Source organism: Cytobacillus praedii (assembly GCF_001439605.1).
GTDB classification, from domain to species: Bacteria; Bacillota; Bacilli; order Bacillales; family Cytobacillaceae; genus Cytobacillus; species Cytobacillus praedii.
This window is the reverse complement of sequence record NZ_LMBX01000011.1, coordinates 375-57,380: the sequence shown is the minus strand read 5'-3', so window position 1 is coordinate 57,380 and position 57,006 is coordinate 375. Positions and strand designations below refer to the sequence as shown.

The following is a 57,006-nucleotide window of genomic DNA, read 5'->3' as shown; positions in this document are numbered from 1 at the left end:
ACTCCGGCAATATAAATGCCCGCGATATTTGTTTCCATCGTTTCACTATTAAATATAGGCCTTCCCGATTCAGTGTCTATCTGTATACCCATTGCTTCTAAAAAGTCATGATCAGGGTGATAGCCTGTCATTGCAAATACGAAATCATTTTTAACCTCGTAAACTTGATCATCTTTTGTATAGATGACTTTCTCATCAAGAATTTCTTTCACATGTGATTGGAATTCCATTCGAATCACCCCATTTCGAACGAGTGAATCAAATTCTGGCAATATCCAAGGCTTAATGCTAGGAGAGTATTCCTTCCCCCGATAAATCACTGTAACTCTTGCCCCTGCCTTCACCAATTCCAACGCAGCGTCTACACTGGAATTCTTACCACCAACAACGACAACGTCTTTATCAAAAAACGGATGAGCTTCTTTAAAATAATGGAACACCTTTGGCAATTCTTCACCTGGAATATTCATATAGTTTGGGTTGTCATAATAGCCTGTTGCAATAATCACATACTTTGCTGTATATTGATTTTTATTCGTCAGAATTAGAAAATCTTCGCCATCCCGCTTTGTCACCTTAGTAACTTTTTCGTATGCATTCACCTTTATATTCTTTCTATTAACCACTTCTCGATAGTACGTTAAAGCTTCATTTCTTCGAGGCTTATATTCAATTGTTATAAAAGGAATGCTCCCAATCTCTAGCTTTTCACTAGTACTAAAAAAAGTTTGATGTGTTGGATAATGGTAGATCGCGTTCACAATGTTTCCCTTTTCAATAATCAAAGGACTATAGCCAATCTCCTGCAGTGCAATAGCTGCAGCCAGCCCACATGGACCTCCCCCGACAATAATGACATCTTCTTTATTCATTTTTTTACTCCTTTAATTGTAATAATTCCGTGCAAAACCGTAGTTTGTAAATAGTTTTGCTGTTAATTATTAATTGGTAGCGGTTGACTTTCACTCCAGATAGCAGCGATCCGCGGAGTCGGCAATAAGCCTCCTCCCACTGGTGTCCCGCATTTTTGGCTCCAATCAACTATCATTTTGTCAACAGTCATCCTATCCTATGACAAACCAAGACTCTTTAGATAAGAGTCTTTAAAAAATCCCCTATCCTTAAGGATAGGGGATTTTTCATAAATATTCAAATATACATTATACCCAGCCACGGAATCTTGATGCTTCAGCCATTTTTCTAACTCCGACCATATAAGCAGCAAGTCGCATATCTACTTTCCGTGATTCAGCAGTTTCATAAATATTTTCAAATGATTTGACTAAAATCTTTTCTAATTTTTCTTCCACTTCTTCTTCTGACCAGTAGTATCCTTGATTATTTTGAACCCATTCAAAATAGGAAACTGTTACTCCACCTGCAGAAGCCAATACATCTGGAACTAACAAAATGCCTCGCTCAGTTAAAATTTGTGTTGCCTCTAAAGTAGTTGGACCATTTGCAGCCTCAACAACAATCTTTGCTTTTATGTTATGAGCGTTTTCATCTGTAATTTGATTTTCAATTGCTGCTGGAACCAAAATATCACAATCTAATTCCAAGAGCTCTTTATTAGTAATAGTATCATTGAATAAATTCGTTACTGTTCCGAAGCTATCGCGACGGTCTAGTAAATAATCGATATCCAGACCATTTGGATCATGTAGTGCACCATAAGCATCTGAAATACCAATTACTTTTGCTCCCGCATCATGTAAGAATTTGGACAAGAAACTTCCTGCATTCCCAAATCCTTGCACAACCACTCTTGCACCTTTTAATTCAATTCCTCTTCTTTTTGCTGCTTCATTAATGCAAATTGTTACCCCTTTAGCCGTTGCAGATTCACGGCCATGAGATCCACCTAGAACTAATGGTTTCCCAGTAATAAACCCTGGTGAGTTAAACTCATCCATTCTGCTATATTCATCCATCATCCATGCCATGATTTGTGAGTTAGTAAATACATCTGGTGCTGGGATATCTTTCGTCGGGCCAACGATTTGGCTGATTGCACGAACATACCCTCGGCTTAACGCTTCTAATTCACGGAAGGACATGTTTCTTGGATCACATACGATTCCGCCTTTTCCTCCGCCATAAGGAAGGTCCACAATTCCACATTTTAAACTCATCCAAATAGAAAGTGCTTTCACTTCTTTCTCTGTCACACCTGGATGGAAACGAATACCACCTTTAGTTGGGCCAACTGCATCATTATGCTGCGCCCGGTAGCCAGTAAAGACTTTCACAGTTCCATCATCCATCCGGATTGGAATTTTCACTGTCATCATTCGAAGTGGCTCTTTTAAAAGCTCAAACACTTCATCAGAATACCCTAGCTTCTCCAATGCCTTGTGAATGACAGTTTGAGTTGACTTTAATACGTCAAGTTTGTCTTCTTTATTCGTTTCAGTACCATTATTGGCTACCATTAGTAAACCTCCTAGAAATCTCTATCATTTGTTGTCCGCTTTCATGACATAGTATACACCTTTGTTTAATTTATGCAAGATGAAAAAAGGTTTTTTTCGCATTTTTCGATAATTTTATGTAAACGCTCTCAAGCAGAATAGCGCAAGCGCCTTGATCATCGCCTTACAAACAGGAGGGGCTTTTACTGAGATAAAGGAAACGCAGTAAGCGTGAGCGAACCGATGTTGATTTATCGCAGGATGGAGACCCGAAGTTTAATAGGCGATAAGCGCTGCAGCTTGACAGTAAACCAATTTAAATACGTTATAAAATTAATTATCTGGTTGTGCATAAAAGAGGGGAGTGAGATCCTCCCCCTTTCAATGAAAGTATTTCATGATTGTTTCAATGGCATGATCTTTGATAATTTCCTTTCCATATTCCTGTAATGTATGAATACTGACTAATGATGGATTTCCATATTCAGCAAGGATCGCAATAAGCTTGTTTAATTCATTCGGGTCATCAAGCCCGAGGTAAATATAATATTTATTATGATAAGCGTAGAGTGATTCAAAATTCATAGGAGTCATGCTTAACCGTTTCGCTAACTGAATGACATGTTCGAATTCTTCAACTTCAAAAAGAATATCCTTGCCCTCAATTATTACCTGCATTTCGATAAAGCTGTCCTCAAAGCTATCTTCCTGCTCTTCCATTGTGACAATCATAATCATACCTTGTGCCTGCATGGAAAAAATCTCAACTGCAACAGAGCCCTGAAATTCAACACCAAATTCGTCACTTGCTTCTTCGAGCATTTCATGGAATAGCTGATGCCATTTCATAGAATCTTTCCATATATCTTCCTTCGTCAAACCTCTTTCTGATAAATCATCTAACGTTAGAAATATCTTAATTTTATTATAATTCAACCGTTCTAAGCGCATGCAAATGCCCCCTGCCGTGAACCAACTCTTTTATTTAGTGTATGAGAACAATATTTGTTTGTGAGTCGTCCACGCATATTACTAAACGGCTAATACTTTATTTGCAAATGAAAGCCATAACAAGGAGCGAGATTAACCTCTCTTTAAGGTAATAAGATGCGTTTCAGCTTTAGCACCTAATCTTAGCGGGAGAGCGGTTGTTCCATACCCATTACTAATTAACAGAGTCGTCTGCTTCATTTTTTTTAGTTTTCCTTTTTCATATGGACTGTATCCAAAGATATGAATTTGCCCTCCGTGGGTATGGCCGCTTAAAACAAGTCTTATCTGATGTTCATTTTTTATTCTGCTGACTACTTGCGGATTATGGCTTACCATGATTCTAAACCCTTCATCCGTGCCTGCATCTGTTAATGCAAGATCTAAGCGATCTCTTTTTAAGCTAATATCATCAATACCCATAAAAATCAGCCGCTCACCTTCAGCTGATTCAAAAAATGCAGCAGTATTATCGAGAATTTTCACACCACAATCGAGCAATAGTGCATCTAAATACCGATAGTCCAACTCATAATCATTATTGCCCCACACAAAAAGAACATCACCGAGCGTCTTCAATTTGAGGAGGTTTTCTTTTATTCTTTCAAAAGAAACACCTTTTTCTGCTAAATCCCCGCCAATTATTACAATATCCGCTTTCGAATGCTGAACTTCCTGTATAATTTGATCAGAAATTACTCTTTTATGTATATCAGAAATAAAAAACAGCTTCACTTCACCAAACGTTTCGGGAAAATCAGAAAATGTAATCTCCTTATATATGACACGATTAGCAAAGGCCTCCTTTACCATATAAATAATTAGTCCAATTAATAAGATAAATATAACTAAGAACAAATATCCCATATTTCCTCCTGCTCAAAATTCCTAGCTTTTTTCACTCTTTAAAAAGAATAACACATGCACGAAACAAAAAAACCCCTCCCATAATAAATGTGTGAGAGGGGCAGCCCATTTACCGCTTAAATGCTAGCTTTCCTTTACATCAAGAACACGAAAACCTGAACCTTCGAGCTTTTCGATAAACTTGTCTATATTGTCTTTCTTCTCAATTTTCATGACGATTCTTCTGATCAGCCGATCTGTTTCATCAAAAGTAACGAGTGAGATAATTTGTTCGTGGAATTGCTGGGAAATATCTGCTAAACGAGCTAGTCTCCCTTCCGTTTCAGAAGAAGTAAAAGCAATTCGAATGCCTGGCTTATTCATTCCAAAAGCAGATTGAAATTGAGCAAGAACGTCATAACGTGTCACGACCCCCAAAAACTTTTGGTTGTCATCTAACACAGCAAGCAATGGGAAATCTTTCAAATCAATAAGCGTGTGTTCAAATATTTCATCCCCACGTAAATAATGTTCTTTATGGGTCGCAATTTCCTTCACTTGAGTATTCTGTAAATAATCTTCCTTTGTTTGTTCAGCTTTAAAGTAATTTTCATAAATTCCGTATCGTGTAACAATCCCAACATAGGAATCCCCATCTATAACTGGTAACCCATCAATTTGATGCTCTTCTAATTTTCCAAGGGCTTCCTTAACGGTCTTGTCGTGATCAATCGTATAACTCTTATATTTTGGAATCATAACGCTTTTCACAAACATTATTATCACCTCTAAGTATTATTTACAGCTACAAATTTAGTATTCTACACGAAACTGCAAAACCCTTTTTAAAATAAACATGAAAGCAAAATTTTATACATATGATTGAATGACCTACTTACAAAGGAGGGATTACATGTTTACACCTAATAAAACTTACTACCCCTATATCAGCCCTTTCGATCCATGCAAACCCATTAAAGTAAAGACCTACTCCACTCCCCCTAATCTTTACATGGGGTTTCAGCCTCCAAATCTCCCTCAATTCTCTCCGATGGAGGCTTTAAGAGCTGGAACACTATGGAAACCATTCTATGACCCATATTTCAGTCCTTATGAGAAAGTAAAGGGGGGACAGTCATGAAACAGCTGCCAGCAGAATATTATCAGCTTTTGGAACAGCTCCAGGCTGTAGACTTCGTTTTAGTTGAACTCAATTTATACCTTGACACACATAATGGGGATGAAGAAGCAATTAAGCAATTTAACTATTACGTCAGTGAGAGGAAAAAATTAAGGAAGGCATATGAAAGTCAATTTGGTCCACTTATGCACTTCGGTCACAGTTATTCAGGCACCCCGTGGGATTGGGACGATGCCCCATGGCCTTGGCAAGTTTAATAGCCTTTGTATCTTCGAATCAACCTTACAGCTACTTGTTCCTACGATGATTATTCTAGGGCGTTTTGCTTTATGCTCTGGGTCGATAAGCATAAGACGTACCGGGATGAAGTTTATTTTTTTTAACCTTCTTGACGGTTTGACTTATGATTCGAACCCTAGGTGCTACTGGTTATACCAATCGCCATTAGATAAGGAGGGGTTCTATGTGGGTCTATGAAAAGAAATTACAATATCCTGTTCGAGTCAGTACTTGTAACCCAATGCTTGCAAAATTTTTGATTGAACAATACGGGGGAGCGGACGGAGAACTTTCAGCTGCATTAAGATACTTAAATCAAAGGTATACGATTCCAGATAAAGTGATAGGACTTTTAACAGATATCGGAACAGAAGAGTTTGCTCATTTAGAGATGATTGCCACAATGGTATTTAAGCTAACTAAAGATGCCACACCAGAACAAATGAAGGCCGCAGGGTTAGGTGCACATTACGCAAATCACGATAATGCCCTTTACTACGAAAATGCGGGCGGTGTCCCTTGGACTGCTACGTATATTCAAGCAAAAGGAGATCCGATCGCGGATTTATACGAGGATATTGCTGCGGAAGAAAAGGCTCGAGCTACCTATCAATGGATTATCAATATGAGTGACGATACAGATTTAAATGATAGTTTACGCTTTTTAAGACAACGAGAGATTATACATTCCCAGCGCTTTAGAGAGGCCGTTGAAATTCTGAAAGATGAACAAGGTAAAAAGAGAATATTTTAATAGACTAGAAAAGAAGCAATTCACCATGCTTCTTTTCTAGTTTATTTATTTTCATGAAAAAGATTAATATCATAATTTGCTTTCATCATGTCAAAAACAAGATGCCTGTTTTTCCATTCCTCTTCCTTTTTCCAGAGATCCTTGCTTTTATCAATGATTTCACATCTTAATGCATGGTATTCCTTCTCTGCTTTTTCTCTTTTGGCTTTTAATAAATTCATTAACCCATACAATCCGACTGTGAAAACAATTAAATATAAATTAGCTGAATTATTCACATAAGCAGAAAACATGGCAGCAAAGGAGTAGGAATACGGTTCAATCACTGTTTGATTAATATAAAGTAAATAGAAGAAGGTTATAAAAACCGTTGCCCACATCACATAAAGATGTCGGCGCTTAAAATTATCAAACTTTCTTTTTCTTTCTACTACCTTTTGAAGCATTTTTCTTGTTGCTTGATCCGTTCTTTCATCAAGCATTTTAATCGATGATTCCATTTTCCCCCTCCTCGTAAAGCCCATACAGCTCACTATACTCCTACTATATGAGCTTGTACGCAGGGATATGATTAAGGAGGCTGGAAAATTACTTCTTGGGAATCGTTAATACTTGGCCGACATGAATGTCGGTACCGTTCAAATTATTCGCCTTTCTTATAATTTCAACACCATCTTGAGATTGGTAATACTTTAAAGCAATACGAAACAAATTTTCATTTGACTTAACTGTATGATAAGTGACTGCTGCTTCCTCTTTTTGTTCTTCTTGTTCTTTTGGCAGTTCTTGATTTGATTGATTTTCGGATTCTTTTGAGGTTTCCGGCAAACCTTTATCATTTTCGTCGCCATTAACTGGATCCCTTGGAGTTGGGATAGAAGAATCAGAATCTGCCTGATTATTATTTTTAGCTGCGTCATCTTTTGTATTCGGAGGATCCTCTTTTACTTCTATCACGGTCTCTTTGTCTTTTTTATTTTCATAGCCTACCGTTTCAAAACCTGAATTGGTTGTGCTCGCCTTTTCAGAACTTCTCGGGCTATCGCCATTCAAAGAATGATAAATACTTAAAACCGCTATTGGCAGCAAGATAAAAAATAAAGCAAGTAAACTAATGACAGGATACTTTATTTTCCATTTGTTTTTCTTTTTTTTCTGGTGGTGAAGCCTGCTCCTCGGCGGCAATTTTTCTTTAACCGGTTCATTTTCATTATCTGAATTTTTCTCAATTTTCTTCCTAAGCCGTTCAGCCTGATCTCTGTAAGGATCTTCTCTATTCATTGAACATCCCTTCCTGTTTGTTATTACGGTTCCTTATAAGTATGCCAAGTAAAAAATCTATAATAAAATGCATAAAAATGGTTACCCATAAATTCCCCGTTAGTAAAAAAAGATAACCAATAAAAAAGCTTAAAACAATAATATTTACAAATAAAAACCAGTTAAATAAATAGCGATAATGAACGATAGCAAAAATAATACTAGAGAACACTAATCCGACATGCGTCTGGATAATGCCCCGAAATAATACTTCTTCGCAGATGGCAACTACTGCTGCAATGAATGCGATGTGTATGATATTTCGGTTACAAAAGATTCTCTCATTTAAACCCCCATCATCATAATAAGATGCCGGAAGGATCCTCATTAAAATAAGGTCCAGCAAGACCACTGCTATACCAGCCACTCCACCAATTAACAATATGCGGGTATCATTCCACTGAAACAGGTTAAGAAACTCAGAAAAATTATCAAATAAAAAGATACCTAAAATAAATGAAATCGTTAATAGGATCAATTGGGTGAAATAGAGATGGAATAATAGCTGTTTAGCAGGAATTTCTTTAATCATATCAGCATAATTGTTCTTCATCAGTCTCGCTCACTTACTAAAAGAATTTTTGCCAAATGTTTTTTCCAATCAAAAAAATTATCGGCAGATTTGTGATTATCTGTTTTCGAATAAAAAACAGTTAAATCAATTCCACATTGATCGCAGCAATCATTTATCTCTATTGTCTTGTCTTCTTCAAAATACTTCAAGATATTTTTTCTTCTGCAGCCATTTAATTGTGTCTGAGTCCATATAAGCATTTCGTTAATTTTTTTCCTCTTCACCTGAAGACGCTCATTAATAAAGTCTTTTAATTGCTCAAATCTTTGTTGAACAGGCTTGTCCGTGTTCCTAAATAAATAATCCTCCACTAACCTCCATTGAATCTCTGTTAAGCCAGAAAGACTTCTCACCTCATTATCACGTTCAGCTAAATCTTTGATTAAATCCTTATTCTCTTCAAGCAAGCGATAGACAAAATCAAGCTGTTCCTTACTTGGCAGTTCTCCCTCAGCAAGCTGATATGGGAGCTGCTCATCTCCAGGAGAATATAAAAGAAGAGCAATACTTTTCAGCCCATCCCTGCCTGCTCTTCCAATTTCCTGCAAATAGGATTCAAGCTGAAGCGGCATATGAAAATGAATCACATAACGAATATTTTCTTTGTTAATCCCCATCCCGAATGCACTAGTAGCACAAATGACATCCAACTGGTCATGGAGAAATTGCTGTTGAATAAGAACCCTATTCTCCTGCTCCATCCCTCCATGATATGCCATCACCCGATTGGTCCCATATCGTTTTAATTGAATGGCCATCTTTTCAGCCATTTTTTTACTGGAAAAATAAACGATCCCCGGTCCTTCAAGAGTTTGTACCAGCTCCACTAATCGATCAGATTTATCCTGATAAGAATCAACGACTTCAACAGCTAACGCAATGTTCGGACGATCTACCGAATAAATATATTCATTCCATTTTATTAAACCTAGCGAAGATATGACTTCTTCCTTTACCTCTTGTGTTGCTGTTGCAGTTAAAGCAAGGGTTAAGGGGTTTCCTAATTCTCTTCTGAAATCCCCAAGCCTCAAATAATCAGGTCTAAAATCATACCCCCACTGAGATATACAGTGTGCTTCATCAATGACAAAAAGTGCTATTTGAAGCTCCTTCAGTCTATTCAAAATAAAGTCAGATTTCAGCATTTCCGGAGAAAGAAAAATAAATTTATACGTGTCCAATTGAGATAAGGCCTGGTTTTTCTCCATTGATGTTAAAAAAGAATTGAACGCAATCACTCTCTTTTCCCCGTTCATCATTAACTGTTCCGTCTGGTCCTGCATTAGAGATAACAATGGAGAAATAATGACAACTGGTCCATTTAACAAATAGCCTGACAACTGATAACATAATGATTTTCCAGTTCCAGTAGGCAGCATCGCTACTGTATGATTGCCGTCTAATATGGAGGAAATTACTTCCTTTTGTCCAGTTCTAAAAGCGGTGTAGTTAAAATACTGTTTCAAATGCTCTTCCAGCTTCACTTCTTTTCACCACCTTGTGCTAAAACTAAACGGATTTCAAAATAATCTGCATCTGGGACAAGTTCACGAATATGTTTAAGCTGTTTCGATGTTACTGAATTTATTGCCTTTTTAATTTTCTGCTGCTTATCTAAATTTACGAAGGCAGATACATCAAAATAAGGAATATTCAAAGCGATTTCGACGAGATGATCTTCTATCGTGTTCTTTTTCAGATTCCGCATATGTGCAATTTCATCAAGTGTGTATCCGGACTGTAACAGATTCAACGTTCGATGGCTTGATTCAGTTAGAGAAGCATCCCTTTTTTTATCCTCTATCATATAACTAAGAAGCGGAAAGTCCCTTTGTTTCGTTCCTACTCTTTCCAGCATATAATGAAGGAGACCAAGAAATTGTATGTGATAAGCGTCTACGTCCATGTCAAATTGATCAGCTGCCTGAGACTCAGTTAGTCCAATTATTTGATAGCCTGTTAATCTCTTCACAAGTATAGACGGATCCAAATCGTCTATTGTTTCTAAGCATCCCACAAGTTCATCGTATAACTGATCTGCTAATTCATCTTTGCTAAGCTTCCGTTTATATAAGTAATCTTTTAACCACTGATGAAGTTCCTTGCTCTTTTGAATGGGCAAATATTTAGAATTGTGATTTTTCAGCTGAGAGATCACTTGAACAGCAAGTGAAAGTCTCTCCCAAAAAACAACTGCTAAATTATGATACTTCCAGCCATTCAAATTTGCTGGAATAGGATTTGATTTAAAGTACTCACTAAGTCGCTTTACACCCACGGGTGTCACATAATAACTCTGCTCTTTATATTGTGAAATGAATCCCTGCTTCTTCAGAAGGTCAATGAGCATTTCTAATTCTACTCTTTTTAGTAACGGAAACGTACAGAAAAAGGACGTTAAATGAAAAAAATGAGCATCTTGAATGGTTTGCGACGATTTCTTTCCATTCAATAGATGAAGAATGGAATATACTGTCCGCTCCCCATTAATTTTATGTAAACAGTACAAAATAATCATAGATAGAAAAGAATTTTTCATCATATCACACAGCCTTGGATTTTTAACTTTTCAATAGTTAAAATAATTCTATTTTTCTTTAAAAATTTGGTTTCTTATATGATAGGAACTTTCTATTCCCTATTATTTTATCATGAATTAAAATTTTGAGTCTGATTAAATCTCACATTTATAGGAAATCGGCTCAAACTTGGTGTGATAAGCATTCTCAATACTTTTTCTATTGAAATGTTGACCATTCAGTTTTACAATAGGTATGAGGAATACGTTTTAATCTTCAAAAAATATCAGAATATTTGTTTTAAATTTTGGGAGGTTTTTTCATGGCAAAGTATACAATTGTTGACAAAGAAACATGTATCGCATGTGGGGCATGTGGAGCTGCTGCACCAGACATTTATGATTACGATGACGAAGGCATTGCATTCGTTACACTAGATGATAACCAAGGAATTGTTGAGATTCCAGATGTATTAATCGACGACATGATGGATGCTTTTGAAGGCTGTCCAACTGATTCCATTAAAGTTGCTGATGATTCATTCGATGGAGATCCACTTAAATTTGAATAGTTACTTTTATAGTGAACGCTACTGCTCCCTTTTTTATTAAAAGGGAGTTTTTTTATTTTATAGAAAAAGCAACGGTGCAGGCCGTTGCTTTCTTTTTTATATTAGATCGCATTCTTATATGAACCTTGTTTGTTAATCCAAGGACTCATGCGCGTAAACAATAGCATAAATACAATAGTAATTAATAACCCTTTTACTATATTAAACGGCAAAATAGCTGTGACAACGACTGTCCGTATTTCTGGAGCAGACATTGCCGGCATATTCAAAAAGAGGGTATATGCAGGATAAATGATAAAGTAATTTAATACACTCATGATCACAGCCATAATAAAAGTGCCAATTACTAATCCGAATGTCATCCCTTTTTTTGTTTTTAGTTTGTTAAACACGAAATATGTCGGTATTACAAACAGGATACCCGCTACAAAATTTGCAATATGGCCTACTGGTACGCCAGTTGCACTTCCAGTCATAAAGTAATCCAATATGTTCTTTATTAGTTCAACTAAAATCCCTGCTACTGGACCAAAGATTAACGCAGCAATCAATGCAGGTATATCGCTAAAGTCAATCATTAAAAAATTTGGAAATGGCGGTAACGGGAAATTTAATAGCATCAAAATGTATGAAATGCTGCTTAGCATTCCAATTCCAACTAAAGCTTTAACCGTAAGTTTTTTCATGTTCCTCTCTCCTTGTTAGGACTATCTCTCCTAAAGAAGAAAGGTTCAGCAGTATTAAAAAGCCCAAGCAAAAGAAAACCCCCAAGCTCATCACTTGAGGGAGATTACAAAGGCTCACTAAATAAACGTTCAAACAACCTGCATCTTTGAACGTCTGCAGAACCTCCATCTTCTCCCATCCAGACTGTACTGTCGGCTTTGGATTTGCACCAAATCCTGCCCCAAATTAAAGTATATCCAAAGATATCATCAGCATTTACTGCTAAGCTTTCATTGAATCATTACTTTAGCTTTTATAGGCTCGCGGGCTTAGAGTAATTAACACTCATCACCGCCGGTCGGGAATTTCACCCTGCCCCGAAGATAGACCGTATAATTTTATACAAATAATATTATACTCGAAAACAATTAAAAAGAAAAGGCTTTAACTTTGCCATTATCCGGACTAAAAATGGCAATCTTTCAAATCCCACAATAGAAAACGCTTACAAATAAAATGAGGATATTTATTGAATTGACAGATGTCTCTCTGTCTTGTAAAATTATCTGAAAATTATTTCCATATGGGGTGTGTACATGTTTACTATTTTAGTTGCTGATGCAATTAGCAAAGAAGGTCTGCAGCCGTTATTAGAAATGGAAAATGCTCTGATTATTCAAAAAAAAGCCTCGGATCCAGAAGTTAACTTAGAAAACATTGATGCCTTACTTGTAAGAAGTGCAACAAAGGTTAACAATGAATTATTAAACAAGATGCCAAATCTAAAAATTATCGCCCGCGCTGGTGTAGGTGTTGATAATATTGAAGTGGAAGCTGCAACACGCAAAGGCATCGTTGTCATTAATGCTCCTGATGGAAATACAATTTCTACTGCTGAACACACATTTGCCATGATGGCCTCCATGATGAGAAATATTCCCCAAGCACATCAAACAGTCAAAAATTTGGAATGGAAACGAAATAATTATCTTGGTACTGAACTCTACGGAAAAACATTAGGCATTATTGGAATGGGAAGAATTGGTACGGAGCTTGCTAAACGATCAAAAGCATTTGGCATGATGATTAAAGTATTTGATCCATTTTTAACTAAAGAACGCGCTGCAAAGCTTGGAGTTGAATCATGCAACATTGACACAGTGTTACAAGATGCAGACATTATCACTGTTCACACCCCGTTAACAGCTGAAACAAAAGGCATGATTAATGAGAAGGCTTTAAGCAAAACAAAAAAGGGTGTTTTTTTTCTTAATTGCGCACGCGGAGGCATTATTGATGAACAAGCACTTGCAAAATATATCGGGATTGGTCATGTTGCTGGGGCAGCTCTCGACGTCTTTGAAACGGAACCTCCAGGTGAAAATCCGCTGTTTAAATTTGAAAACGTCATTGCCACTCCTCATCTAGGTGCTTCAACAAAGGAAGCTCAGCTAAATGTAGCTACCCAAGTAGCAAGAGAAGTACGATTATTTCTAGAAAATAACCCAGTCTCAAACTCTATTAATCTACCTGCTATTTCAAAAGATATTTTTGAAAAAATTCGTCCATTTCACCAAATTTCCAAACAAATGGGTTCTATTATATCTCAATGCATAAAAGAAGGGATACATGAAATATCAATTACATATTCAGGAACTGTTGCTGAATTGGAAACTTCCTATTTGACGAAAGCAGCTTTAGCAGGCTTCTTTAAAAATAGAATCGCTGTTAATGTAAACGAAGTAAATGCCTTTCTGACAGCTAAAGAACGGGGAATCACGGTTGGAGAGAAAATATCGGCAGATGCTTACGGCTATGCTAACTGCATTACTGTAACTGCCAAGGGTGAAGAGCATTCATTTGTAATTAGAGGAACATATATTGAGCATTACGGTCCTCGTATCGTTTATTTAAACGGATTTAATATTGATTTTCTTCCAGAAGGAAACCTCCTTTACATTCACCATATGGATCGACCAGGAGTCATTGGCCGTGTTGGAAAAATACTGGGTGATCAATCCATCAATATCGCCACCATGCAGGTTGGAAGAAAAGAAGTGGGCGGCGAGGCCATTATGGTTCTTTCTTTTGATAGGCCATTAGAGGATGACACATTGGCATTACTAACCAAGCTTGATGATATTGTTTCTATCAATCGAATGACTGTAACAGGATAAATAGAAAAGGATGGCTTACTGGTTGAGTCATCCTTTTCTATTTATCCATTATAAAATTTTGATGATCTTGTCTACATTTAGCTCTCTAATACAAGGAATGCCTAGGCTGAAGTTACATTGCACGAGTATAAGCTATTGTCTATCAGAAGAGAGCCTATTACTCAAATCTTCATGCTACTAGTTACAACTCTAAGCAGCCGCCTGCACCCTTTGGTCATTCCACGCCTCTCAGAGCCGACTGGCTTGAACTATTCCTAATGCTGATCTATGGCCTTGCGCATTTCCGCTTGTATTATCCGAGTGGGTATGCTTGTCGTTCACCTTTTGAAAACACCATGATGGATGTATATCCAACATCTTTTGCCAATGCGATGGCTTGATCAAAGTCCGCACCCACATGCTCCGGGAAATGAGCATCTGATGATAATACAATCGGAATATTTTTTGCAAAGCATTTTTCTAACAGCCGTTTATCTGGATATAGTTCTCCCACTGGTTTTCTTAATCCTGCTGTGCTTATTTCAACGCATGTCTTAGATTCGGCTAAAGCATCTGTAGCACGCTCATACTGTTCTAAAAGAAACTCCTCATTCTCCGGCATATATTTAAATATTTTTACTAAATCAATATGTCCAATAATATCAAACAAATTGGACTGGGCAAGCGTAACAACCTGGTCAAAATACTGTTTGTAAATTTCATAAATGTCCCTTTTTTCCCATTCATGCTTGTAATCAGAAAGGTCAATGCCAAAATCTCCTATCCAGTGGATGGAACCGATCACATAATCAAAGGAATACGCTTGAATGAATCGCTTCATTTCCTCATGCTTACCTGGAGTATAATCCATTTCGATCGACATTTTTACATCTACCTCATTTGACCATGCTTGTTGAAACAGTCTTACATAATCCTTCATATCATAATAACGCCGCGCATTTACCCATGGGTTCTGCAAAATATCTGCAGTCTGATAAAAATGATAGGCATGCTCTGAAATACCAAAGCTATTGATTCCTCTTTGTTTTGCCATATCTGTAAACTGCCGTAAATAGTCTAAACTTAAAGTACCTGTTTCCAAATGATTATGATAATCTGTAAGCACTTTGTCGCCTCCCTAATTTTTACCTATTATACTTTGAAGGCTACAGACTAGCAAATCATATATTCTATGAAATAAAATGATCAATTTCCCATGGTGCATCTATTAATTCTGCTGTATGTGCCCTTGTATTTTTTCCGCCAATAAACAACAGGCTGACACATAATACCATGATGATTGCAATAATAAAACGTTTGATATAATCCACCTTGCTCCCCGCTCCTCTTCTTCCTTTAATTCCTGCCATATTCACCTTATGTTGATGACCTTATGTTTATTACAAAAAAAGAAGACAAGCCATTGGCTCATCTTCTTTTATCAGTCTTTATTTATACTGAAGTCTCCACTATCCTTATGGTAAGCTACGCTTATTAGCTGCAACTGGCACTTTAATTTCATTATCTAAATTAAATCGTCCCACCATCTCCACATTCGCATTCTCCATTTTTACAGCCTGGTAGTTAAAGTCTTTAGCTGTTAAGAGAATAGCCTCAATTGTATGCAATGTAGGCTGATCGTTTTTAATATCCGATCCTTCTCCAAAACGAATAATCAATTTCTTTTCTTCTTGGTTTACCTCTGTTTCAAAATTTATATCAGCAGGAATTGAAGCAGTTAATTTTGCTTTATCCTGGTTTTCTTTCATAGCCGCAAATGCTTCGCTAATTGAACTTAGCTGTTCTCCATACGGAACAATATAAGGCTTAGTTTCCGTCTTATTCGGATAATAAAAATAATACGCATGATTTCCATACTCAGGTATAAATTCTTCAATAAACCCGCTATTTCCAAGGTCCATTCCAGGCTTTCCATCAGTCGTAAACTTAATTTCACTAATATCTAAAGAAGACAGCGTGTAGCTTAGTGCGTCATTAAAAACTGATTCAGATGCTGAACCGTCTCTATATGGATGGTCGGCAGGAAAATCGACTGTTAGGACGTTACTTTGCTCATCAAGAGAAAATTCCGCTTTTAATGGGAAATAATCCTTTAGTCCCCATTCTTTTTCATTCAAAGTCATCATATTCTCTTCAAAAAGATCGAATTTGGTTTTATCTTCTCTCTTTGCTACAAGGACACTAACTGGCACAGCCAACATTGCATTTTCATCAGGTATCGCATAAGTCAATACTTCCATCCCGCCAATATCTTCTTCATATACAGCCGTTGCTGAATCATCCACATCCATTGATCTAATCCCAATCTCATCTTGCTCCTCAGGGTTCTCCTCTGCTGTAAAAGGAATCGCACTTTCCTCTTCTATGCTTACTTTTTCCTCTGCTTCTTGTATATCAGCATCTTCCTTCATGGAAATTTTTTGAGAGGACTTTGATTGATTTGCTAGATCTGCCACCTGTTCTTCTGAGTTCTGCCAATTAAAAAGGTTAGGGACAAGAATAAAAAATAGAACAGCAGCTAAAGCAGCTGCAGCTGTAGGCATGACCCATACGCGCTGTTTTCTCTTATTCATCCGCACGGTAATATTTTGGTATATTTCATGAGGATCGCGTTCATCTTTAATTTTTGGCATTTGGCTTAATAAATCTTCAAGCTGTTTATCGCTCCATTCTGACTTTTTCATTTTCCATCCCCTCCTTTCCCATCATTTCCTCCATCTGTTTTTTTAATATTTTTAATGCTCGGTGCTGAGTCGTCTTTACCTTACTTTCTGTCCACCCTAATGCCTCAGCAGTCTCCAAAATTGAAAACTCATGAATATATCTCATAACAATGACAAGTCGCTGATCAACCGTACACTGGTCCAAACACCTGTAAATTTGCTGAATCTCCTCATTTTGCACCGCGATATCCTCAGGTATGGGCTGGTCATCCTTAACCTGAGAAGTAGACCAATCAAACTTTTCTAATATTCTTTGCTTCCATCCTTTTTGTTTACGAAAGGAATCAATTGCCACATTACGGGCAATCGAAAAAAGCCATGTCTTTTCACTGCTTTTCCCTTCAAATCTTTCATACGATTTTAAAACTCTTATATATACCTCTTGTACAAGGTCTTCAGCCTGTTCTTTGTTTTTGACCATATAAAAAAGAAATTGAAAAACGTCATGATGATATTTTCTATATAATTCATCAAAAACGGAGTCCATCGATTCCCCTCCCCGTTCATTAATTTAGTCGAATAAAAAAATGAAAAAGTTACACCTTTAAATATAGTATTTTCCATACAAAAAAGGAAGGATTTTCTCAGGAATCCTTCCTTTTGTATTTGCGCATGATTCATTTGTTTTAAAAAGATGAGAATTACCTAGCTTCAGCGCCTATCGCCTATCAAACTTCAGGTCCCCTCCGCAACGATTGCGTCAACATCGGTTCGCTCTCGCTCACCGTGTTTCCTTTATCGAAAGAACAGGCCCTTCCCAGTTTGTACGGTGATGACCAAGGCGCTTCCGCTTTTCATTGGGTATTGTCTAGCTTCAGCGCCTATCGCCTTTCAAACTTCAGGTTCCCTCCCTACGATAAGTCAACATCGAATCGCTTTTGCTCTTCGTGTTTCCTTTATCTCAGTCGCGGCCCTTCCAGTTTGTACGGCGATGATCAAGGCGCTTCCGCTTTTCTATGTTTCCCGTGTATCAAGAACAATCGGCATAGAATGCGATATTATTCGTTTTTTCGAGGAATAAGGATAGAAAATGTCGTTCCTTGACCAAGTTTACTTTGCACTGTAATTTGACCTTTATGTGCATTGACAATGTTTTTGGCAATAGCGAGTCCTAATCCAGTACCTGATCTTCCTCTTGTTCTCGCTTTGTCCGCTTTATAAAACCGCTCAAACACAAAGGGCAAATCCTCCTCTGGAATACCTGAACCCGAGTCTTTCACCTCAATAATCAAGCCGCGTTCATCCATTCGTTCAGAGACTTTTACAAATCCCTTTTCTGGTGTATGGCGAATCGCGTTATCAATCAGGTTGGTTAATACTTGATCTAATCGATCAGGATCAAATTTAAACCAAGATTCGGTTCCCTCAAGCTCTTGTTCCAGCATAATCCCTTTCTCTTTTGCCAGCCCTTGAAACTTCCGAATAACTTTTTGAAAATAAGTTTGAACTTCAACCTCTTCAATTGTTAATTGAATATGACCAGCTTCCATTCTTGCAAGATCAAGCAGTTCATTGACTAGCCTGCCCATTCTTAAGGATTCATCATAAATAACCCGGGCCATTTCTTTCTTTTCATCATCTGTCCCAGCAATATCATCTACAATGGCTTCACTATACCCTTGCATCATAGAAATAGGAGTCCGGAGTTCATGCGAAACATTCGCGATAAAATCCTGCCTAAGTTTGTCAAGCTGTCTTTCTTCTGTCATATCACGAATAACTGCAACCGCACCACGTATATATTTATTATCATAAAGCGGACTTACAATCATCACCCAGAATCTTCCCTGAATAGAGATTTCACCAACTTGTTCTTTTTCTGTATTAACTGCCTGCTGGAAAAGCTCCATAACCTTTGAAGGAACAGCAGCTGTATCCGTATTGCTTTCCTCTTGTTCATAATACCAGTTATGCAAGAATCGATCTGCAGGAGGATTAGTGATTAGAATCGTACCATCCCTATTAAAAGTAATAACACCATCTGCCATCCCACTTAATATACTAGCAAACTGCTCTTTTTCCTGACTTAAAGCATTCATATTAAATTTCAGCTGTTTTCCCATTTGGTTGAAGGCAATTGCCAATTCACCAATCTCATCATGAGAGGTTAAAGGAATTTTTGTATCAAACTTTCCCCTCGCCACTTCAAATGCTGCCTCCCGCATTTTACGGAGTGGGGCAGTAATCCGAGTTGATAAGAAAAAGGCAAAAATTGTTGTTAAAATGATGGCTACGCCCGCTGCGAGAAAAATAAATTTTGTTGTCGTACGGGTCGTTTCCTGCATAACCTCTAAAGACTGGTATATAAAAACAGCCCCATTTTTATTCCCTGATTCTTGTAAAGGAACACCGATAATTAGTATTTTTGTCTTATCGTTGTCCAATTCCTCTTTAATAGAAAAGGGGGAAATCTTCTGAACTGTTTTCTTTTCTGTAAATACCTTTTGTAAATCTTTATCTTCTGTTAAATACGACAAAGGCAACTTAAACGTTTGGCTTTTATTAGGTGAATAATCATATTCATTTTCATTGTGAATGATAACAATTTTCGTATAGTCATCAACCAATTCCCAAGCAATTTCCAGCCCTATTTCTTTTTCATGCTCCTCCAGTATCCGAGCAATTTTTTGCGCAGTATCTGTAAGCCCTTTTTCAGTTTCATTGATATGATAATTTTCAAAGAACTCTAGGAGCATAATTGTCAATATAAATAACACAAAAGATACAAGCAAAAGTATGGTAATCCACAGTTTACCTACAACACTGCGCCACAGCATCATTCATTAATAACCTCAAACTTATAGCCTACTCCCCAAACAGTTACAATCATTTTTGCTGCTTGTTCTGATACCTTATTTAACTTTTCACGCAAGCGCTTCACATGTGTATCGACAGTTCTTAAGTCACCGAAAAACTCGTAATGCCAGACTTCTTTAAGTAATTGTTCCCGATCGAAAACCTTATCTGGGGATTTTGCTAAGAAGTAGAGCAATTCATACTCTTTCGGAGTAAGACTTACTTCTTTTCCGTCTGCTAATACTCGATGTGCATCATGATCAATCGTTAAATGTGGAAAGACAATAACATCCTTCGCTGTTGTTTCTGTTTGAATGAAAGATGTCTTGGATGAACGGCGAAGCAATGCCTTTACACGCAGAACAACCTCTCTTGGGCTAAACGGCTTCACAATATAATCATCCGTGCCCACCTCAAAACCTTGGACTCTGTTAACTTCCTCCCCTTTGGCTGTTAACATGATGATTGGTGTAGCTTTTTTCTCTCTTACCTCACGGCATACTTCAAGTCCATCTTTCCCAGGCATCATTAAATCAAGCAGAATGACATCATACTCATTTCCTAATGCCTTTGCAACCGCTTCATTCCCATCCTCAGCCTCGTCTATGAAATAGTTTTCCCTTTCCAAATACATTTTTAATAATCGCCGAATTCTTTCTTCATCGTCTACTACTAAAATTTTTACATCTTTATCCATAACTCAATTCCCCCTCTTATCATATATCCCCCAAAATATCTTAAAAGAAGCCCTCACTAACGTGAAGTGAAGGCTTTTGTCCAAATTAAGTCCATACTTTTTCTATCTTAGTCATTATTCCAATTGCACGCTTAACCTGCATAGGAATGCAAACCAGCAATAACAAGGTTTACCGCAACAAAGTTAAACATGATAATAACAAATCCTACAACAGCCAGCCATGCTGACTTCTCCCCATGCCATCCTTTAGATAATCGCAAATGCAGAAAAGCCGCATAGAAAAGGAATGTTATCAGTGCCCATACCTCTTTCGGGTCCCATCCCCAAAATCGTGTCCAAGCAATCTGCGCCCAGATCATAGCAAATATTAATGCTCCCAAAGTAAATACTGGGAAACCTATTAACACCGATCGATAGCCAATTTCATCCACTAAATCTAGTTTAATATTTTTCACTACTGGCTGCAATACAGCTCCTACACGTTTACGGATAATCAATCTAAATAATAAGTAAATTATAGTTCCTGACAATAATGACCAAACTACTGTATTCAGCTTTTTCGCATTAATTATGCCAGGCATTTCTACTAGCGGCTCAAATTTTCCTGCTGTTAATAATTCACCTTCATTCGGGCCAGTGATTGCAGGCATTGTATATTCTTGTTTTAATTGTTGTCCGTTCTTATCGATCCAATTAAACTCAGCTTTATAATCTAATAACGAAAATGTAGTTGTAACTAGTACAAATCCAAGGGTACAAATGAGACCAAACATGATTGTCTCAAGCCAAAAAGTACGTTTACTTGGTTTTGATTGGTCAATTGCCTTAACAAGATAGATAAGACCTGCTGCAAAGCTCATCCCTAAAATTGCTTGACCCAAAGCTGCCGTTGTAACATGAATATATAGCCAATGGCTTTGAAGTGCCGGGATAAGCGGCGATATATCACGTGAAAACATACTTGAAAATGCGATTAGCAGCAATGCTACAGGTAAGGTAAATACACCGAGCAATGGCGTTTTATACATATAGTATAAAACGATAAATGCACCGACTAATGATAGTGCAAAAAACGTACCAAATTCAAACATATTACTTACCGGAGCATGCCCAGCCACAATCCAGCGAGTAATAAAATAGCCTAACTGAGAAATAAACCCGATAATTGTAATAAAAATTGCTATTTTTGCCCATTTATTCGGGCCCTTTTCTTTTAACTTTCCTTTTTTATCCTTAATCGATCCAGCAAAAAAGACAGTGGCGATTAAATAAAGGATAAATGAGGCAAATAATAAATTTCCGCTTAAACTTACCACTGATTTCCCTCCTTATTCTTTATTTTCTTCTTTCTGCATTTGATCTTCAGGTTCCTTGATTCCAGTATCCTCTAATACAGCCTGGATTTCCCTTTTTAGACCATGCCAGTTTTTATTCGTATGTCCAGCAATCCAGACTTCATCATTTACTCTGCGAATCCATATACGCCGATGATTCCAATAGGATCCTTGAGCAACCCCTATCATAAAGATAAGTCCGCCAAATGCGATAAGCCATAGAGTTAAATCTTTTCGAACGGTAATAGAGGAAACATTTTTCGTATCAATACCAGAAAAATTCATTTTATATTCATTATCACCAAATGGCTCAATTGTTTGCTGAATAGCTACAAAACTGATTTCACCTTCTTTTTTATCAGGAGTAATCATTTTGAATACAAATGCAGGATTGTTTGGAACTTTCGATTTTGTTACCGGCTCCCCGCTGTCATCAAATTCAAAGTCAGGGAAATAGCTTACTACTTCTACAGCATACCCATTGCCAAGATCATAGCGATCTTTCGGGTCATTCAAATCAATTTTTACTTCACCAAATGATTCATTTGACTTCTTATTGCCCAATGTAAAAGTCATTTTGCTTAATTCATCTAATTTATAGCTAACTTGATAGAGTGCATACCCTTCGAACTTAAGCGGTTCATTTACTTTAATTGGATAATCCTTTACTTTCTCAAGTTCAGGCGGTTGTCCAGCAACTGTTTCCCCTTTCTTCTTGTAAAGGGTTACATTCGATTGGTAGTTTTTTGCTACCATTCCTTTTTCCTCAATTGCTTCACTAAACGCTTGGTTATCTTTATCTTTATCATAAACTTCTAGAATAAACTTATTATTCTTTAAATAATACTGTCCATCCGTTTCTGGAATGACTTTCGTCTCCCCTTCACGAACCCAAAGGACTTCATCTATATACATGCCTGGAACAAACCGAAGCATTCCACCGATTAAGAAGATAATAAGTCCGATATGGTTTACATAAGGTCCCCATCTTGAAAATCTGCCCTTTTCTGCAAGGATATTTCCATCTTCTTCACGGATATTGTATCTCTTTGCTTTTAATCTTTCTTTTACCTTTTCATAGGATTCATCAAGATTGCTAGCCTCTGAGACGCCAAAGACGCGCTGGCGCTTTAAAAAACCTTCATGCCTTGAAACACGCTGAGCTTTCAATGCACGCCATAGTGGAATAACCCTGTCAAGGCTGCAAATCACCAGCGAAATACCAATAGAGGCGATTAATACAAGATACCACCAGGAGCTATATAAGTTGTGAAAACCTAGATCATAATAAAGCTTCCCTATCCATCCGTACTGATCCTCATAATACTCTGCGGCTGGCATAATAGGTGGAATATACATTTCTTGCGGAAAAATTGTGCCGAGCGCTGAGGCAATTAATGTGATAACAATTAGCCAAACGCCAACTTTTACAGATGAAAAGAAATTCCAGACTTTATCTACGATTGTTTTGTTGTACGTTTGCGAGCGGCGTGCACTGCCTTCATAGCGCATATCAACAAGTTGCTTTTCCTTTTCCGATTCCTGAAGAACTCTTCCACATGCTTCACAAAGAATGGTTCCATGCGGATTCACGTGTCCGCATTCGCATTTTACATGTTTCATTTTAAAAACTCCCCATAGCTTATGGTTGAACTTGTTCCATTAACTCTTTAATCATTTCTTCCGTTAATTGACCTGTGTGATATTTAACAACTTTACCATCTTTATCAATCATAAAGGTTGCAGGAAGTGCGCCGATTTTATAAGCTGTCTGAACTTGTCCGTCCTTATCAATTACAATTGGAAACGTTAAATTATGTCTATCAGCAAATTTACTTACCGATAGTTCTGATTCACCTACATTTACAGCTAATGTTTGTACACCTTTGTCTTTAAACTGTTTGTACTGATTATCCATATACGGCATTTCCTTTTCACATGGCTTGCAATATGTACCCCAGAAATTCAGGAAAACACCCTGTCCCTTATAATCTGAAAGACGATGTTCCTCTCCATTCAAATCCACAAGAACGAAGTCAGGTGCTTGTTCTCCAACAACAACCTTTTTAATATCATCTTTTGTAAAATTTGCATACAAAGTATAGGCAACAGCTGCACCTAAAATGAGTAAAATAATCGTTCTTATGACTAAACGACGCTTCTTCATCACACTCTCCCCTTTAGAAAAACGCTGTGCGTCTTTTTTAGAAGTCAGAGGTTAGAGGCGAGATGGAGGAAATCGGCAGGTTAGACGATTTCTTTAATTCCCTCATCCCTCAGCTTAATAAAACGAAACAGCCGATTTTTATTATACCATTTATCAACATTCTAATAATGTTTACAATTTGAAGTAACTGTGACTTTTCTATGAAATTTCCTTAATTAGTTGAAAAATACAATTAACCAAAGGCAATTATGATTTAGATAGCGCTCGTAATTGCTTCACCTCATGTGCAGTTAATTCTCTTGCTTCACCTGCATTTAGCCCTTGAAGAGTTAAGAAACCGTATCTTTCTCTTTTTAATTTTATGACTGGATGGCCAATTGCCTCGAGCATCCTTCTAACTTGTCGATTTCTCCCCTCATGAATTGTTAATTCAATGATAGCCGTTTGCTTTTTCTTATCGATGGAAAGTACTTTTGTCTGTGCAGGTGCTGTTTTTCCATCTTCCAAGCGGACTCCTTTTTCTAAGCTTCTCATTTTCTCTCTTGATGGAATCCCTTTCACCTTGGCTACATACACCTTTTCAATCTCATTCTTCGGGTGCATGAGCAGATTCGCAAATTCCCCATCATTAGTCAAAAGCAACAGACCTGAAGTATCAAAGTCTAGACGCCCCACCGGGTAAATCCGCTGCTTAATCTGCTGAAAATAGTCAGTTACGACTTTTCTCCCTTTATCATCCGTTACACTTGATATAACACCTCTTGGTTTGTATAGAAGAAAATAAACGGGTTCTTCCCTTTCGACAGGAATACCATTCACTTCTACTCGATCTGACGATGAAACCTTAATACCAAGTTCCTTTACTGTTTTTCCATTTACCCTTACATGACCTTCCTTGATAAGCTCCTCTGCTTTTCTGCGTGAAGCAAATCCTGCATGGGCAATTACCTTTTGCAATCTTTCCATTTATGTCACCCCAACTATTACTTAATAAGGATTATACCTATTTCCATCCTAATGAATTATGACATAAATCATTCTTTTTTCAAAGTAGACGCTTTTTTCAAATAATTAGTCAAAAAAAAAATACCTATTATTTTAGGTATTTTTGATTGTTATTATCCTTTTATAGCTCCTCATTTACTGCCAAAAATAATCGTAACAACTACTATTGCTGCGATAATTCCAATTAAATCTGCCAGTAGGCCTACTTTTAAAGCATCTCCCATTTTCCTAATTCCAACAGCACCAAAATAAACTGTCAAAACATAAAAGGTTGTATCGGTACTGCCTTGCAGAACAGAAGCTAATCTGCCAATAAATGAATCGGGACCATGAACAGCAATTAAATCACTAGTCATTCCAAGTGCTGCTGAACCAGAAATCGGCCGAATGATAGCGAGCGGGACTATGTCAGGCGGAATGCCGACTGCCTCCAGCGCAGGGCGAATAAACTCCATGAAATACTCCAAGGCTCCAGAAGCCCGAAAAACGGAAATAGCAACGAGCATCCCAACAAGAAAAGGAATAATCGAGACAGCAATTTTTATTCCTTCTTTTCCACCCTCTACAAAGCTTTCATATGTGGGTACACGTTTTATCGTCCCATATATTAATATGAAACCAATTAGAACAGGAATAAACCAGAGGGAGATAACCGATACAACTTGCATACGACCTCATCCTTTTCTCGTTCTTTTAGATAGCTTTCATCTATATGATGTCCACCTCTTTTTGTGTTAGTTTTTTGCACCTTGCCCAATCTTCCTAACTTCGACGTACAATACATACTGATGTCGACAGGACAAGGAAAGCTTCGTCAGCGATGCCACGACTAAACGTGAAGCTTTTAAGGGAACTTCGCATTTTTTGTCGACCTCCAGGTCACAGGACACCACTTCCCTATAGGTAAAGTACACCTTTATGAGAGGTTGGTCTTGTGCTTATCGGGCTAATCAAGGTGCTTACGCTTTTTTCTTTCTTCTATAGTAAAAATACCGGTCAATAATTATGGCGCCTATTGCGGAGCAAAAGGATGCTATTAACGTCGGTCCGACAATCTCTGTCGGGGATGCGGATTCATATTTCATCCTTATGGCAATAACCATTGTTGGTATTAGCGTGATACTTGAGGTGTTTATCGCTAGAAAGGTAATCATGGAACGGCTGGCTACATCCAGTCCTCCATTTAATCGCTTCAATTCTTCCATCGCCTTTATTCCTAGGGGTGTTGCTGCATTCCCAAGCCCAAACATATTTGCCATCATATTGGAAAGTATGTAGCCCATTGCCGGATGTTCATTCGGTACATCTGGAAAAAGCTTCTTCACAATTGGTCTAAATAAGAGAGACAATTTTTGCAATAGCCCAGCATCCTCTGCTATCTTCATCATTCCTAGCCAAAAAACAAGAACACTGATTAATCCAATACATAAAGTTACAGCTTCTGCTGCCCCATTAAAGATCGCTTCATTCACTTGATCCATCGTCCCATTTACCATTGCAAAAATAATCCCTATGACAGTTAAGAATACCCATATGATATTAACCATCTGTTTTCACACCAATCATTACAAGAAATATGTTTCTAAATTGCTCAAAAAATGATTGCTTGTCTTTATTATCAGCATGCTTGAAATATATTGGCATTTTTTTCACTTGCTTCTTGTCGAAATAAACAATCACCTGACCAACAATTTCTGGGGGGCTCTCTTTCCATTCCTTATCTGGCTTTATCAATTTATATTCAATTTGAAAGCGTTTCTTTTCCTTTGATGTCACAGGATAGTCAAATCCATGTTCAACATAGACCTTCTTTTTATAAAATTTATCCTTCACCTGAACAATATTTCCCTTTGGCAAAACCTCTACTAAACGGTAATTATTAAACCCTGACTCATACATTTGAATATGGTCATTCCAATCATCCGGACCATTTAGAGTCACAGCTATTAAGTTCAGCTCCCCTTTAGCAGCTGTCGTTACTAATGTGCGCTTCGCTCGTTTCGTAAAGCCAGTCTTTCCACCCGTTGTATATTTGTATAGCTCTGTCAGCAGTCTATTTTTATTCTTCCACTTCCGATCCCACTCTTCTGTTGGATGTGGTGCACTATGGACTTTTGTGCCTGAAATTTTCTCATAAATATCATTATTCATAGCATAACGTGTTAAAAGTGCCATATCATAGGCAGTTGACATATGATTTTCATGGTCATCAAGTCCATGCGGATTGGCAAAATGGGTATTCTTCATACCGATTTCTTCTGCCTTCTGATTCATTAAATAAACGAAACCATCCAGGCTGCCTCCAACATGCTCTGCAATAGCAACAGCTGCATCATTGCCAGATCGGAGCATTAGCCCGTACACTAAATCCTCCAGCTTAATTTTTTCACCAGGAATTAAATAAATGGAAGAGCCTTCCGTATGGACTGCCTTTTCACTTACCTTTACCAATTCATCCATTTTTCCTGATTCAATAGCTAAAATAGCCGTCATGATTTTTGTTATACTTGCAATCCTCATCGGCTTATTTGCATTTTTATCATATAAAACCCGGCCAGAACTTTGCTCCATTAGGATTGCACTTTGTGCACTAACAGAAAAAGAAGCTTGTGCCTTCTGTGGAATAAACGCGATAAAAATTGCAGCAATCAGGGGAAAAATTATCAGCTTTTTCATAGTTTTCATTGCAGTCTCCTTCACTGGTTTGTACAATTTTATGCAGGACAAGTATTGATATGACAATAAAAGGCGAAAAACATAGATTGTTTTTCGCCTTTTATTTCTATTAAAATGGTTTCCATTTAAGCTCTGAAGCTTTCATAAATCGCTGTTCAACATCTTTCCAGTTAACAATATTCCACCAATTCTTCACGTAATCAGCACGGTCATTTTTATATTGAAGATAGTAGGCATGCTCCCAGACATCCAATACAAGCAAGGGGATTGTATCCCATTGTGTTAAAAGCATATGCCTCTCCGATTGCAGTATCTCAAGATGATGAGCCCTCGGTGACCAAACTAGGACAGCCCACCCCACTCCTTCCACCTGCTTTGCCGCTTCAGTAAATTGCTTTTTGAATGCTTCAAAACTGCCAAAATACTTTTCTATTGCTTTTAACAAGCTACCTGAGGGTTTCCCGCCGCCTTTAGGCATCATATTATTCCAGAAAATCGTATGAAGGTAATGGCCAGATCCATGAAAGGCAAGCTCCCGTGACCAGTGCTTAACTAAGGAAAAGTCTCCTGATTTTCTCGCCTTTTGCAGCTCTTTTTCTGCCTTATTCAGTCCATCTACATATGATTGATGATGCTTATCATGATGAATTCTCATAATTTCCTCAGAAATATACGGCTCTAGTGCATTGTATGCATATGGCAATGGGGGCAATGTATGATTTCCTGCAGCAACATGAGGGGGGGTGACATAAACACTTCCAAGCTCCTGCCTTTTCGCGAAATAAGTCTCCATGTCTGAGTGCAGTTCTTCCACATAGTTTTGAATCTCAAACAATTCATGATTTTCTAATGGATTTTGAATCCCCTCCATAATATCGGTCATGCGATCCATCTTTTGCCAAAGCTCGTTATTTTCATCGACATTTTCTGATTCAAGAAACGCCCGAAGCTCCTTATTCCACTTAAACACATCATGAATATAATCATTCATTTTGCTCATACAATCCCTCTTTCCTAAATAGTCCCTTTCTATCGTATGAGCATCTGGGTGAAAAATTGCCTTTCCAGTAAAATGTAAATGCAGCATAGCTATTTCTGTTTTTAATAGTTCTATTAAAAGTAGTGTGTAGAGTTGATTTCCTCTCCAAGCTTCGTACTTGAACCTTCCACAACAAATGACAAACGGTTCATTTATATATGCAGTCAAAACAGCAATCACTAATTAAATAACAAATATAAAAAGAGCAGCTATATTAGCTGCCCTTATAAAATTTAATCTATTGAGGCTGTACGATATACTCTAAAGGTGAACGAAGATTAAATATTTTTTTTGTTTCTAAATCTTCAAATATAGCCGGCAGCTTAGTGTAGTCAACATCTTGGAAATAGGCTGCAAACTCCAGCTTAGAATTAATATATACACGTTTGCGGTGGCGAAAACCTGGATTCTTCAACAAACAAATAAGTGCAACGATATCTTTAAATTCTACTTCCCTAGACCCTGCTTTAAAAATTGGACTCGATTCAAATGGCGTAAACTCATGAGCCAGTTCATCAAAATACCGGACATATAAAACATGTAATGTCTTTTCCTGTCCATCTTCTTCAAAAGTAATCTCACTTCGATTAAAGAAATCCTCAGACGTATTCGATTTCTCTTTTTCTAACTCATATCCCTTACAATGTTTAATTAGCATCTTAACCCCTCCTCTAATTATTTCCCCATATGTAAAAACGAAAATAATATAGAAAATGCTCCATTTTGAAAATGAAGCATTTTTTACAAGTATATATTACCATAAATAAATTCAATTGTATGAAAAATCCAGCAATCCATTGTCTCTTGAACCAATCGCAGAATTACAGGCAGTCAGACTACTTCTACCAGATTTATTCATTTATCCTGTTAGGATGTCAAATGCCTGTAAAACCCAATCACTTCTTCTAATCTATCAAGGGATTATTGGCCCTCTCCCGGAAATGCTAATGGAAGCTGAACTTTATCGAAAAATAAATCAGCTTCATCCTGTAAATAATCTTCGTCAACCTTCTCAGGAAGAGGCGGCAGCTCTTCGATCTTTTTCAAGCCAAAATAATCAAGAAATTCTTTCGTTGTGCCGTACAGGTAAGCTCTTCCCGATCCATCTGCTCTGCCCACTTCTTTTATGAGCGCCTTAGCCATGAGTGTATGTATTGGCCTCTCTGTCTTCACGCCTCTTATTTCCTCAATCTCTGCTCTTGTAATTGGCTGTTTATAAGCAATAATTGCCAATGTCTCTAACGCTGCTTGTGATAATGTTGAAGCTTGAGGGGTGACGACAAGCCTCTTTAGATAGGCAGAATTCTCCTTTTTTGTCGCAAGCTGATAAGTACCTGCTAATTCGATAACTGTAATGCCTCGCATATCATCTTTTTGATAATCTTCCATTAATTCTTTAATAATTTCTTCAGCTTGCAGCTCCTCGATTTCGAGAACTAATGCCATCTGCTTTAAAGTCAGTCCTTCATCCCCTGCGGCAAATAATAAACTTTCAACAATACCCTTCCAATTTACAATATTAATACTCATCTCCCCCTTCCATTGCACTTACATAAATCTCAGAAAAATTGCCTTCTTGCTCAATAAAGATTTCATGGCGTTTTATTAGCTCTAACATGGCTAAAAAAGTAACCACAATATTTTCACGGTCAAGAACGGGAAAGAGGTCATAAAAGCTTTTTCGCACCTTGAACTGCCTTAAATCATCAAGAATTTCAGCCATTCTCGTTTCTATTGGGATTTCCTGGCGTGCTATTTTAGTTGAAAGCGGTTTTTGCAGCTTTTGTCTTCTTAATAGTTTTTGAAATGCACCAAGCATGTCATACAAGGAGACGTTTAACTCTGTTTTTTCCGGCTGAACGTCTTTTGCATAATCGCTTAAATCACTTGGAGGCTTTGTAAACATTAAGCCTCTCTCTTTTTCCATTTCTTTAAAATCAACTGCTGCTTCTTTATATTTTCTGTATTCAACTAATCTTTCAACTAGCTCTTCCATCGTATCTTCCTCATGCCCTAAGCCCAGCTCATCATCGAGCAAATCTTCCTCATGCTTTGGGAGAAGCATTTTGCTCTTAATCGCAAGCAGGGTAGCCGCCATAACGAGATATTCACTTGCCACATCAAGCTGCAGCACTTGCATTGTATGGATATACAATAAATATTGCTCAGTAATTTCCGCTACTGGAATATCGTATATATCAATCTCTAGCCGATTTATTAAATGAAGAAGCAAATCAAGCGGTCCTTCAAACGCATCAATCTTTACATTATAATGTTCCATTACTACTCACCAAAATTTCCTTATTAAGTTCCACATTAAAGACTACTATAGTATAAATTATAAAAGTGAGCTATCCAATAGAAAAATATTAGAAATGCAAAAGCGGCGGCTTATTCATCACCATACAAACTGGAGGGACTCTTCCTTTCGATAAAGGTAACACGGTGAGCGGAAGCGAACCGATGTTGACGCAATCGTTGCAGAGGAGACCCGAAGTTTATATGTATAGCCGCTGTAGCTAACCATTCTCTAACTCAAAACCTATAAATTATTCCTTCATTCGCCCATACAATTTGGTATTTGCCTACATAAAATGATATTGAAACAACAAAAGAAACAGGAGGTATGATGTATGTCTAAAAGACACGATGGGTGCTGTGGAACAGGGTTTGCTTTACTTGTGGTCTTGTTCATTCTGCTGATTATTGTAGGAGCGGCTTGGTGCTAAGCTAAAATAATAATTATGACCCGGTTATTGCCGGGTTTTTTTTGTTTTCTTTAACATACTGTTGGATATTTAGATCAAATTTTCTATGGTATGATAAATATATATTTATAGGAGGTGAAGAGGTGTATCCGAGAGCATATATCGAATTTTTGATGCATTTTCATGGGGATAGAGATTATTTCGAATGTCATGAAGTCCTAGAAGAATACTGGAAAGAGGTAGATCCAAACAATAAACAGTCTATCTGGGTAGGTCTGATCCTCCTAGCAGTTTCAAATTACCATCAACGGCGTGAAAATTTTCTTGGCGCTAAAAAGACCATCGACAAGTCGATTGCCATCCTAAATAACCAAAAAAATAAGCTTCTTCATTTAGGAATTGATGCTGAAAAATTTCTGAATGACCTCATATTAAGACAACAAGCTATAGCCATAGAAAAACCTTACTCTAGCTACACAATTCCACTAACTGATCCGATGTTAATTGAGAGCTGCAAAGCAGGATGCAGCGATCTCGGCTTCATATGGGGTTCAGCAAGTGATTTAAATAATAGCAAATTGGTTCATCGCCATTCTGCTCGAGACCGAAGCAATGTTATCCAGGAACGGTTAGATGCATTAAAAAGAAACGCACGCTTTATACAAAAACACACAGAAAAAGGCAGTGAATAATTATTCACTGCCTTTTTCTGTGTGAATCGTGATATCACACTTGCTCAAGAACGATTCGGTATTTTCATTCGCTATGATCTTTTTATCTGGGAATAGTTCGTGTAACGCTTTGACCATTGACTTCCCTATCCCTTGCTGTCTATGAGAAGGATTGACAGAGATATGCTGGATCTTGGCTGAATCATCATTCATTAGAACACCCATTAATCCAATAATATCTTCCCCTGCTTTCCATAAAAATAATTGCAGGTTCTCCTCACTTTCATATTGCTTCATCGTTTGCTGGAGCTTCTTGAGATCTTTTTCATTTGGCATAAAAGATAACAAACCCATAGCAATCTTTTCGAATGTTTTTTTATATCGAATTAACATTTTTATCCCTCATTAGATTTTAGCATTCCATCTTATTTTCCCCAAAAATTTAGTATTTCAAACTGTAATATTAATATATGTACACAGCACTAGTTTGTACACTAATGGCTGATTTTTCAGCTGTTTATTTATTCTAAAAATTTTTCTGGGCTCTACTTAGATGGAACAATAAAAAACCAATAATAAAGTCCCCACGCTAAACTCATTGCTATTAATAGAATAAAAAGAATCCAATTGCTTTTTTTCATAAAACCTCCTGTAACAGAATCTTTATGTCTTCACATATCCAAGGATTAGTTCTATTCTACACGAATCCTTTTTATTTTTCCATGCTACTCTAGTAATTAATAAGATTAAATACAAAAAAGCCTGCAGGGAGTACATTCAATAAATGACCAAAATTGCATGCACTCACATCCTACAAGCCTTTTCGCGCTTTCTCCGAACATATAAAACGCTGCTGTTAATTATTAATCTTTTCTTTGATTGAAGAGTCCAAGCGAATTAGATCTTCGTACGTTTCTCTTCTTACAACTAGCTTTGATTCTCCATTTTCAGCAAAGACGACAGGCGGTCTTGGAATCCGATTATAATTATTCGCCATCGCATAACCATAAGCCCCGGTGCAAAAAACTGCCAGCAAATCATTATGATCTGACTTTGGAAGTGGAATATCCCATATGAGCATATCACCGGATTCACAGCATTTCCCTGCAACAGATACCGTTTCCTCCGTTTTCTCTAATGCTCGATTGGCTAAGATTGCTTCATATTTTGCTTGATAGAGTGCTGGTCTAATATTATCGCTCATCCCGCCATCCACGGCGATATATTTACGAACATTAGGGACTTCTTTACTGGATCCTATCGTATACAAGGTTGTACCAGCATCCCCAACAAGAGAACGACCTGGTTCAATCCATATTTCAGGCATGTTCATTGCAAAATGATCTGCCTGTCTTTGTACTTCTTCAATAATTTCTTCTACATATCGACCTGCTGGCAGTGGATGATCCTCATTCGTATAGCGAATACCAAAACCCCCACCTAAGTTTAACACCTTTGATTCGAAAGCATATGACTCTTTCCATTCATTCAGTTTCTCAAATATTTTCTTGGCAGCAACGATAAATCCAGCAGTTTCAAAAATTTGTGAACCGATATGACAATGCAAGCCGAGCAGTTCAATTTTTGATGATTTTAAAGCCATCTTCATTGCTTTTTCTGCTTGTCCATTTTGGAGATCAAAGCCAAATTTAGAATCTGCCTGCCCAGTTGTAATATATTCATGTGTATGTGCTTCTACCCCAGGTGTCACTCGCAATAGAATTTTCGTATTCGTTTCCGTCACTTCACAAATCGATTGAAGGAGCTCTAATTCAAAAAAATTATCAACTACGATACAGCCAACACCGTGCTTTAGTGCCATTTCCAGCTCTTCTTTACTTTTGTTGTTCCCATGAAAATGAATTCTTTCAGGTGGAAATTCCGCCGCTAATGCAGTATATAATTCTCCACCAGAAACAACATCAAGAGAAAGCCCTTCTTCGTCTGCTAGTTGAACCATCGCAATTGTTGAAAAGGCTTTGCTCGCGTACGCAACTTGAGCGGTTACTCCCAATTTTTCAAATGTTTGTTTAAAGCCTCTTGCCCTTTCTCTAATTAATGAAACATCGTAAACATATAAGGGTGTTCCAAATTGTTCAGCTAGCTCAACAGTGTCTAATCCGCCTATCTCCAAATGCCCTTTGTCATTTACTTTCGATGTACCGTTTAAATGCATAGATCTACCTCTTCCCTCTAAACTTATATTATGACCAAATGTGCAAGTGCCTTGATCACTCCCGGCAAGTACAAGACGAGCATCCCAGAAAGATGTCCTCTTTCCCTTTTTGGGGATGATTTTCTTGTGTCCTCGAGGCGTTCCTCCTATAAACTTTTGCTTATACTCGTACGATGCTGATGCTGCCGAAGTCATTCCTTGAAGAGCTGAAAGCAGACTAACTTCTCATAAAGTTACCTACAACTTCCGATCCTATAATTTCCTAATGTACGATTAGAAAATAGACAGTATCTTTATAAGAAACTGTCTATTTTTTGCTTTATGTCGTTTTTTCTTTGTTAATTTTAAAAAATTTTAACACAATTCAGTGAAATCCGCAATGAATAGATATCATTTTGAGGAACTGTTTTTCGATGGCTGCTTATAGCGATTTGTCGTATGAACAATACTTGGCCGTATACTCGAACCTGGTACTGATGCACGAACTAATATACGCCATAATGCTTTTGGATGAAATGGGATAAATGGCCATAAATACGGTGTGTTTAACGGTTTCATATTCGCCAGGAAAAGGATAAATATCGTAATTCCAGCGACAAACCCCGGTGTATGAAATATTGCAACTAAGACTAAAAATAGGAGACGAAATAGCTTGTTAGCAATACTTAATTCATAGCTTGGCGTCGTATAAGTTCCAATAGCAGCTAGTGACACATATAAAATGACCTCCGGAACAAATAAACCAACATCAATAGCGATTTGTCCAATTAAGACGGCAGCTATTAAGCCCATGGCTGTTGATAAAGGCGTTGGTGTATGGATAGCTGCAATCCGCAGCAGTTCAATCCCTATTTCCGCAAGGAATAATTGAAGTATCACCGGTATATTTGTTTCTTCATTCGGTCCAATAAATGCAATACTTTCGGGTAATAAAGACGGCTCTAATACAAATAAAAACCAAAGCGGCAGCAAAAACAAGGAAGAAGCCACTCCAAGAAAACGAATCCAGCGTACAAATGTACCTACGGCAGGTGATTGGCGGTACTCTTCTGCATGCTGTAAATGATGAAAATATGTTGTAGGTGAAATCATCACACTGGGTGAGGTATCAACAAATATTAGTACATGTCCTTCAAGCAAATGGGTTGCAGCAACGTCCGCTCGCTCAGTATAGCGTACGAGCGGAAAAGGATTATATCCTTGCTTTAATAGAAATTCCTCGATTGTTTTGTCAGCCATTGTAATTCCATCAATTTGTATAGCTGCAATTTCTTTTCGAATGACATCAATTAAATCAGGATTGGCAATATCTTTAATATATCCTATTGCCACATCTGTTTTTGATCTTTCACCAACTCTCATAATTTCAAAGCGAAGCCTTTCATCTCGAATTCTTCTTCTTGTCAGTGCCGTGTTAATGATAATATTTTCTACATACCCATCCCTTGATCCCCGGACCACTTTTTCCGTATCCGGCTCCATTGGTGTTCTTCCCGGATAGCTGCGGACATCAACAACCAAGCCGTGTGTAACGCCTTCCATTACAACAACAATTAAACCTGATAACACTTGGTCCACAAGCTCATCCATAGTTTTTATTTGGGCTACAGATTGGTGAACTAACCTATTTTCAACTATTTTACTTAGATTTGCAGATAATTTCTCGTTATCATTGATTGCCACAAGTTCTTCAACAATTTCGATAATAAACTGTGTATCGGTTAACCCATTTACAAAATAAAAATGTACGTCTTTTCTGAGAACTTTAAGCTTCCTTACACCTAAATCAAAACTGTCCCCTAACCCGATTCTATTTTTCATATACTTTTCAATTTCTTCCACCGAATCAGGAATGGGCATTTTATTTTTCATCTTATTATCTGCCACGATAACCACTCCTTTCCAATACAAGTTCTACGGCCTTTTTCGTAATTGGCGAGCCAATTTCATAATGGTCTTTTTTGGCCATTTTACCTATATCACCAATTCCAACTTTAATTGGGACATCAATTTCATCAAGACAATAGACTGTGTCACCATAAAGTCGTCCTTTTTCCATTTCTTGAAGGCCATATTTATCGACTCCATTAGGGGTTAATACTCCATCACGGTCGATGCAAACATCAACTTTAGCCCATTCAGCTTGTCTTGTTTTTGCAGCAACTGCAATAATCCCCAATACAGTGATATCCTTATGTCCTGCAACATACTTTAAAGCGCGTTCACCAGCACCTTCGCCTACAAAACCACTATCATCAAACATGACAAATACTGGGTCATGCGGTGCTTTTTTAATAAGCTTAACAATTAGGGCTCCGTCTAATGTGGTAGGATTTCCGTGAGATAAGGAGATACATCTGCCTCCGATTTCATTGGCTATGTATTCGATTGATTTTCTAGCATAATCATCCCCATCTGTAATTAAAATTACGTGCCTCCGATGATCCTCCATGTTTTATTATCCTTTCGTTATAGGTTTATCAGTTATTTTCTGTTACTTATCTACAAAATAGATCCACTGAAAGAGCGATCCTATAATCTTCCCAAACACAATGGCCATTAATAAAAATACAATTTGTCCATCAATCCCTATTCTTTTTGCAAGGATAGGCAGAACATTCAGCACTTCTGTCAAAGCTGCTGCAATCATTCCTACAAATATCCCGGATGCCAAACCGATTAGTACGAGCAAATAGGCTGTAAGGTGAAAGATCGGATCCCATAACGTACTCATTCCACCTATGACAGCACCCAATACAACTGCCCATTCATAATACCGAATCCTCTTCATTGTTTTTGTTAGCTGCATAAGTCTAGGTATTACTCCTAATACAGACAAAAAAGCTACGAACCCTGAGCCTACTGCTAATCCTCCAGCAAGACCAACAAACATGACTAAGACAACATTACCGCTCGTCAATATTTTTCATACTTTCTTTGTTTTCGTTCATTGCCACATAATTGTCTAGATCCAGCTGATAATTAAACATTTCTACTTCTAGAGGGCTCGGCTCTTCATTAAGACGCTTCTTAAAAAGGTGATTAAAGAAAAGAATCATTCCTAGTCCCAGACCTATGGAATATGGAATCTGAAAGATTAAAGGTTTATCATCAATTTCTCCAGTAATGATTGTGTAAATCCGCTGCTGAACCGCCTGCATGCTAACATCCTCATGAAAATTCATTATGGTAAGTGCAGCACCAATAAACAATAAAAGCCATACCAAAACAAAAAGGGGCAGGGATACCTTCTTTTTTTCAGGCACTACTTCAACAATGACTTGAGATGAGCCTTGTGTTTGAATTTCTATGTTGGGCAGCATTTCTGTAATTAAACGGATAACCATCATGACATCAATAATAATGATATTACGGTCTTGCTCCGTTACCTCATAAACCTTCATATGACTTAACTGCTCATAAAACCTTTCTTCGACAATTAATTGAGCAATATCCTTAAGTAAAATTTCCTCTCGTGCTCTTACTTGTATGCGGTGTCGCAATCGAATATAAACCGTTCGTTCCATTTCGTTCACTTCCCACACAGTTATTTCCTTGTATCACTAGTATGAGTTACATATATTTTCTTCATGACGACCAATAATTGGGTATTACACATTTGATGCACATTTAGAATAAATATGGAGGTTTGTACATAAATTCTGGAGGTAGCAATTATATTTGGCGGGTTGCAGATAAGCTCCTGGATTTGCAATTAGGGTTGCAAAAAAACTTCGAGGTTTGCAATTAAACTTAGAGGCTTGGAAAATAAAGCCGTTTTTGCAAAATCAATAGGCCTTTTTCAAAACTAATCCTTTTACAGCATAAAAAAACCGTATGGATTATAAATCCATACGGTCTTTCATTTGCTGGAGAATCTTTTTTTCAAGCCTAGATACTTGAACTTGTGAGATGCCAAGTCTTGCAGCCACTTCAGATTGCGTTTGATCTTTATAATAGCGTAAATACACGATTAATCGTTCCCTGTCATCTAGTTCATTGATCGCTTCTTTCAAAGCAATCTTGTCAAACCACTTTCCTTCATTTCCATCATCGATTTGATCCAGCAAAGTGATTGGGTCCCCATCATTTTCGTAAACTGTTTCATGAATGGATGATGGGGTTCGACTAGCTTCTTGAGCAAGGATAATATCTTCAGGCGGGATCTCAAGAAATTCGGAGAGCTCTGACACGGTTGGAATTCTGCCAAGCGATTTAGACAATTCATCCTTTGCTTTCCGAATTTTATTTCCCATTTCCTTTAAAGAGCGGCTGACCTTGACTGTCCCATCATCACGTATAAAGCGTTGAATCTCCCCAATAATCATTGGAACAGCATACGTTGAAAACTTTACGTCAAACGTTAGGTCAAATTTATCGACTGATTTCAATAATCCAATACAACCGATTTGAAAGAGATCATCTGGTTCATAGCCGCGGTTTAAAAACCTTTGAACGACTGACCAGACGAGACGCATGTTCTTTTGGACAATTAAATCCCTAGATTCCTGATCTCCAGCCTGGCTTTTTTGGATTAGCTCCTTAACTTCATGATCCTTCAAAAAAGTTTGGCTCTTTTCTGCTTTAACCTCCACATCCATAGCAAGACTCCCTTAATTGCATAGCATTTTACTATTTGATAAATGCTTTCTTAATCGGATCTCTGTGCCTTTCCCCGGTTGCGATTGAATTTCGATTTCATCCATGAAATTTTCCATAATTGTAAAGCCCATTCCTGATCTTTCAAGTTCTGGCTTAGTTGTATACAGCGGCTGACGTGCTTCTTCCACATCCATTATTCCCATTCCTTCATCACGGATGGACATATCAATGAAACCATCCTCGATTTTCACAGTAATATACACAAGCCCGTTTGGATCTTGTTCATAACCATGAATGATTGAATTGGTGACTGCCTCAGATACAACTGTTTTAATTTCAGTTAACTCATCCATTGTTGGATCAAGCTGACTAATAAATGCTGCAACAGTTACACGAGCGAATGATTCATTTTGGCTTAACGCACTAAACTTAATTTGCATCTCATTTTTCATTGATTATGCAACCCCCAGTCTTTGCAAAGCAAATTCTTCTGTCGGCTCTAAACGGATAATTTTAAATAAGCCTGACATATCGAATAATCTTTGGACTGCTGGAGAAATTGCACAAACAACCATTTCGCCATGCTGCTGTTTGATTTGTTTATATCTGCCTAGAATGACGCCTAAACCTGAGCTATCCATAAAGGAAAGCTGTTCAAGATTTAAGACAATATGATGAATATCATATTCTTCAATTGCGTTAGACGCCTGTCTCCGCAGTTCATCAGCTGAATGGTGATCTAATTCCCCGCTTAAACGAATACATAGGACATCTTTTTTCACTTCTAAATTAATGGTAAGACTCACTATCATAGCCTCCTTATCTAGGATCCTATTTGTTATCTTAAAAAATGCTTTCGCCAAATAGGATCGGTATGACCGTATCATGTACATGACATACTTTGGCCTTTATAGTGAGTCAAATTCGATATGCGATTACACATTTCCTTCCGAAAGACAAAACTAGTGGGAATTCGCTAAAACTAGAATGTATAATCAACATTTCGACAAAATAGAAAAGCGGAAGCGCCTTGGTAATCGCCATACAAACTGGAGGGGCTTCGACTGAGATAAAGGAAACACGGTGAGCGTGAGCGAGCCGATGTTGACTTATCGTAGGGAGGAGACCTGAAGTTTGATAGGCGATAGGCGCTGCAGCTAGACAATACTTATAAGAAAAGCGGAAGGCGCCAATCGAAGCTCTGGCCTTGTTAAAGACTAGCCTTATGAAAAGTGTTCTTAACCTTTACATGAGAATTGGCTAATGACCCCAAGGCCGGCAAAAGTACAACATCCTGTCTCATTGTTGCCACTTGTACTCCTTACGGCGGGGAGGAGCGCTGGAGCTCTTCCTATTGTCCCGCTTTCGTAAACATGCCCATTGAGCGTTTATACAATGTCCACCAGCTAGCTTCCTTGCTATCTTCCTTTGCTACTAATGGTGTTTCAACAATTGTTTTTCCATCCTGTTTTAGTTTTAATGTTCCTACTTTATCCCCTTTATTGACAGGAGCTTTTACATTTTTATTTAATTCAACCGATTGTTTTATATTTTCAATGCCTTGGCCTTTTTTTGTTAAAAGTGAAATAGGCTCACTTGTCATCGCTTCAACCCTTTTCTTCTCACCCTTACTAATAGCTACTTTTCCAAGTGCCACATTTCGCTTATACAGCGGATGCGTCTCATATTGGCTGAATGCGTAATCAAGCATCTTTGTTACTTGTGCATTTCTCTCCTTTGAGGTCGGTGCACCGAATACAACTGCAATTACACGCATACCATCTTTTTCAGCTGTTGCGGTTAAGCAATATTTCGCTTCATTTGTAAATCCTGTCTTCAGCCCATCAACACCTGGATAAAATTTGACGAGGCGGTTTGTATTGACAAGCCAGAATTTTTTGTCTGTATTTTCACGAAGATATGACTCATAAGTACCGGTAAATTTCGTAATTCCTTCATATTTAAGAAGTTCTTTAGCCATCATAGACATATCGTGAGCAGTACTATAATCACCATGACCAGGCAAACCTGTTGCTGTTTTAAATTCTGTATCTTTTAAACCAAGTTCCTTTGCTTTTTTGTTCATAAGTTTTACAAACTCTTCCTCAGAGCCAGCAAGCCTCTCTGCCATTGCAACAGATGCATCATTGCCAGATCCAATGGCAATTCCCTCTAGCATCTGCTCTGTCGTCATTTCTTCTCCTGGCTCAAGGAAAATCTGTGATCCTCCCATTGAGGCAGCATATTCACTTGTCCGAATTTTCTCATCCATCGACAGCCTGCCCTCATCTAATGCCTCCATAATTAACAGCATTGTCATTACTTTCGTCATACTTGCAGGAGGGAGCTGTTCATTGCTGTTTTTCTCGTATAAAATTGCACCTGTATCTCGTTCGATTAAGATGGCGGATTTTACATTTTTAGCTAAATCTAATCCATCATTTTCTTTTGCCAATGTTGCAGGTACAAAGAGTGTTGTCATAAGGAAAGACATAACTATTAAAGAGACAATTCGTTTCATCACATAAACCTCCATTCTTTATAGCCTCCATCTTTTCCATTTGCAGCAAATTTATACAATTTTTCATTTCTAAAAATTTTATATTTTGCACAGCGAAAATATAAATGCGAGAAGCGCCTAAAGAACAATCAAAGTACGATGGTTCCTGCGAAAATGCTCTTGGAAGCTTTCCTTTGTTCTCACCTCCGACAAGTACAAGACGAGCCTCAAGGAAAGGTGTTCTTTACCTTTCTGGGAGGAGTGGCTTGTGACCTCGAGGGGGCAAGCTGCTTGCGCTAGACAAAAAAATGCCAGGGGTGTTTTCCCCTGACATTTTTTACTTATTCGGTAATTTCTCCATGAATCAATATTGGCGCAGCTACTTTTTCCTTAGATAAGGTAATATTTGCATAAAGCTTTGCTTTTACTTCATCTATGTCCTCAAAATTGCTGTAAATAGTTACAAGTGACTCTTCTTTTTTCACTTGATCACCAATTTTTTTTCGAAGCATCAGGCCAACCGCAAGGTCAATAACAGATTCTTTCGTAGCTCTTCCAGCTCCAAGAAGCATGGCTGCTGTTCCAATTTCATCAGCGACTATTTCAGAAACATATCCATCTTCTTTTGCTTCCAGCTCAAATGTATATTTCGCCTGTGGAAGCTTCGCTGGATCATCGACGACTGATGCATCTCCCCCTTGTGAGCTTAGGAATGTTTTAAATGTTTCTAAAGCCGTGCCATCCCTCATGACTCTTTTAAGCATTTCACGTGCTTCCTTTAAGCTGTTGGCTTTTTTAGCTAATACAACCATGTGGCTTCCTAATGTTAAGCAAAGCTCTGTTAAATCCTCTGGTCCTTCTCCATTGAGCGTATCAATTGCCTCTTTCACTTCTAGAGCATTTCCAATCGCAAATCCAAGCGGCTGACTCATGTCAGAAATAACGGCCATTGTGTTTCTTCCAACATTATTCCCGATACGGACCATTGCCTTAGCAAGCTCGTTCGAATCATTCAGTGTTTTCATAAATGCACCTGCACCTGTCTTAACATCAAGTACAATTGCATCGGCTCCTGCGGCAATTTTCTTGCTCATAATCGAGCTTGCGATTAATGGAATGCTATCAACCGTTGCCGTGACATCACGCAGAGCATAGAGCTTTTTATCTGCGGGTGTTAAATTTCCACTTTGCCCAATAACAGCAATCTTATTTTTATTCACAAGATTTATAAATTCTTCATTTTCGATTTCAACATGGAATCCTTCAACAGATTCAAGCTTGTCAATCGTTCCCCCAGTATGACCAAGCCCTCTTCCAGACATTTTTGCGACTGGAACACCAACAGCTGCAACTAATGGCCCTAACACAAGTGTGGTTGTATCACCAACCCCGCCAGTCGAATGCTTATCCACTTTGATTCCTTCAATTTTGGATAAATCGATTTTGTCGCCAGATTCAACCATCGCCATTGTTAAATCAGCTCTTTCCTTTTCCGTCATCCCTTGAAAGAAAATCGCCATCATTAACGAGCTTACTTGATAATCAGGAATGGAGCCATCTGTATATCCTTTAATAAAAAATTGAATTTCCTCAGTCGATAATTCTTTTGCATCTCTTTTATTTTCAATAATATCAACCATTCTCATATTAAATCACCGTTCGCTTTCCTCTATTTCCTACTTTGTACCAAGCTCTTGTACTAACGCTTTTACATAGCTAAGAAAATCAGTTTTCACTTTTTCAGTTGTTTCAATTACTTCCTCGTGATTTAACGGCTGATCCAAAATCCCAGCTGCCATGTTAGAGATACAGGAGATCCCCAGTACTTTCATCCCAGCATGTCTTGCGACAATTACTTCAGGTACTGTAGACATGCCCACTGCATCTCCGCCTAACACACGCAGCATACGGATTTCAGCAGGCGTTTCGTAGGTTGGCCCTGTATTGCCGACATAGACACCTTCTTGAATTTTCAACCCTAATTTCGCTGCTATTCCTTTTGCCATCTGTCTAAGCTCAGCAGAATAAGCCTCTGACATATCAGGGAAACGAACTCCGAGACGAGAATCATTTGGACCAATTAGCGGATTGCTTCCCATATTATTAATGTGATCGCTTATAAGCATCAAATCGCCTGGTGAGAAGCTTTCGTTCACTCCGCCAGCTGCATTTGTTACAATTAGTTGTCCGATTCCAAGTTCTTTCATCACACGGACCGGGAATGTTACTTTTTCAAATGAGTAGCCTTCATAATAATGAAAACGCCCTTGCATAGCAACTACATGAATGCCGTTCAGCAAGCCGAATACTAACTGACCCGCATGGCCTTCAACTGTTGAAACTGGAAAATCAGGAATTTCATTATATGGTATTTTTACAGGGTTTTCGATTTCATCTGCCAAAACGCCAAGACCAGACCCAAGGATTAGACCGATTTGCGGTGTCTGATCATATTTTCCTTTTAAGAAACTTGCTGCATTTTCAATTTTTTCAAATGTCATGATTTATTTCCTCCTATTTCAATTCCTGTAAAAAGCTCTTTCCATAAGCAGGCATTTTTACATGGAAGTTTTCTGCAACTGTTGCGCCAATGTCTGCAAACGTTTCACGAATTGTGAGCTCTTTGCCATTTTCATTATTTTTAGCATAAACAAGAAGCGGTACATATTCTCTAGTATGGTCAGTTCCATGATGAATCGGATCATTGCCATGGTCAGCAGTAACTATTAGCAAATCCCCCTCTTTCATCTTTTCAAATACTTCCGGTAAACGTGCATCATATTCCTCTAGCGCTTTTCCATATCCTTCAGGATCCCTTCGGTGACCATAAAGGGCATCAAAATCTACTAAATTCAAGAAGCTTAAACCAGTAAAGTCCATATCAAATGATTGCAGTAATTTATCCATTCCATCCATATTTGACACAGTACGAAGAGACTTTGTTACACCTTCTCCATCGAAGATATCAGAAATTTTCCCGATAGCTATTACATCGAGTCCTGCATCCTTCATTTCTGACATAACTGTACGATCAAAAGGCTTTAAAGCATAATCATGACGATTAGATGTTCGCTGGAAGTTTCCTGGCTCACCAATAAATGGTCTAGCAATTACCCTGCCAACCATATATTTCTCATCCAGTGTAAGTTCTCTCGCGATTTGACAGATTTTATATTGCTCCTCTAAAGGAATAATTTCTTCGTGTGCAGCAATTTGAAGAACAGAATCAGCGGATGTATACACTATAAGTGCACCAGTCTGCATATGTTCTTCCCCAAGTTCAACAAGAATTTCCGTTCCGCTTGCAGGTTTATTGCCAATCACCTTTCTGCCAGTGCGTGATTCTAGATCAGCAATTAATTCTTGCGGGAAGCCTTCAGGAAATACTTGAAATGGCGTTTGAATATTAAGTCCCATAATCTCCCAATGACCAGTCATCGTATCTTTTCCATTCGATGCTTCCTGCATTTTCGTAAAGAATGCGAGTGGTTTCTCAGCTTTTTCAATACCTTTTATTTCACGAATATTACTAAGACCAAGCTTACCCATATTCGGCATCTTTAGGCCATTCATTTTTTCTGCAATATGGCCAAGCGTATCGGCACCTTTGTCCCCGAATTTTTCAGCATCCGGTGCTTCACCGATTCCAACTGAATCCATTACAACGACAAAAACTCTTTTATATGCATATGAAGTCATTTGAACTCCTCCTTTTAAGTGAATCAGAATTTATTACTTTGGAGTTAGAGAATGGTCTAGCTCCAGCGCCTATCGCCTATCAAACTTCAGGTCCCCTCCCTACGATAAGTCAACATCGGTTCGCTCTCGCTCACCGTGTTTCCTTAATCGAAAGAACCGACCCTTCCAGTTTGTACGGCTATGACCAAGGCGCTTCCGCTTTTCTTACTGAATACGGTTACATTTGTAAATATAAATTAGGTTACCCTTTATACATACGTTTATCACATTTTTTCCAATCTATATGTCGGAAGTCTGACATCTATATTTTACCTAATATTATTAAGAAATGAAAGAAAAAGCTGCCATTTTTTATGGCAACTTAGAAAAGCGGAAGCGACTTCGGAACAATCAAAGTGCGATTGTTCCAGCCAAGATTGTTCTAAGGAGCTTTCCTTAGTGCTCCCCCCGACAAGTACTAATCAATCCTCCCGGAAAGGTGTCCTTTTCCTTTTTCGGGAGGATTGATTTGTGACCTTGAGGTTGACAAAACTCGACGGCCTTCTTAAAACTTCAATTTTAGTCGTGCGATGCACCACTGACAGATTCTCCCATTCCCTGTCGCATTGCCGACACTAGAACGTCCTGTATGTCGGGGAGTAGGACACTTGCATTCTATTTTTTCCGGAAGCGCTGAGCGTTTCCTTAAGCTCGCGGATGATATTGACTATATACATCTTTTAATCTAGTTTTAGTTACATGGGTATAAATTTGTGTTGTTGAGATATCCGCATGGCCAAGCATTTCTTGTACTGCACGTAAATCAGCGCCATTCTCGAGAAGATGAGTTGCAAAAGAATGCCTAAGCGTATGCGGGGTTAAATCCTTTTCAATGCCGGCTTCAGCAGCAAGCCGTTTGAGTATTTTCCAGAAGCCTTGTCTGGATAATCCACGGCCATGATGATTTAAAAATAAGGATTCGTCTCTTTGCTTTTTTGAAACAAAGTGGCTCCTTCCGTCCTGCAGATACCGGTCAAGTGCTTTTGCAGATGTCTTTCCAATTGGAATGATTCGCTCCTTATTTCCCTTTCCTATACAGCGAACAAATCCCATTGTTAAGTGGACATCCCCAATCTTCAAACCAATTAACTCGCTAACCCTGATTCCTGTCGCATATAATAATTCAAGCATTGCTTTATCACGAAGTCCATAATGATCATGGGCTTTCGGGGAATCTAGCAATGTTTCCACCTCTTGCATATTCAACACCTTTGGGAGTGATCGTTCGTGCTGAGGGGATTCAATATGTACTGAAGGATCTTGGTCAACTGCCTTTTCCCTCAGGAGAAATTGATGAAACGCTCTAATTGAAGCAATATGCCTTGCCAATGTTTTAGATGATTTCCCCTGTTCTTTTAGGGTCTTAAGAAAATGAATGATTTGAACACGCTGGACACCATTCATTGCTGATATTGCTTCAACCTTTTTTAAATAATTTATATAGCTTTTCAAATCTCTCTCATAAGAAACGATTGTATTTTTTGCCAGCCCTTTTTCCACTATTAGATAATGTATGAAATCTTTCAGATTGTCCTCCATTGATGGCCCTACTCTCCATTTAAATAGAAAAGAATTAACCGATCAAACCAGCTTGATGAACTTTCAGCATTTCCGCTAGAGGACACCTTTACAGCACTGCCCTCTGGTTCATCATAGCGGTGATAATCTTGATATTCTTCGTTTAACCACATAATACCATAATAAAAAAGGATTGTGCATCCTGTGAAAAGCACGAACACTTTGAATGCTTGAAAAGCAATTTTTAGCCAGGATTTCATCATACATGTCCCCCACCATATCATTAATAGTAAAAGATATGCCATTTTGGACAAGAATTATACCTAATCCTGCTTATGTTTACTTTTAAAAAGTAAAAAACCTTTTCCACGAACAGAAAAGGTTTTTTGGCTATTGTTGTTCAACTTTTTCAGTTTCTTCACTATTGGCTTTATCATGGCAACGATAGCAAATGCCATGGAATGTCAGACGGTGGTCTTTTATTTTAAAATTCCATCTTCGTTCAACCACTTCTTCAACATCCTCTAATAAATCTTCCTGGATCTCATCTACTGCTCCACATTCAATACATACCAAATGATGATGGAAATGTGCTGCTCCTTCTTGACGAAGATCATAGCGGGAAACCCCATCACCAAAATTAATTTTATCAACAATTTTCAGTTCCGTTAATAATTCAAGTGTTCTATATACAGTTGCTAAGCCTATCTCAGGCGATTTTTCTTTTACAAGGAGGTAGACATCTTCCGCACTTAAATGGTCCTCTTCATTCTCCAGCAAAACGCGAACGGTTGCTTCACGCTGAGGCGTTAATTTATAACTTGACGAATGCAACTGTTTCTTTATTCTATCAATTCTACTTTCCATCCGAAGTTCCTCCCTCGCCACTAACATTCTCATTATAACAGATTATGGGTTAGATTCAAAATAAAATTATTACAAATAAGGGTTGATAATTGATATTATATAATAATTATTATCAAAAGAGAAGAATCATTAATCGTCATTTAATGACAAAAGGCGAATAAACCATTGGTTTATTCGCCCATTATATATAAGATGGCAGTATGATCTCAAGCCTAGAATGAATTGATCACTGATTTCATCAATATTGGTGAGAGCAGTGCCTCAATTCCTGCAGCAGCACATAGAAATAAAACTGCGATGACAAATGCAAACATATATCTCCCTAACAAAGGCATGATCGGCTGTCCAACCTTTTTCATAAATTGTCTGCTTATCATTTTTAATGAAAACGCGACTGAGATTGTTGAAGCGACAATAAATACAGGAATGATAATTAGATTTTGCGGCAAGACCGTAACAAATGAAAGCAAAAAGCCATCCCAGCCCATTTGGTTTACTAAAAATCCAACCGTAAATCCAACAACCATCCCCTTCATAAACAAGAGAATTAGGATGACAGGCAGACCAATGATAGATATTCCTAAAATCCACATTACCCCAATAAATTTCGTGTTATGAAAGAAGCTTTGTTTGAATAAGTCATTTGCAGCCGCTACATTGCCGTCCGATACCTGTCCAAAAAATTGAGAGAGGTAGTAAAACAAATCCTCTTTTTGTGTGAAACTCAAACTATTTACAATAATTGCTCCAAAAATAACACCCATTAAAAATAATACAACCACAAATAAATAAATTGAGGAATGCTCACGAAAATGATTTGCGACGACGTTCTGGTACATTTTTTTTCTCATTGCGATCCTCCTGCTATATTTCTGTTATTAAATTGTATGCTTGTCCTTGTTTTGTATGACACAAAAAAATCCAGCCCCTTTTAGGACTGGATTTTTTTGATATACTTTTCTGCGTTCAGCTGATATACCTCCCCCTCTTGTCGGGGGTGAGCATAAATGAAGACTTCTTTGAATAATCTCCGCAGGAACAATCTCGTTTTTGCTTGTTCCGAAAGTGATTTTCGCATGTATTGTTAATCTGCAATTTTCCCGTATTTACCTCCGCCGCCAGCAGACAAACTTAGTTTTCCTTCTCGTGCCTTGACAATCATTTCTGCTGTTTTCACTGGAATGATCTGTTCCAATTTTTCTAAAGGAACTTCATGCAAGATCGCCATTTCTGTTCCAAAATGGTCAAGAAGCTTCTCCAGCATTTTTGGTCCAAGCCCTGGAATGAATTCAAGCGGCACTTGATGGATATATGGAGGTCGATGAACAGGTGAAGCACTTGCAGTTTTCAGTTCAGTAATTCGATCTGCAACACCTTTAATAAACTTGGAACTCCCGCAATTGCTGCATTCTCCCTTTTCTGGATTAAACGGGGTAAAGCACTGAGAGCACACAGTCTGATGATACTTTCCGAGGAGTGGATCAAGGCCATAATTAGCTTTTACTTTTCTTCCATCGATTTGATGCAATGCCTTTTCAAGTTCATTAAAGGTTGGTGCTTCCATTTGAAGAACATGGTACTCTCTAGCAATCTTCTTTAAAGAATGAGCATCAGAATTCGTCACAAATGAATAGTCATGCAGTTCTTTTATTTGATCTGCCATCGCAGTATCAGCACTTAAACCGAGCTCGATTCCATCAATCAGGTTCTTATCAAACACTTCTGTTAATGTTTTTTGAACACCTTTTCCGAACAGGCTTTTAAATGGGGTAAATACATGGGCTGGTATAAATAATCCGCCAAGCTCTTTTACTTTTAGCTGGAGCTCCCTGCCTGAAACATAAATTCTTTGTGAGCTAAGTGTGATGTTTTTCAAATGATTCGATAGCCACATTGAAAATTCACGCATGATTGATAAAGTAGGAAAGTATGCAAGAACATGAATGGGACCGTGACAGTTCTCATCATATATTTCCAGCTCTGACCCTGGGATAATCGTTAAGTCCCCGTACTGTAAGCCGCCATCAGGATGCTCCGTCACATCACCCGTTTCCATTAGCTCTGAGATTTCCACGATCACCTCTGGTGAATGGCAATCAATAATTCCGATAATATTCAGGCCTTTTTCATTTCTTGCATGTTCAATAATATTCGTAAAGGTTAAGGATTTTGCCCCTGTAATTTTCACTGGTTTTCCAGATCGTGTTCTTCCGATATGAATATGCAGATCAGAATAATAATTCTTCATTTACTTCTTCAACGCCTTTTGTAATTGCAAAAATTGAACAGCATATGCAGTTTTTGCATCATATATTCTTTGTTCTTTCAGGTATGCTTGCGCTTCTTCTAATGTGATCTCCATCAAATTGACAAATTCATCCTCATCAGGGGATGCGGCATTTTCCTTTTTCTCCAATCCTTTTGCTATATATAAATGAACAATTTCATCGGCAAAACCTGGCGATGTATAAAAGGAGATAAGCCACTCCATTGTTTTGCAATCATATCCTGTTTCTTCCTCTAATTCCCTTTTAGCACAAGTTACTGGGTCTTCACCATGCTCAAGCTTTCCTGCAGGTATCTCGATGATTGTCTTTTCTAGTGCTTTACGGTACTGCTCGACCATGACAATTTTATCATCATCTGTTAACGCTAGAATCGCTACAGCACCTGGATGCTTGATGATCTCACGTTTTGAGACGTTTCCGTTTGGCAATTCTACATCCTCCACTTGAAGGCTAATCACCTTACCGGTAAAAATCTTCTCTGTATGTAACGTCTTTTCTTCTAGGCGACTCATATTTGCGGCCACTCCTGTTCTATTCCGATTATGTTTTCTCATACATATTATCATACTTTAATTGGAGGAGCAGGTCATGAAAATATATGTTCATGAGAAAGGCATTACACTCGTCGGAAAAGCATGGGAAATTAGAGCGAAATTAAAAGAATACAGCAAGGATTATTATTTGTTAAAGGATTGGGTTTATTCCTCTACAAAAAACAACAGAAGTTAAGTAGATTAGCTCCCTTATTTTCAAAAGATTATTATTTTTAATGGCAAGTTCTACAATATAATTATGAAAAAATGATTATATTGTAGAAATCCCATCTTTATTTGCCTATTCACTTTCATTGCGGTTAGCTTCAATTATTTTATACAATAGAAAGAAAAGAAAAACGAGGATGTCAAATGAAGAAAAGACAAGTAGGAAATTCAGATTTATATGTGAGTGAGCTTGGGTTAGGGTGCATGTCCCTTGGTACTGATCAAAAAAAGGCGCAGGAACTCATTGAGACAGCACTAGATGAAGGAATTAATTATTTTGATACAGCAGACCTTTACGATTTTGGTGAAAATGAGCAAATTGTCGGGCAAGCATTAAAGCATGTAAGAGATAAAGTCATTATCGCTACAAAGGCTGGTAACCGGTGGAGTGAAGATAAGAATGGCTGGCGATGGGACCCTTCCAAACGATATATAAAAGAAGCCGTTAAAAACAGTTTAACAAGACTCGGTACAGACTATATTGATTTATACCAGCTTCATGGCGGGACAATCGAGGATCCAATTGACGAAACAATTGAAGCATTCGAAGAGCTAAAAGCTGATGGTCTTATCCGCTATTATGGCATTTCGTCCATTCGTCCCAATGTCATACAGGAATACGCGAAAAAGTCCAGCATTGTCTCTGTCATGATGCAATACAGTATATTAGATCGCCGTCCCGAGGAGCAGGCAATCCCGCTACTGCAGGAAAATAACATTAGCGTTGTTACTAGAGGGCCGCTGGCAAAGGGTTTATTAAGCAATAGGATGCTTGAGAAAGCCTCCGAACCAGGCTTTCTTAACTATAGCCGCAAAGAATTAAACACGATTTTACCTTTACTGAGAGAAAAGTTTGCCGATTCCCGAACAATGCCGGAAATTGCCCTCCAGTTTAATTTGGCCCAGCCTTCCGTTTCCTCAGTTGTGGCAGGGGCAAGCAAGGCAGAGCAGATTAGAGAAAATGCAAAGGCAGTCCGAACCAACCCGCTCTCAGAAGATGAACTTTCACTTATTCAATCGATTACAAAAGCAAAAAAATATGAAGAGCATCGATTTTAAAGTGAACCTTCAATCAGTGGGGGGTTCTTCCATCCACACTGATTGTAAGTTAAGCTATTCGGTCATCTACGTGCTATTGATGCCTCACTTAGAATATTTTGTTCCCGTTGCGAGGATTCTTGCATCCGCAATAAACAAAATGACGCTTGAGCTTATCGCCCCAAGCGTCTTTTCATTTCTGCTTTATTTAAATTCCTTCCAGTTCAAATTACTTTCACCAAGCAATTCTTCGAAGCTCTTGTTCTTTTCGCGCAATCGTCTTTCCTCTTTCTTGCGCTGCTCTTCTTCTTCCATTTTCTTATCTTCAGCCGCTTTTAATTGCTGCTTTGTATCTTTTAGTTTTGCCATTAAATCTTGGTTAAGCATATCACCAAGGGTTACTGGCTTATCATCCTTTTTTGGTTGGGACTGCTGTTTTTTCTTTTTCATTGAAATCCCCTCATATGAATAATTTACAATTTATTATATCATTTTCATTTCAAAAACTCGAGAAACTCAATCCGATTCCCAAATGGATCATCAACGAAAAATCGGGTTCTCCCCTCAATTGGCGGTTCTTCCTTTATAATAATCTCATGCTTCAGCAGGTTTTCCCTCAATTCCGCCAAATTCTCAACTACCAATCCTGGATGTGCCTTTTTGGCTGGCACGAAGCCTTCTTGAATGCCGATGTGAATTTCCTGGTTTCCGCATTGAAACCAGCATCCTCCACGCTTTTGCAGATTTTCTGGTTTTGGAATTTCTTTAAGCCCAAGGATCTCTCCGTAAAATACTCTAGCCTGGTCTTCACAGCCTTCTTGGGCTGCTAATTGAATATGATCAATTCCTTTAAATGAAAAACTCATGTACACTCTCCTCCTTAATAAAGAAAAGTACAGCATTCACAGCTGCACTCTTTCGGAATCAATTAATAAGCGTCTGTCTGAACGTTCTCATCTACTTGCAATTCAGCTTCTGTTGATTGAATGACCTCTTCTATTGTATAGCCCTTAGCTACTTCGACAAGCTTTAAGCCGGACTCCGTTACATCAACAACAGCCCGTTCCGTAATGATGCGGTTCACAACCGCTTTTCCAGTTAACGGCAGCGTGCATTCTTTTAAAATTTTTGACTCACCATTTTTATTCGTATGATCCATGATAACTATGATTTTCTTTGCTCCATGGACGAGGTCCATCGCGCCGCCCATTCCTTTAATCATTTTACCAGGAATCATCCAGTTTGCAAGATCTCCATTTTCAGAGACCTCCATCCCGCCAAGGATCGCAATATTTACATGTCCGCCGCGGATCATGGCAAAAGATTCAGCACTATCAAAATAAGCAGATCCAGGAATTGCTGTTACCGTCTCTTTCCCTGCATTAATTAGATCAGGATCCACTTCTTCATTTGTAGGATATGGACCAATGCCAAGCAAGCCATTCTCTGATTGCAGCACCACTTCTTTATTATCTGAAATATAATTAGCTACTAGTGTTGGCATGCCAATCCCAAGATTCACATAAAATCCATTTTCAATTTCTTTTTCAGCACGTCTAGCGATTTTTTCCCGAACAGCAGCTTTATCATTCGTCATTTGCAGCGTCTCCTTCCGAGCATTTTTTACTTTTGAACTGTCAGTCTTTCAATTCGTTTTTCCTGGTTTCCTTCGATTAAAGACTGCACATAAATGCTTGGTGTATGAATCCCATTCGGATCAAGCTCACCAATCTCATATAGCTTTTCTACTTCAGCGATTGTTACTTTCCCTGCTGCAGCAATCATAGGGTTAAAGTTTCTTGCCGTTTTATGATAGACGAGATTTCCCATTTTATCGCCTTTCCACGCTCTCACTAAACTGAAGTCCGCGATCAGGGATTCTTCTAATAAATACTCTTTTCCATTAAAAAACTTTGTCTCTTTCCCTTCAGCAATCGGAGTACCAACTCCAGCAGGTGTATAAAATGCTGGAATTCCCGCTCCTCCTGCTCGGATTTTCTCGGCAAGTGTTCCCTGTGGAAGGAGCTCCACTTCAATCTCCCCTGAAAGAACCTGTCTTTCAAACTCTTTATTTTCTCCAACATATGAACCTACCATTTTCTTAATCTGCTTATTTTTCAAAAGCAGTCCAAGACCCCAATCATCCACTCCACAGTTATTCGAAATAACAGTTAGATCTCTCACACCTTTTTCTACTAATGCAAGGATTAAGTTTTCCGGGATTCCGCAGAGACCAAATCCGCCGACCATTAAAACAGCGCCATCATGAATATCCTTCACTGCTTCATTAAAGGAAGTACAAATTGTTTTCATGTCATTCTCCCCCTCATTTTTCGAGAACGTGTAATTTATGTGAATAGATAACCTTTTATACCAGTTCAACTACCGTTGCAACACCTTGGCCTCCGCCGATGCAAAGGGTGGCAAGACCTTTTTTCGCCTGCCGCTTCTGCATTTCATGAATCAATGTGACAAGAATTCTGGCTCCGCTCGCACCAATCGGATGACCCAGTGCAATTGCTCCACCATTGACATTAAGAATATCCTTGTTAAACGCAAGCTCTCTATCAACAGCTAGCGACTGTGCTGCAAACGCTTCATTCGCTTCAATCAGCTCCAGCTCTTCCATGGATACAGATGCTTTTTCTAGCGCCTTTTTTACAGCTTGAACCGGGCCAATGCCCATAATGCTTGGATCTACTCCAGCACTCGCATTTCCTTTAATCGTAACAAGCGGCTTAATTCCCAGCTCATCTGCCTTTTTCCTGCTCATCACAACAAGGATTGCTGCACCATCGTTAATCCCCGATGCATTACCAGCTGTGACACTGCCGTCTTTTTTAAACGCGGGTCTTAGCTTTGCCAGCTTTTCTGCCGTTGTTCCTTTTTTCGGATATTCATCTGTATCAAAGATGATTGGATCGCCTTTTCTTTGCGGGATTTCAACCGGAACAATCTCATCCTTAAATCTGCCTGTTTCAATCGCATTTACTGCTTTTTCTTGACTCGCCGCAGCAAATTCATCCTGTTCTTCTCTTGTTAGTTCATATTTTTCACAAAGATTTTCTGCTGTAACGCCCATATGATAATCATTGAATACACATGTTAAGCCATCAGAAGTCATCGTATCGATCAGCTTTTGATCACCCATTTTGAATCCGTTGCGGGCATTTTTTAATATGTATGGAGCTTGGCTCATATTTTCGATTCCGCCAGCTACAACGATCTCTGCGTCTCCAGCTATAATCGCTTGTGTCGCCAAATGAACTGCCTTTAATCCAGAACCGCATACTTTATTGATCGTCATTGCGGAAACGCTTACAGGAAGTTCTGCTTTAAGTGCCGCTTGCCTTGCTGGGTTCTGGCCAAGCCCTGCCTGCAAAACATTTCCTAGAATAACCTCGTCTATTTGCTCAGGTTTTAAACCCGCTTTTTCAAGTGCATTTTTAATTGCTGCTGCCCCTAGTTCAGGAGCTGAGACGTCCTTCAAACTCCCATTAAAACTGCCAATCGCTGTTCTTACAGCACTTACAATTACCACTTCTGTTTGTGTCATATTTCCCACCCTTTCACAATCAGTTTCAATGATACTATTTCGAGAAAAAATGCAGAATTCCTTTTATTATGTCAAAATTTCTATTATTCTTGCTTTTTAAAAAACAAATTGAATAAAATAAGAGCATAGGAGAGCGCTCGCTCAGTTTGAAATAACAAATGCCCAAGCACCTTGATCAGCCTTAGACAAAGCTTGTTGATTTGCTGATGAACTCGCTGGTAGTCCGCTTGCGCTAAACGTAAACCAAACACTATACAGAGGTATCCACAGCACCCGATTATAGAAATTCTTAGGTATTGGAAAACGTTTATAGCTTTTCATTCTACCCTTATAAACTATGAGACTGGAGAGGAAAACATGACCCTGCAATTGCCTGCTAAAGTAACAATTATTGAAGTCGGTCCCCGTGATGGGCTGCAAAACGAAAAAGCTTTTGTGCCCACAGAGATTAAAAAGGATTTTATCAGGGGATTGAAAAGTGCTGGCTTAACAGAAATGGAGCTTACTTCTTTTGTTTCGCCAAAATGGGTTCCGCAAATGGGAGATGCTGCTGAAATTGTCGCTGATTGTCTTGATACTGAAACACGCAACATCGTTCTAGCTCCCAATCGAAAGGGAATTGAAAGAGTCTATATGACTAATTGCAAAGCTGTTGCTGTTTTCGTTGGGGTAAGTAATACCTTTAACCGGAAGAATATCAATAAATCTACACAGGAAAGCATGGCTGAGCTCATACCGATTATTGGTGAATTAAAGGAGAAAGGATATTTTGTCCGTGCTTGTATTTCAACAGCCTTTTATTGTCCATATGAAGGAAAAATCGAGCCGGAAGATACTTTGTCCTTGTGCCGGCAATTTGTCGATGCCGGTGTTGATGAACTGAGTGTGGCTGATACGATCGGAATGGCTGCGCCACATGAATCCTTTGCTTTGTTCCGCAGCTTGAAGAGGGATTTTGCCGATACGTTACTGACTGCTCATTTCCATGATACGAGAAACCTTGCCCTTACAAATATCTTTGCTGCTTTGCAAGCCGGAATTGACCGGTTCGATACTTCAGCCGGCGGTCTTGGCGGGTGTCCATTTGCTCCTGGTGCGGCAGGAAATGCAGCAACAGAGGATGTTGTCAACATGCTTGAGCGAATGGGGATTCAGACAAATGTAAATTTAGAGAAATTGGTCGAGGCAATTTCGATCGTCGTGCCACATTTGTCTCGGTCGATTGAAAGTGCGTTTTATCGGCTTTTAACAACAAAACGTTTAGAGAATGAATAATCTCTCCCTTGTTTATCCATCTTATTAGGTGAAACATATTTAAAGGGGGCCAGTTCATATGAGCCAGAAACGAGATAAGGGTTTCAGCCAAAAAGGAAAGCCGAATAGTGATACAGTAAGTCAAACAATCGCCGCTGAGGAAGTAGAAAAAGCAATTCATCCGACGAAGCGGCAGAATTCAGAGCAGTAAGGTTTGCCCCTAGGGCCGGTTGGCTACTGGTTTTGTGCTTTTGGTGTGATTTTGGCCGTCAATAGGGGGATTGGGACCATTCCGGCCTTTTTTCCTATTTTTTGTACTTTATAAGAGCGATTGTGGACCAATTTGGTCCTTTTTCTCATTTTTTTGTACTCAATAAGAGCGATTGGGGACCAGTTCGGCCTTTTTCTTCTGTTTTTTGTACCCAATAAGGGCGATTGGGGACCAGTTCGGCCTTTTCCCTCATTTTTTTGTACCCAATAACAGCGATTGAGGACCTTTTTGGCCTTTTCCCTCATATTTTTGTACTCAATAAGAGCGATTGAGGACCAGTTCGGCCTTTTTCTTCTATTTTTTGTACCCAATAAGGGCGATTGTGGACCATTTCAGCCTTTTCCCGCAATTTTTTGTACTCAATAAGAGC

The 57,006-nt window shown here is 38.3% G+C and carries 63 protein-coding genes and 1 riboswitch (1 of these 64 cut by a window edge); of the genes, 11 read left to right on the top strand and 52 right to left on the bottom strand.

Going from position 1 to position 57,006, the window contains the following annotated elements; translation table 11 throughout:
* From ASU02_RS13250 to ASU02_RS13230, 5 genes are all read right to left on the bottom strand, one after another.
* A protein-coding gene (locus tag ASU02_RS13250) for a YpdA family putative bacillithiol disulfide reductase (protein ID WP_057764335.1) crosses the window boundary here: on the bottom strand, positions 1-872 show its 5' portion. It extends 100 nt beyond the left edge of the window; the window shows 872 of its 972 coding nt (coding positions 1-872); the start codon lies at positions 870-872; the stop codon falls past the left edge of the window.
* 288 nt (positions 873-1,160) lie between these two features.
* Positions 1,161-2,435, bottom strand: a complete 1,275-nt coding sequence (locus tag ASU02_RS13245) for a Glu/Leu/Phe/Val family dehydrogenase (protein ID WP_057764333.1) — start codon at positions 2,433-2,435, stop codon at positions 1,161-1,163.
* Between the two features lie 360 nt (positions 2,436-2,795).
* Positions 2,796-3,365, bottom strand: a complete 570-nt coding sequence (locus ASU02_RS13240) for a genetic competence negative regulator (RefSeq protein ID WP_057764331.1) — start codon at positions 3,363-3,365, stop codon at positions 2,796-2,798.
* Positions 3,366-3,497: 132 nt separating this feature from the next.
* On the bottom strand, positions 3,498-4,271 hold the full coding sequence (locus ASU02_RS13235) for a metallophosphoesterase (protein WP_057764329.1): 774 nt from the start codon (positions 4,269-4,271) through the stop codon (positions 3,498-3,500).
* Positions 4,272-4,394: 123 nt separating this feature from the next.
* Positions 4,395-5,027 (bottom strand): CBS domain-containing protein, encoded by a 633-nt coding sequence (locus ASU02_RS13230; protein WP_057764327.1) that lies wholly within the window; start codon positions 5,025-5,027, stop codon positions 4,395-4,397.
* Between the two features lie 136 nt (positions 5,028-5,163).
* Between ASU02_RS13230 and ASU02_RS13225 the strand changes: the two genes are divergently transcribed.
* From ASU02_RS13225 to ASU02_RS13215, 3 genes are all read left to right on the top strand, one after another.
* Positions 5,164-5,391 carry a spore coat associated protein CotJA gene (locus tag ASU02_RS13225; protein ID WP_057764325.1) on the top strand — a complete coding sequence of 76 codons (228 nt, stop codon included), beginning with the start codon at positions 5,164-5,166 and terminating at the stop codon, positions 5,389-5,391.
* The gene (locus tag ASU02_RS13220; protein ID WP_057764323.1) at positions 5,388-5,648 is read left to right on the top strand and encodes a spore coat protein CotJB; all 261 of its coding nucleotides are present in this window, start codon (positions 5,388-5,390) and stop codon (positions 5,646-5,648) included. Before ASU02_RS13225 ends, ASU02_RS13220 begins: the two co-directional genes overlap by 4 nt.
* A gap of 206 nt (positions 5,649-5,854) precedes the next feature.
* Positions 5,855-6,424: a manganese catalase family protein gene (locus ASU02_RS13215; protein WP_057764321.1), complete on the top strand. Its 570-nt coding sequence runs from the start codon at positions 5,855-5,857 to the stop codon at positions 6,422-6,424.
* A 41-nt stretch (positions 6,425-6,465) separates the two neighbouring features.
* Here ASU02_RS13215 and ASU02_RS13210 read toward each other — a convergent pair whose 3' ends face one another.
* The 5 genes from ASU02_RS13210 to ASU02_RS13190 form a co-directional block, all read right to left on the bottom strand.
* Positions 6,466-6,924 (bottom strand): YpbF family protein, encoded by a 459-nt coding sequence (locus ASU02_RS13210; RefSeq protein WP_053476841.1) that lies wholly within the window; start codon positions 6,922-6,924, stop codon positions 6,466-6,468.
* An 88-nt stretch (positions 6,925-7,012) separates the two neighbouring features.
* Positions 7,013-7,705, bottom strand: coding sequence for a LysM peptidoglycan-binding domain-containing protein (locus ASU02_RS13205; RefSeq protein ID WP_057764320.1), 693 nt, complete (start codon positions 7,703-7,705; stop codon positions 7,013-7,015).
* Positions 7,698-8,297, bottom strand: coding sequence for a CPBP family intramembrane glutamic endopeptidase (locus tag ASU02_RS13200; RefSeq protein WP_057764318.1), 600 nt, complete (start codon positions 8,295-8,297; stop codon positions 7,698-7,700). Before ASU02_RS13200 ends, ASU02_RS13205 begins: the two co-directional genes overlap by 8 nt.
* On the bottom strand, positions 8,297-9,802 hold the full coding sequence (locus ASU02_RS13195; RefSeq protein WP_057764315.1) for a RecQ family ATP-dependent DNA helicase: 1,506 nt from the start codon (positions 9,800-9,802) through the stop codon (positions 8,297-8,299). Before ASU02_RS13195 ends, ASU02_RS13200 begins: the two co-directional genes overlap by 1 nt.
* Complete coding sequence (locus ASU02_RS13190) at positions 9,799-10,857, bottom strand: helix-turn-helix domain-containing protein (RefSeq protein ID WP_057764500.1); 1,059 nt, start codon at positions 10,855-10,857, stop codon at positions 9,799-9,801. Before ASU02_RS13190 ends, ASU02_RS13195 begins: the two co-directional genes overlap by 4 nt.
* 302 nt (positions 10,858-11,159) lie before the next feature.
* On the opposite strand from ASU02_RS13190, the gene ASU02_RS13185 reads away from it, so the two are divergent.
* Entirely contained in the window at positions 11,160-11,408 is a 249-nt protein-coding gene (locus ASU02_RS13185) for a ferredoxin (protein WP_053476845.1), read from the top strand.
* A gap of 101 nt (positions 11,409-11,509) precedes the next feature.
* On the opposite strand, the gene ASU02_RS13180 is transcribed toward ASU02_RS13185, so the two are convergent.
* Entirely contained in the window at positions 11,510-12,094 is a 585-nt protein-coding gene (locus ASU02_RS13180) for an ECF transporter S component (protein WP_057764313.1), read from the bottom strand.
* Positions 12,095-12,257: 163 nt separating this feature from the next.
* Positions 12,258-12,463, bottom strand: a riboswitch (FMN riboswitch).
* 207 nt (positions 12,464-12,670) lie between these two features.
* On the opposite strand from ASU02_RS13180, the gene serA reads away from it, so the two are divergent.
* Positions 12,671-14,251 carry a phosphoglycerate dehydrogenase gene (gene serA / locus ASU02_RS13170; RefSeq protein ID WP_057764309.1) on the top strand — a complete coding sequence of 527 codons (1,581 nt, stop codon included), beginning with the start codon at positions 12,671-12,673 and terminating at the stop codon, positions 14,249-14,251.
* Positions 14,252-14,543: 292 nt separating this feature from the next.
* On the opposite strand, the gene ASU02_RS13165 is transcribed toward serA, so the two are convergent.
* The 17 genes from ASU02_RS13165 to ASU02_RS13085 all read right to left on the bottom strand — a co-directional run bounded on the left by ASU02_RS13165 (position 14,544) and on the right by ASU02_RS13085 (position 30,969).
* Entirely contained in the window at positions 14,544-15,356 is an 813-nt protein-coding gene (locus tag ASU02_RS13165) for a histidinol-phosphatase (protein WP_057764307.1), read from the bottom strand.
* A gap of 64 nt (positions 15,357-15,420) precedes the next feature.
* Positions 15,421-15,600, bottom strand: a complete 180-nt coding sequence (locus tag ASU02_RS13160) for a hypothetical protein (protein WP_057764305.1) — start codon at positions 15,598-15,600, stop codon at positions 15,421-15,423.
* 105 nt (positions 15,601-15,705) lie between these two features.
* Entirely contained in the window at positions 15,706-16,935 is a 1,230-nt protein-coding gene (locus ASU02_RS13155; protein ID WP_057764303.1) for a GerMN domain-containing protein, read from the bottom strand.
* Entirely contained in the window at positions 16,910-17,461 is a 552-nt protein-coding gene (gene sigX, locus ASU02_RS13150; RefSeq protein ID WP_057764301.1) for an RNA polymerase sigma factor SigX, read from the bottom strand. Before sigX ends, ASU02_RS13155 begins: the two co-directional genes overlap by 26 nt.
* Positions 17,462-17,972: 511 nt before the next feature.
* Positions 17,973-19,754, bottom strand: coding sequence for an ATP-binding protein (locus ASU02_RS13145; protein WP_057764299.1), 1,782 nt, complete (start codon positions 19,752-19,754; stop codon positions 17,973-17,975).
* The gene (locus ASU02_RS13140) at positions 19,751-20,467 is read right to left on the bottom strand and encodes a response regulator transcription factor (RefSeq protein WP_057764297.1); all 717 of its coding nucleotides are present in this window, start codon (positions 20,465-20,467) and stop codon (positions 19,751-19,753) included. Before ASU02_RS13140 ends, ASU02_RS13145 begins: the two co-directional genes overlap by 4 nt.
* Before the next feature lie 131 nt (positions 20,468-20,598).
* Complete coding sequence (gene ccsB / locus ASU02_RS13135) at positions 20,599-21,783, bottom strand: c-type cytochrome biogenesis protein CcsB (protein ID WP_057764295.1); 1,185 nt, start codon at positions 21,781-21,783, stop codon at positions 20,599-20,601.
* Between the two features lie 12 nt (positions 21,784-21,795).
* Positions 21,796-23,424, bottom strand: coding sequence for a cytochrome c biogenesis protein ResB (gene resB / locus ASU02_RS13130; RefSeq protein WP_057764293.1), 1,629 nt, complete (start codon positions 23,422-23,424; stop codon positions 21,796-21,798).
* Between the two features lie 19 nt (positions 23,425-23,443).
* Positions 23,444-23,968, bottom strand: a complete 525-nt coding sequence (gene resA / locus ASU02_RS13125) for a thiol-disulfide oxidoreductase ResA (RefSeq protein ID WP_057764292.1) — start codon at positions 23,966-23,968, stop codon at positions 23,444-23,446.
* A 246-nt stretch (positions 23,969-24,214) separates the two neighbouring features.
* Positions 24,215-24,934 (bottom strand): 23S rRNA pseudouridine(2605) synthase RluB, encoded by a 720-nt coding sequence (gene rluB / locus ASU02_RS13120; RefSeq protein WP_057764290.1) that lies wholly within the window; start codon positions 24,932-24,934, stop codon positions 24,215-24,217.
* Positions 24,935-25,104: 170 nt separating this feature from the next.
* Positions 25,105-25,641 (bottom strand): spore maturation protein, encoded by a 537-nt coding sequence (locus ASU02_RS13115; protein ID WP_057764288.1) that lies wholly within the window; start codon positions 25,639-25,641, stop codon positions 25,105-25,107.
* Positions 25,642-25,932: 291 nt separating this feature from the next.
* The gene (locus tag ASU02_RS13110; protein WP_057764286.1) at positions 25,933-26,520 is read right to left on the bottom strand and encodes a nucleoside recognition domain-containing protein; all 588 of its coding nucleotides are present in this window, start codon (positions 26,518-26,520) and stop codon (positions 25,933-25,935) included.
* Positions 26,513-27,658, bottom strand: a complete 1,146-nt coding sequence (locus tag ASU02_RS13105) for a D-alanyl-D-alanine carboxypeptidase family protein (protein WP_057764284.1) — start codon at positions 27,656-27,658, stop codon at positions 26,513-26,515. The genes ASU02_RS13110 and ASU02_RS13105 overlap by 8 nt, the downstream gene beginning before the upstream one ends.
* Before the next feature lie 100 nt (positions 27,659-27,758).
* Positions 27,759-28,649: a superoxide dismutase gene (locus ASU02_RS13100; RefSeq protein ID WP_057764282.1), complete on the bottom strand. Its 891-nt coding sequence runs from the start codon at positions 28,647-28,649 to the stop codon at positions 27,759-27,761.
* 277 nt (positions 28,650-28,926) lie between these two features.
* Positions 28,927-29,346: a hypothetical protein gene (locus ASU02_RS13095; protein ID WP_057764280.1), complete on the bottom strand. Its 420-nt coding sequence runs from the start codon at positions 29,344-29,346 to the stop codon at positions 28,927-28,929.
* 263 nt (positions 29,347-29,609) lie between these two features.
* On the bottom strand, positions 29,610-30,212 hold the full coding sequence (scpB, locus tag ASU02_RS13090; protein ID WP_057764498.1) for an SMC-Scp complex subunit ScpB: 603 nt from the start codon (positions 30,210-30,212) through the stop codon (positions 29,610-29,612).
* A complete protein-coding gene (locus tag ASU02_RS13085) occupies positions 30,208-30,969 on the bottom strand; it encodes a segregation/condensation protein A (protein WP_057764278.1) in 762 nt (253 codons plus the stop codon). The genes scpB and ASU02_RS13085 overlap by 5 nt, the downstream gene beginning before the upstream one ends.
* A 352-nt stretch (positions 30,970-31,321) precedes the next feature.
* Between ASU02_RS13085 and ASU02_RS13080 the strand changes: the two genes are divergently transcribed.
* Together ASU02_RS13080 and ASU02_RS13075 are read left to right on the top strand one after the other, a co-directional pair.
* Positions 31,322-31,417: a YjcZ family sporulation protein gene (locus tag ASU02_RS13080; RefSeq protein WP_057764277.1), complete on the top strand. Its 96-nt coding sequence runs from the start codon at positions 31,322-31,324 to the stop codon at positions 31,415-31,417.
* 122 nt (positions 31,418-31,539) lie between these two features.
* A complete protein-coding gene (locus ASU02_RS13075; protein ID WP_057764275.1) occupies positions 31,540-32,088 on the top strand; it encodes a DUF309 domain-containing protein in 549 nt (182 codons plus the stop codon).
* On the opposite strand, the gene ASU02_RS13070 is transcribed toward ASU02_RS13075, so the two are convergent.
* The 19 genes from ASU02_RS13070 to ASU02_RS12980 all read right to left on the bottom strand — a co-directional run bounded on the left by ASU02_RS13070 (position 32,089) and on the right by ASU02_RS12980 (position 50,268).
* Positions 32,089-32,460: a GNAT family N-acetyltransferase gene (locus ASU02_RS13070; protein WP_057764273.1), complete on the bottom strand. Its 372-nt coding sequence runs from the start codon at positions 32,458-32,460 to the stop codon at positions 32,089-32,091. It abuts the gene before it with no gap.
* A 463-nt stretch (positions 32,461-32,923) separates the two neighbouring features.
* Complete coding sequence (gene lysA / locus ASU02_RS13065; RefSeq protein WP_057764271.1) at positions 32,924-34,243, bottom strand: diaminopimelate decarboxylase; 1,320 nt, start codon at positions 34,241-34,243, stop codon at positions 32,924-32,926.
* 390 nt (positions 34,244-34,633) lie between these two features.
* On the bottom strand, positions 34,634-36,115 hold the full coding sequence (locus ASU02_RS13060; protein ID WP_408607271.1) for a spore germination protein: 1,482 nt from the start codon (positions 36,113-36,115) through the stop codon (positions 34,634-34,636).
* 4 nt (positions 36,116-36,119) lie between these two features.
* Positions 36,120-36,695: a stage V sporulation protein AE gene (locus ASU02_RS13055; protein WP_057764267.1), complete on the bottom strand. Its 576-nt coding sequence runs from the start codon at positions 36,693-36,695 to the stop codon at positions 36,120-36,122.
* 42 nt (positions 36,696-36,737) lie between these two features.
* The gene (locus tag ASU02_RS13050) at positions 36,738-37,136 is read right to left on the bottom strand and encodes a stage V sporulation protein AB (protein ID WP_057764496.1); all 399 of its coding nucleotides are present in this window, start codon (positions 37,134-37,136) and stop codon (positions 36,738-36,740) included.
* Between the two features lie 13 nt (positions 37,137-37,149).
* Positions 37,150-37,770, bottom strand: coding sequence for a stage V sporulation protein AA (locus ASU02_RS13045; protein WP_057764265.1), 621 nt, complete (start codon positions 37,768-37,770; stop codon positions 37,150-37,152).
* A 315-nt stretch (positions 37,771-38,085) separates the two neighbouring features.
* On the bottom strand, positions 38,086-38,844 hold the full coding sequence (sigF, locus tag ASU02_RS13040) for an RNA polymerase sporulation sigma factor SigF (RefSeq protein ID WP_057764254.1): 759 nt from the start codon (positions 38,842-38,844) through the stop codon (positions 38,086-38,088).
* Between the two features lie 12 nt (positions 38,845-38,856).
* Entirely contained in the window at positions 38,857-39,297 is a 441-nt protein-coding gene (gene spoIIAB / locus ASU02_RS13035; RefSeq protein WP_057764251.1) for an anti-sigma F factor, read from the bottom strand.
* A 3-nt stretch (positions 39,298-39,300) separates the two neighbouring features.
* On the bottom strand, positions 39,301-39,651 hold the full coding sequence (spoIIAA, locus tag ASU02_RS13030; protein ID WP_057764249.1) for an anti-sigma F factor antagonist: 351 nt from the start codon (positions 39,649-39,651) through the stop codon (positions 39,301-39,303).
* Positions 39,652-40,196: 545 nt separating this feature from the next.
* Positions 40,197-41,366 carry a D-alanyl-D-alanine carboxypeptidase family protein gene (locus ASU02_RS13025; RefSeq protein ID WP_082631795.1) on the bottom strand — a complete coding sequence of 390 codons (1,170 nt, stop codon included), beginning with the start codon at positions 41,364-41,366 and terminating at the stop codon, positions 40,197-40,199.
* 320 nt (positions 41,367-41,686) lie between these two features.
* On the bottom strand, positions 41,687-42,991 hold the full coding sequence (locus ASU02_RS13020) for a pyrimidine-nucleoside phosphorylase (protein WP_057764248.1): 1,305 nt from the start codon (positions 42,989-42,991) through the stop codon (positions 41,687-41,689).
* A 30-nt stretch (positions 42,992-43,021) separates the two neighbouring features.
* On the bottom strand, positions 43,022-43,846 hold the full coding sequence (locus ASU02_RS13015; protein ID WP_057764246.1) for a purine-nucleoside phosphorylase: 825 nt from the start codon (positions 43,844-43,846) through the stop codon (positions 43,022-43,024).
* A 13-nt stretch (positions 43,847-43,859) separates the two neighbouring features.
* The gene (deoB, locus tag ASU02_RS13010) at positions 43,860-45,044 is read right to left on the bottom strand and encodes a phosphopentomutase (protein ID WP_057764244.1); all 1,185 of its coding nucleotides are present in this window, start codon (positions 45,042-45,044) and stop codon (positions 43,860-43,862) included.
* Positions 45,045-45,728: 684 nt separating this feature from the next.
* A complete protein-coding gene (xerD, locus tag ASU02_RS13005; RefSeq protein ID WP_057764242.1) occupies positions 45,729-46,622 on the bottom strand; it encodes a site-specific tyrosine recombinase XerD in 894 nt (297 codons plus the stop codon).
* Between the two features lie 8 nt (positions 46,623-46,630).
* Positions 46,631-46,861: a YqzK family protein gene (locus tag ASU02_RS13000; protein ID WP_057764492.1), complete on the bottom strand. Its 231-nt coding sequence runs from the start codon at positions 46,859-46,861 to the stop codon at positions 46,631-46,633.
* Positions 46,862-46,991: 130 nt separating this feature from the next.
* The gene (gene fur / locus ASU02_RS12995; RefSeq protein WP_053476878.1) at positions 46,992-47,468 is read right to left on the bottom strand and encodes a ferric iron uptake transcriptional regulator; all 477 of its coding nucleotides are present in this window, start codon (positions 47,466-47,468) and stop codon (positions 46,992-46,994) included.
* Between the two features lie 212 nt (positions 47,469-47,680).
* On the bottom strand, positions 47,681-48,319 hold the full coding sequence (gene spoIIM, locus ASU02_RS12990; RefSeq protein ID WP_057764239.1) for a stage II sporulation protein M: 639 nt from the start codon (positions 48,317-48,319) through the stop codon (positions 47,681-47,683).
* 233 nt (positions 48,320-48,552) lie between these two features.
* A complete protein-coding gene (locus ASU02_RS12985) occupies positions 48,553-49,716 on the bottom strand; it encodes a TIGR00375 family protein (protein ID WP_057764237.1) in 1,164 nt (387 codons plus the stop codon).
* Positions 49,717-50,268, bottom strand: coding sequence for an NUDIX hydrolase (locus ASU02_RS12980; RefSeq protein ID WP_057764235.1), 552 nt, complete (start codon positions 50,266-50,268; stop codon positions 49,717-49,719).
* 76 nt (positions 50,269-50,344) lie between these two features.
* Here ASU02_RS12980 and mciZ point away from each other — a divergent pair, with 76 nt between their 5' ends.
* A complete protein-coding gene (gene mciZ, locus ASU02_RS25860; protein WP_082631788.1) occupies positions 50,345-50,485 on the top strand; it encodes a Z-ring formation inhibitor MciZ in 141 nt (46 codons plus the stop codon).
* Positions 50,486-50,661: 176 nt separating this feature from the next.
* Positions 50,662-51,576, top strand: coding sequence for an aldo/keto reductase (locus ASU02_RS12975; RefSeq protein ID WP_057764233.1), 915 nt, complete (start codon positions 50,662-50,664; stop codon positions 51,574-51,576).
* A gap of 183 nt (positions 51,577-51,759) precedes the next feature.
* Here ASU02_RS12975 and ASU02_RS12970 read toward each other — a convergent pair whose 3' ends face one another.
* The 5 genes from ASU02_RS12970 to ASU02_RS12950 form a co-directional block, all read right to left on the bottom strand.
* Positions 51,760-52,005 carry a YqkE family protein gene (locus tag ASU02_RS12970; protein WP_057764231.1) on the bottom strand — a complete coding sequence of 82 codons (246 nt, stop codon included), beginning with the start codon at positions 52,003-52,005 and terminating at the stop codon, positions 51,760-51,762.
* Positions 52,006-52,049: 44 nt separating this feature from the next.
* Entirely contained in the window at positions 52,050-52,421 is a 372-nt protein-coding gene (locus ASU02_RS12965) for a VOC family protein (protein WP_057764229.1), read from the bottom strand.
* Between the two features lie 62 nt (positions 52,422-52,483).
* A complete protein-coding gene (locus ASU02_RS12960) occupies positions 52,484-53,152 on the bottom strand; it encodes a CoA transferase subunit B (RefSeq protein WP_057764227.1) in 669 nt (222 codons plus the stop codon).
* Positions 53,153-53,178: 26 nt separating this feature from the next.
* Positions 53,179-53,868 (bottom strand): CoA transferase subunit A, encoded by a 690-nt coding sequence (locus tag ASU02_RS12955; RefSeq protein ID WP_057764225.1) that lies wholly within the window; start codon positions 53,866-53,868, stop codon positions 53,179-53,181.
* A gap of 55 nt (positions 53,869-53,923) precedes the next feature.
* Positions 53,924-55,111 (bottom strand): acetyl-CoA C-acetyltransferase, encoded by a 1,188-nt coding sequence (locus ASU02_RS12950; protein ID WP_057764223.1) that lies wholly within the window; start codon positions 55,109-55,111, stop codon positions 53,924-53,926.
* Between the two features lie 357 nt (positions 55,112-55,468).
* On the opposite strand from ASU02_RS12950, the gene ASU02_RS12945 reads away from it, so the two are divergent.
* Both ASU02_RS12945 and ASU02_RS27220 read left to right on the top strand, forming a co-directional pair.
* Positions 55,469-56,386 (top strand): hydroxymethylglutaryl-CoA lyase, encoded by a 918-nt coding sequence (locus ASU02_RS12945; protein ID WP_057764221.1) that lies wholly within the window; start codon positions 55,469-55,471, stop codon positions 56,384-56,386.
* Between the two features lie 58 nt (positions 56,387-56,444).
* Positions 56,445-56,576: a hypothetical protein gene (locus ASU02_RS27220; protein WP_269745978.1), complete on the top strand. Its 132-nt coding sequence runs from the start codon at positions 56,445-56,447 to the stop codon at positions 56,574-56,576.
* Positions 56,577-57,006: the final 430 nt, after the last annotated feature.

Excerpts from the sequence above, each read along its gene's own strand:
- ASU02_RS13245 (WP_057764333.1), bottom strand. The coding sequence starts at position 2,435 with ATGGTAGCCAATAATGGTACTGAAACGAATAAAGAAGACAAACTTGAC.
- ASU02_RS13240 (WP_057764331.1), bottom strand. The coding sequence starts at position 3,365 with ATGCGCTTAGAACGGTTGAATTATAATAAAATTAAGATATTTCTAACG.
- ASU02_RS13235 (WP_057764329.1), bottom strand. The coding sequence starts at position 4,271 with ATGGGATATTTGTTCTTAGTTATATTTATCTTATTAATTGGACTAATT.
- ASU02_RS13230 (WP_057764327.1), bottom strand. The coding sequence starts at position 5,027 with ATGTTTGTGAAAAGCGTTATGATTCCAAAATATAAGAGTTATACGATT.
- ASU02_RS13225 (WP_057764325.1), top strand. The coding sequence starts at position 5,164 with ATGTTTACACCTAATAAAACTTACTACCCCTATATCAGCCCTTTCGAT.
- ASU02_RS13220 (WP_057764323.1), top strand. The coding sequence starts at position 5,388 with ATGAAACAGCTGCCAGCAGAATATTATCAGCTTTTGGAACAGCTCCAG.
- ASU02_RS13215 (WP_057764321.1), top strand. The coding sequence starts at position 5,855 with ATGTGGGTCTATGAAAAGAAATTACAATATCCTGTTCGAGTCAGTACT.
- ASU02_RS13210 (WP_053476841.1), bottom strand. The coding sequence starts at position 6,924 with ATGGAATCATCGATTAAAATGCTTGATGAAAGAACGGATCAAGCAACA.
- ASU02_RS13205 (WP_057764320.1), bottom strand. The coding sequence starts at position 7,705 with ATGAATAGAGAAGATCCTTACAGAGATCAGGCTGAACGGCTTAGGAAG.
- ASU02_RS13200 (WP_057764318.1), bottom strand. The coding sequence starts at position 8,297 with ATGAAGAACAATTATGCTGATATGATTAAAGAAATTCCTGCTAAACAG.
- ASU02_RS13190 (WP_057764500.1), bottom strand. The coding sequence starts at position 10,857 with ATGAAAAATTCTTTTCTATCTATGATTATTTTGTACTGTTTACATAAA.
- ASU02_RS13185 (WP_053476845.1), top strand. The coding sequence starts at position 11,160 with ATGGCAAAGTATACAATTGTTGACAAAGAAACATGTATCGCATGTGGG.
- ASU02_RS13180 (WP_057764313.1), bottom strand. The coding sequence starts at position 12,094 with ATGAAAAAACTTACGGTTAAAGCTTTAGTTGGAATTGGAATGCTAAGC.
- serA (WP_057764309.1), top strand. The coding sequence starts at position 12,671 with ATGTTTACTATTTTAGTTGCTGATGCAATTAGCAAAGAAGGTCTGCAG.
- ASU02_RS13160 (WP_057764305.1), bottom strand. The coding sequence starts at position 15,600 with ATGGCAGGAATTAAAGGAAGAAGAGGAGCGGGGAGCAAGGTGGATTAT.
- ASU02_RS13155 (WP_057764303.1), bottom strand. The coding sequence starts at position 16,935 with ATGAAAAAGTCAGAATGGAGCGATAAACAGCTTGAAGATTTATTAAGC.
- sigX (WP_057764301.1), bottom strand. The coding sequence starts at position 17,461 with ATGGACTCCGTTTTTGATGAATTATATAGAAAATATCATCATGACGTT.
- ASU02_RS13145 (WP_057764299.1), bottom strand. The coding sequence starts at position 19,754 with ATGATGCTGTGGCGCAGTGTTGTAGGTAAACTGTGGATTACCATACTT.
- ASU02_RS13140 (WP_057764297.1), bottom strand. The coding sequence starts at position 20,467 with ATGGATAAAGATGTAAAAATTTTAGTAGTAGACGATGAAGAAAGAATT.
- resB (WP_057764293.1), bottom strand. The coding sequence starts at position 23,424 with ATGAAACATGTAAAATGCGAATGCGGACACGTGAATCCGCATGGAACC.
- resA (WP_057764292.1), bottom strand. The coding sequence starts at position 23,968 with ATGAAGAAGCGTCGTTTAGTCATAAGAACGATTATTTTACTCATTTTA.
- rluB (WP_057764290.1), bottom strand. The coding sequence starts at position 24,934 with ATGGAAAGATTGCAAAAGGTAATTGCCCATGCAGGATTTGCTTCACGC.
- ASU02_RS13115 (WP_057764288.1), bottom strand. The coding sequence starts at position 25,641 with ATGCAAGTTGTATCGGTTATCTCCCTCTGGTTTATTCCTGTTCTAATT.
- ASU02_RS13110 (WP_057764286.1), bottom strand. The coding sequence starts at position 26,520 with ATGGTTAATATCATATGGGTATTCTTAACTGTCATAGGGATTATTTTT.
- ASU02_RS13105 (WP_057764284.1), bottom strand. The coding sequence starts at position 27,658 with ATGAAAACTATGAAAAAGCTGATAATTTTTCCCCTGATTGCTGCAATT.
- ASU02_RS13100 (WP_057764282.1), bottom strand. The coding sequence starts at position 28,649 with ATGAGCAAAATGAATGATTATATTCATGATGTGTTTAAGTGGAATAAG.
- ASU02_RS13095 (WP_057764280.1), bottom strand. The coding sequence starts at position 29,346 with ATGCTAATTAAACATTGTAAGGGATATGAGTTAGAAAAAGAGAAATCG.
- ASU02_RS13085 (WP_057764278.1), bottom strand. The coding sequence starts at position 30,969 with ATGGAACATTATAATGTAAAGATTGATGCGTTTGAAGGACCGCTTGAT.
- ASU02_RS13080 (WP_057764277.1), top strand. The coding sequence starts at position 31,322 with ATGTCTAAAAGACACGATGGGTGCTGTGGAACAGGGTTTGCTTTACTT.
- ASU02_RS13070 (WP_057764273.1), bottom strand. The coding sequence starts at position 32,460 with ATGTTAATTCGATATAAAAAAACATTCGAAAAGATTGCTATGGGTTTG.
- lysA (WP_057764271.1), bottom strand. The coding sequence starts at position 34,243 with ATGCATTTAAACGGTACATCGAAAGTAAATGACAAAGGGCATTTGGAG.
- ASU02_RS13060 (WP_408607271.1), bottom strand. The coding sequence starts at position 36,115 with ATGAAAAATAAAATGCCCATTCCTGATTCGGTGGAAGAAATTGAAAAG.
- ASU02_RS13055 (WP_057764267.1), bottom strand. The coding sequence starts at position 36,695 with ATGGAGGATCATCGGAGGCACGTAATTTTAATTACAGATGGGGATGAT.
- ASU02_RS13050 (WP_057764496.1), bottom strand. The coding sequence starts at position 37,136 with ATGTTTGTTGGTCTTGCTGGAGGATTAGCAGTAGGCTCAGGGTTCGTA.
- ASU02_RS13045 (WP_057764265.1), bottom strand. The coding sequence starts at position 37,770 with ATGGAACGAACGGTTTATATTCGATTGCGACACCGCATACAAGTAAGA.
- sigF (WP_057764254.1), bottom strand. The coding sequence starts at position 38,844 with ATGGATGTGGAGGTTAAAGCAGAAAAGAGCCAAACTTTTTTGAAGGAT.
- spoIIAB (WP_057764251.1), bottom strand. The coding sequence starts at position 39,297 with ATGAAAAATGAGATGCAAATTAAGTTTAGTGCGTTAAGCCAAAATGAA.
- ASU02_RS13025 (WP_082631795.1), bottom strand. The coding sequence starts at position 41,366 with ATGAAACGAATTGTCTCTTTAATAGTTATGTCTTTCCTTATGACAACA.
- ASU02_RS13020 (WP_057764248.1), bottom strand. The coding sequence starts at position 42,991 with ATGAGAATGGTTGATATTATTGAAAATAAAAGAGATGCAAAAGAATTA.
- ASU02_RS13015 (WP_057764246.1), bottom strand. The coding sequence starts at position 43,846 with ATGACATTTGAAAAAATTGAAAATGCAGCAAGTTTCTTAAAAGGAAAA.
- deoB (WP_057764244.1), bottom strand. The coding sequence starts at position 45,044 with ATGACTTCATATGCATATAAAAGAGTTTTTGTCGTTGTAATGGATTCA.
- xerD (WP_057764242.1), bottom strand. The coding sequence starts at position 46,622 with ATGGAGGACAATCTGAAAGATTTCATACATTATCTAATAGTGGAAAAA.
- ASU02_RS13000 (WP_057764492.1), bottom strand. The coding sequence starts at position 46,861 with ATGAAATCCTGGCTAAAAATTGCTTTTCAAGCATTCAAAGTGTTCGTG.
- fur (WP_053476878.1), bottom strand. The coding sequence starts at position 47,468 with ATGGAAAGTAGAATTGATAGAATAAAGAAACAGTTGCATTCGTCAAGT.
- spoIIM (WP_057764239.1), bottom strand. The coding sequence starts at position 48,319 with ATGAGAAAAAAAATGTACCAGAACGTCGTCGCAAATCATTTTCGTGAG.
- ASU02_RS12985 (WP_057764237.1), bottom strand. The coding sequence starts at position 49,716 with ATGAAGAATTATTATTCTGATCTGCATATTCATATCGGAAGAACACGA.
- ASU02_RS12980 (WP_057764235.1), bottom strand. The coding sequence starts at position 50,268 with ATGAGTCGCCTAGAAGAAAAGACGTTACATACAGAGAAGATTTTTACC.
- mciZ (WP_082631788.1), top strand. The coding sequence starts at position 50,345 with ATGAAAATATATGTTCATGAGAAAGGCATTACACTCGTCGGAAAAGCA.
- ASU02_RS12975 (WP_057764233.1), top strand. The coding sequence starts at position 50,662 with ATGAAGAAAAGACAAGTAGGAAATTCAGATTTATATGTGAGTGAGCTT.
- ASU02_RS12970 (WP_057764231.1), bottom strand. The coding sequence starts at position 52,005 with ATGAAAAAGAAAAAACAGCAGTCCCAACCAAAAAAGGATGATAAGCCA.
- ASU02_RS12965 (WP_057764229.1), bottom strand. The coding sequence starts at position 52,421 with ATGAGTTTTTCATTTAAAGGAATTGATCATATTCAATTAGCAGCCCAA.
- ASU02_RS12960 (WP_057764227.1), bottom strand. The coding sequence starts at position 53,152 with ATGACGAATGATAAAGCTGCTGTTCGGGAAAAAATCGCTAGACGTGCT.
- ASU02_RS12955 (WP_057764225.1), bottom strand. The coding sequence starts at position 53,868 with ATGAAAACAATTTGTACTTCCTTTAATGAAGCAGTGAAGGATATTCAT.
- ASU02_RS12950 (WP_057764223.1), bottom strand. The coding sequence starts at position 55,111 with ATGACACAAACAGAAGTGGTAATTGTAAGTGCTGTAAGAACAGCGATT.
- ASU02_RS12945 (WP_057764221.1), top strand. The coding sequence starts at position 55,469 with ATGACCCTGCAATTGCCTGCTAAAGTAACAATTATTGAAGTCGGTCCC.
- ASU02_RS27220 (WP_269745978.1), top strand. The coding sequence starts at position 56,445 with ATGAGCCAGAAACGAGATAAGGGTTTCAGCCAAAAAGGAAAGCCGAAT.